This window comes from Pseudoalteromonas sp. TB41, assembly GCF_000497975.1.
Classification (GTDB): domain Bacteria; phylum Pseudomonadota; class Gammaproteobacteria; order Enterobacterales; family Alteromonadaceae; genus Pseudoalteromonas; species Pseudoalteromonas tetraodonis.
Genome location: NZ_AUTH01000098.1, coordinates 1 through 54,452, shown reverse-complemented (window position 1 = coordinate 54,452; position 54,452 = coordinate 1). Strand labels below are relative to the sequence as shown.

The window sequence follows — 54,452 nt, the reverse complement described above, 5'->3', positions numbered from 1 at the left end:
GGCTAATTGTTTTACTATTTAAGTAATCAGTAAATGCAAACAGTACACCCGACACAACAAAGGTAACGTGTATGAGCACTTTCCAGAGTAATTCATCACTTGAATGAGATGCAGAGCTTATAAACACCTTTAGTAGCTCAACGGCTGAAATGGCGACTATTGCACTAATCAGTTTCATTTTTAAACCAGAAAACCCTACTTTTCCCATCCATACGGGACGGTCCTCATGATTTTCTATATTAAGCTTAGAGACAAAGTTTTCGTAGCCACTGAATATAATAATTAATAAAAGTCCAGCTAACAAAGCGGTATCAACCAAAGTTAATATACCCACCAACAACTCTTGATTACTGGCAGTAAACGTTGCGATCCCCATCAAATACAGCTGTTTAAAAAATTTTATTAGTAATAAAACCACAGCAAATAGTAAACCGACAAAAAATGGGGCTAATAACCAACGTCCTTTGAATATAAACGACTCAAGAGCATGCTCTACTTTATGAACAGGTTGTATTTTTTTATTTATATTATTTGTATGTGGCTCTGACATAAGAACACCTAAAAATTAAAACGCGACATTAGCCTAAATTTAGCTGTAACACAATTAGTTAAGGTTAAACACTTTTACGCGATACGCTCATCTTGACGATAAAAATATTTCGTTTCCCTTTATTTTATATTCGATTAAAAATCAATATACCAACAGAGATGTTCTGGCTTGGTTACACTTGTTTTATGTAGGCATTGTATGAATGCATAACTCGATTGTTACTCCATTTTTAGGAATAAGAAAATGAATAAAGCATTACTCGCGTTAATCGTTGCACCATTTTTCGTTTTATCTGCTGCTAATGCAGTGGCAAACGATGCTACAGACGCTTCAGCTGAGACGATTCAAGAATTCACAGAAATGTGTGTTAGTTGGGCTAAAGAAGACGACGTAAGCAATGAAGAGCTTTATAACTATGTTTTAAAGTGTGTGAATGATGAACTAACATCTGAAGGCTATAACAAAGTCACTGCTGTTAAAATTTAATGAATAATTGAGTGAATTGAACCTAAATTGGTTACATTTTTTAATCCTGTAAAGTAAAAAAACAGATTAGAAATGCCATTGCGATAGGTTTGATTTGACAAAAAAACCGGAACTGTCACAGGCTGTGCATTCCGGTTTTTTATTACTTAAAGCGGTAAATAATTAATTATTCATCGTCTTTTTTTACTTTTGCTTTCGCTTTACTTTTAGCAGGCGCTTTTTTAGCGGCGGCTTTNNNTCTTTTTAGGCGCGGCTTTTTTCTTTGCCTCTTCTACCCATTTACCACCTTCGTAGTGTGCCGTCCAACCAGTTGCTTTGCCATCAACCTCAGTCATTACATACTGTGATTTATTCTTACGACTGTAACGCACAACAGCAAGATTACCATCAGGATCTTTAGCTGGTGCATCAGCTAAGTAGTAAAACTTAGGCGAAATACGATCTCTAAAACGCTGTAACTCTTCTACTTTGGGGGCGCGTGTTTCTCGTGATTTAGGGAACGTATTTGCTGCTAAGAAAATACCTGCAGCACCGTCACGTAATACAAAATAGGCTTCAGACTTTTCACATTCTAATTCAGGAATATGAACGGGATCTTCTTTTGGTGGCGCGGCTTCGCCATTTTTTAATAACTTACGTGTATTTTTACACTCGTCATTGTTACAGCCAAAATACTTACCAAATCGACCTGATTTTAATTCCATATCAGCGCCACATTTATCACATTCAATAATAGGGCCGTCGTAACCTTTAATTTTAAACGTACCCTCTTCAACCACATGCCCATGACACGCTGGGTTATTACCACACACGTGTAGTTTACGGGTTTCATCGATAAGGTATGAATCCATCGCTGTTTCACAAATTGGACAGCGCTTCATTTGCATTAATGTTTCTGTTTCAACGTCTTCAACATCAGCTGCAACCGCTTCATCACCCGACACTAAGTTCATAGTGGTAGTACAGCGCTCTTTAGGTGGCAGGTTATAACCAGTACATCCTAAGAATACGCCCGTTGAAGCAGTACGAATACCCATTTTTCTGCCACACGTTGGGCAGTCAATGTCGGTTTCTACCATTTGATTAAGACGCATACCGCCTTCATCGGGTTCACCTTTGGCAATGTTTAACTGGGTTGAAAAATCGGCATAAAACTTATCGAGAACTTGCGTCCAAACACGCTCACCTTCGGCGATATCATCTAAACGGCCTTCCATTTTAGCGGTAAAATCGAAGTTCATTAAATCGGTAAAGTTTTCAACAAGGCGATCGGTGACAATCTCCCCCATTTTTTCAGCGAAAAAGCGACGATTTTCTACTCGTACATAACCACGATCTTGTATCGTTGATATAATAGAGGCATACGTAGATGGACGACCAATCCCACGTTTCTCAAGCTCTTTAACTAAGCTTGCTTCACTAAAACGAGCCGGTGGCTTAGTAAAGTGCTGCTTAGGATCAAGCTCAACTAACGTGAGCACCTCGCCTTGCTTAACAGCAGGCAGCGATTGATCTTCTTCATTCTTTTTACGTACTGCCGGTTGCACTTTAGTCCAACCATCAAAACGTAAAACACGACCTTTTGCTTTCAATGTAAAATCGTTGGCAGCGACCGTTAAGGTGGTTAAATCGTACTCAGCTGGCACCATTTGACAGGCCACAAACTGACGCCAAATAAGCTCATAAAGCTTTTTCGCATCGGCGTCCACACCTTCAACATGCCCAGAAAGCACAGATACGCTAGAAGGACGAATCGCTTCGTGCGCTTCTTGTGCATTGCCTTTTGAACTGTAGTTAATTGGATCTGCTGGTAAATATTTTGCACCAAACTCGTTGGTTACATACTCACGACACATCTCAACCGCATCTTTTGATAGATTAGTTGAGTCGGTTCGCATATAGGTAATATAACCGCCTTCATATAGACGCTGCGCAAGCATCATGGTCTTTTTAACGCCATAACCTAATCGGGTACTTGCTGCTTGTTGCATGGTTGAAGTAATAAATGGCGCACTTGGGCGACTCTTACTTGGTTTTTCTTCAACGCTGACAACTTTATATTCGGCATTCTCAAGGCTTTTAACTGCTGCACTAGCCTGAGCTTCATTTACTGGCTTAAATGGCTTGTCTGCTTGTTTAGTGACTTCTAAACGTAGGTCAGACTCGCTATTTTTAACATCGGCATGAATGTCCCAAAATTCTTCAGGAATAAATGCTTTAATTTCACGTTCGCGTTCAACTAATAAACGCACTGCAACAGATTGCACTCGACCCGCTGATAAACCACGCGCTACTTTAGCCCATAATAGGGGCGATACCATAAAGCCAACAACACGGTCTAAGAAGCGACGGGTCTGCTGTGCATAAACCATGTCGGTGTTTAACTCACCTGGGGTTTCGAATGCTTGTTGTATTGCATTTTTAGTGATTTCGTTAAAAACAACACGCTTATATTTTTCTGGCTCGCCACCAATTATTTCTTGAAGGTGCCAAGCAATAGCTTCCCCTTCTCTATCCAAATCCGTTGCGAGATAGATTTGATCAGCATTTTGGGCAAGCTTTTGTAATTCTTGAACAACCTTTTCTTTACCCGGCAATATTTCGTAATGTGGCTCCCATCCTTTTTCAGGATCGATGCCCATTCGCGCGACTAAGTTAGTATAGTCACGTTGCTGTTTATACGCTGCTTTCTCATCAGGTGGCATTTTACGCACCTCAGCAGGCGTTTTGCTTGCTGGTGCTTTGTTTTTGCCAGAACCTGAAGTAGGTAAATCTCGTATGTGTCCAATACTGGACTTAACGATAAAATCATTACCTAAGTATTTATTAATTGTTTTAGCCTTAGCAGGTGACTCTACAATTACTAGCGATTTGCCCATAGTTGCCTATTTCTAACCTAGTTTTTTAAATGTGTTTAGCCGACTCATGCGGCGCGAATATTTATAGGTATATCTACAAACACTAGTTCTTACAAGCTTTTAATACAAACTTTTCAGTATTTACTGAATAAACAAACAATTTCTGTTGTAAATTTAATCAAACCAGTGCTTTTTGAATAATTGATGTGGAATATATAGAATAGAAACAAAAATGCCAACCTTATTGGTTGGCATTTTCTATGCTTTATTAATTTTAAACCTTAGGCTCGTCTAAAATCGACATCACGGTATATTGAGTTTTCACTCCACCAGGGGTCACAAATTCGATGTATAAAAAGCCAGAATCAACATCATTTGGCTCAGCCTCTTTTGTAATATTTACTGAAACAGAGATAGGCACTTGTTGCGCAGTATTCACAACGGTGTAATCTGTTAACCCTCTTAACACACCATTGTCGGCAGTGACAGTAACTGTAGTACCTGCAGGCAATGGATTATTATGAATATCACTGAAGAAGATAGTCACTGAAATCGCGCTGTAAGGTGTGGAATTGCTAATATCAATAAGGTTTATGTCACACATACCCGCCATATCGGAAGCTTCTAAGCGAATACCATCACTTAAACTACAGTCATCTAAAGCCGTTACAGCTCTAATGTAAGGTGTACTTCCAGACATCACTAACTCTGAACGATCGCGTACATTTACTGTTTCACGCGTACATGCATTTGCAGCAAGCGCCTCGTCACTACATAACAAGCCATTGTAAATGCCATCGCCGGAATCAAACTGACCATTATTTAGTGCACCAGAGCGCTCCACATACCACTCATCCTCACCGCCATTAGAATTTACAGGGTTCGCAGGTGCGGGTAAATTTCCGTCAAAAATACCGTTTTCATTAAAATCTATAAATGCTTCAGGTAAATCTTGTAATGTAGAATCAAACTCGTTTTGATTAAATTCACCGTTAGCAGATACATCATTAAATGATTCTTCACCCACTGAGTATGCTAGCAAGCTTACACGACCACCTAATGGATAATCTATTGGCGCATTACTTGGCGCATCCGCAAGTGATATCGGGTTACCACTACTATCAAGATAGGTAAGTAGATTGCCGTTTGTGTCTAGTTGTGACTCTCTGATACCTAATGTACAAGGTGCTGCTTGGCCAAAAAAACGGTCACACTTATCAGCCACAGAGTTTTTATAAATGCTGTAATGATAAGGAATTGGGTTTTGGCTGCGCCACTGCGCTTTACACACACCATCTATGGTGCGACAAAGTAATAAAGGCGTAAATTGTTGATCATCTATTGTGCCAACTGCACCACCTTCACTGGCAATATAAATTGCCGTGTTATCAGGAACAAAATTATTAAAGTGATCGGCTGCAAATACAGTTAAGTCTGTAGTCACCCCAGCTTCATTTAGTGATTCTGTATTAAATGTTTGTACTGCAAGCGTAAAACTATCCTGATCTGGCACACCAGTGGTAATGGTTATGTCATTTGACACAATAGAGATCACATTATTTTGTGATGTATCGCCACTCACAACTTGATGTGATGCAATAACAGATAAAACTCCTGCGGCTCTTCCTGAGCGGACATTTACAGTCACTAAACCTTCATTATTGGTAAACTGAAATGCACTGTCTAGCAACGCGCCGCCGGGGTTTTGCGAAAGAGCAAAATCAATTTGCTTTTGACCAACAGGGTTACCATTAATATCTAAAAGTTTAAAGGTAAGCTCTGAGTTTTCAGTGAGAGTCTGACCGCCAGCTCCTTTAATAGCTAACACTTGATTGGTCACACCCATAAACGCGATTGAACCCGTTTGAGCGGCAGCTACATTAATATTAATTGTTTTAGTGGCAACGTTACCACCAGTAACCACGGTTGCTGTAATCGTATCTATACCATTACAACCATCCGCTTTATAAGTTGCGCTTGCCGTACCACCAATGCTAGTTACCACACTATCGATAGTGGCTCTAGGAGTAGATTCTTCTGCACATGCCGAGGTAAATTGTACTTCAAGTGGAGTGGTGAATAAGTTATTGCTACCATCTACAATCTGTGCGGTAATAATAGTAGTAGAACCTGCAGACAACACATCACCAGTTGCAATACCCGCGCTTAAATTTACATTTACTTGAACAGCGTTAATTTCAAATAAAGCACTCGCAACGCCACCCTGAGCGGTTAACTCAACTTGGCCAACACCTGAGCTACTGCCAGGCAATAAATTCAAAATAGCAACACCAAACGCATCCGTTTTAGCCGTTAAGCTTTCAGGTAATAAAATACCTAGCGTTGTTGTCGCTTGAACCAGTACATTACTTGCTGGCGTATTACTGCCAGGTTTGGTGATTTTTGCGTATACAATAGCTTGTTGTCCGAGTAAATTACTATTTTGAGAACAGTCAGATGGATCAAGCTCTAAAGAATCTCTGTCTATATTTAACCAGCTATCAGGGCAGTTTTGTAAAATTTTAATGTCAATATTTGCGGTTGAGTCATTCGATTGAGGCTCATCACCTGCCGTGTAAAAGCCAAGTTTATTTGTTGCGTCTTCGTAGCTGGCAACAATGGTTCCTGCTCCTTCAATACTACCCGCGCTAAGCTCGATAGTTGCAACACCGCTGGAATTTGTTAAAGCGCTACCTGTAGCCGGTATAAAAGAACCCAGTGTTGTGGTAAAGCTTACCTCTTGACGCACAACAGGTTGACCATCACTTCCGGTTACCGTTGCAACCACCTCTAGCGGGTTATCGGCAGTAACAATTCTATCTTCAAAATCAAGTTCAACTTGAATTGCTTGTTCGACAACGTCTCCACCGGTGCCTCCAGTATCACCGCCAACGGTTCCACTTTCTTTTTCCAGTGAGCCACCACCGCCACAGGCGATGAGTAATGTGCTGAGCCATATAATGCTGAGCAAACGAGTTAAAGGCATAGGTTTCTCCGTTGCGCTATTACTAAGTTAAACTTATTTACTTAATGTTAACCTATAACTTAGTCTAAAATCTCAGTTTTTTACTCCTTTTTTTGATAAAAATTTTTAAAAAGTTGACGTTTTTTCTGTAAAAAAAATTACATGCTGTTAGTCTATGCCAAATTTATAAAAAATAGATTGGAAATATGTCTAAAATCCGTTCAATGAGTTTAACTACTCGCATCATGATTGGTATGGTGCTTGGTGTTGCAGTAGGCTTTATATTTCAGGCTATATTAGCTGGTGAAGACGATTACCTAATTCCTCTTGGGTTATTCTCTTTGCCAATTAAAGCCTTTTTTGTTGATGGCCTTTTTCATGTAGGTGGGCAAATATTTATAGCCAGTTTGAAAATGCTGGTTGTGCCTTTAGTATTTGTATCGCTGGTATGTGGTACCTGCAGTTTAAGCGATCCGAAGAAATTAGGCCGTTTAGGCGGTAAATCAATTGGTTTATACTTAGTTACAACGGCAATAGCGATTACAGTCGCGATTACCTTAGCGCTACTATTCAACCCGGGTGAAGGCATTGGGTTACCCTCTCAAGCAAGTTATGATGCCAAAGAAGCGCCTACTTTAGCTCGCGTAATTATTGATATGTTCCCTACCAACCCTTTTGAAGCAATGGCAAAAGGAAACATGTTACAAGTAATTGTGTTTGCTCTATTATTCGGTATTGCAATGGCACTTAGCGGAAAGGCAGGTAAACGTGTCGCAACGGTATTTGAAGACTTAAACACCGTTATCTTAAAACTGGTTACTTTGCTAATGAACATTGCCCCTTACGGCGTATTTTTCTTAATGGCTAAATTGTTCACTACCATTGAACTTAACTTAATTGTGAGTTTAGCTAAGTACTTTGGCGTGGTTGTATTAGCCTTATTACTACACGCATTTGTAAACTACACCCTACTGCTAAAAATACTCACGGGTCTAAACCCGCTTACTTTCTTGGCTAAAATGAAGCACACTTGTTTATTTGCTTTTAGTACCTCAAGTTCAAGCGCGACTATGCCTATTACACTTGAAACGGCAACTAAAAAGCTTGGCGCTAATAATTCGGTCGCTTCGTTTACTATTCCGCTTGGTGCAACCATTAACATGGATGGCACCGCAATTATGCAAGGTGTGGCTACTGTATTTATCGCTCAGGTATTTAGTGTTGACTTAACTATTTCTGATTACTTAATGGTGATACTAACTGCAACGCTTGCCTCTGTTGGTACGGCGGGTGTACCTGGTGTTGGTTTAATTATGCTAGCCATGGTACTTAACCAAGTTGGCTTACCTGTTGAGGGCATCGCCATTATTATTGGTGTAGACAGATTGCTTGATATGACCCGTACAGCAGTAAACGTAACGGGTGACTGTATGGTTACGTGTGTCGTCGCTAAAAGCGAAGGTGAACTAGATGAAAGTATCTTTAACGACCCAAATGCAGCAAAAGATTTAGAGGACTACCACAAATCTATTGATTAGTATTTCTGACAATAGTCATAAAAAAAGCCTTGCTACTTCGTTAAGTAACAAGGCTTTTTTGTTGGGTTTAAGTGATTAAATTATTAAGGGTTTAACGCCTTAAACTTTGACATTAAACTTACACCCGCTTTATTCACACCATGGCTCAAACCCATTGCCAGCTTGTCACTTAATCCTTTTTTAATCTTGTATTGCACCTTGTATATTTGATGTTGATGTTGTTGCTCTAACAACGCATCATCGCTGGTTTTAATAGTATCGACTAACCCTTTTTCAATTGCTTGGGTTGCAAACCAATGTTCACCCGTTGCCACTAAATCCATATTTAAACTTGGGCGCTGAGTGCTCACAAAAGTTTTAAACAATACATGAGTTTGCTCTATCTCTTCGCGGAACTTTTCACGGGCTTTATCGGTATTTTCACCAAATAAAGTTAACGTGCGTTTAAATTCACCCGCCGTAATTTGCTCAAACTCGACATCATTTTTCTTTAAAATTTTATTAAAATTTGGAATTTGTGCAATAACACCAATAGAGCCAACAATTGCAAACGGTGCTGCAATAATATGATCAGCCACACAAGCCATCATGTAACCACCACTGGCGGCGACTTTATCTATTGATACAGTCAACTCAATACCGGCTGACTTTAAACGTTGTAATTGTGATGCGGCTAAACCATAGCCATGTACCACGCCACCACCACTTTCAAGGCGAACTAACACTTTATCTTTTTTTGCATCCGCGATTGAAATTATCGCGGTCACTTCTTCGCGCAAGCTTTCTACTTCATGTGCGTCCATACTGCCTTTAAAGTCAATAACATAGAGTCGTGATTTAGGCTCTTCTTTTTCAGCTTTTTTTTGCTCTATTTTTTGTTGCTTTTGATAGGCTTTTAGCTCTTTTTTACCTAGCGTATTATTTAAAAAGCTTTCTTTTATATTGGTCAGCTTCTCTGATAGGTCATCAATTTCAATCTCACCTTTTTTCGCTTTTGGCTTAACAGCCGAGCTTACAATTAAGGTCAAAATGACAGCGATAGCAATAATAAAGGTAATGGTTTTAGCAAAAAACAAACCGTACTCGTATAAAAATTCCAACTGTGTTCTCCGTTTATAAATTTCAGTCAATTTAGCATGCTTTAAAATAAAAAAAAGCCACTATACAGTGGCTTTTAGTACTTAATTGAGTGGTTGATTATTAATTCGTCACAACCTCAGTGTTTTGCACCATTAAAAGGCGCCCTCTTGAAGCTAGGTAAGTAGCAACCTGCAATTGCATTTCAGCATTCGCAGCTGCACTACCCGCAACTGTAGACGACTCACCTTCATCTTGTGCTGGCGTTAATATTGACCCATGATGGCCGGTATTAAATTTAACTAAATAGCTAGCCCCCATCTCTGTTGGCGCTTGAGTGGTACTCACCGTGTCTAACCCCATAAAGTTAGCCAAAGGGACAGTACCTGCAATTGGGTTATTGGCAGTCATCGGCGGAATAACCTGATCAGGCTTGTTACTATCAGTGCCATCACCAACAACAACATTCATGTATACTGGTGTTTCAAGTGCTTTTACTGTTGCGGCATAGTTAGTTGGGTCGCCGCTATCTAATGCGGTTTGTGCTGCAAATACAAACTGCGTCATCACGCCTTGTATATTTGCAAGTTTGTCAGTTTCACCGGTATCAACTAGCGATTTTTTAAACTCAGTAAAGCCACAGCTTAAGAAGTCCTGCATATCTGGTAAAAAAGTACCACAGTTTGATAACGCACCAGCATTTAAGAATGCTTTAAACTCGTCAGCTTCGGCAGTTCCAGCTTCTGAAAGCACTGAACCTTGAATAAACGGACCAAATGCCGCTGACTCTAATAAGAAGCTGGCAATACCGCCACCGCCACTTGCCAATGCAACAGCATTAACTTTGAACAGTGGGTCTACTTGCTCAGCTAATGGGCTGTTCGCTTGTGCAATAAACGCAGGCGCTACAATTGAGCCCAGCGAATGGCCAATATAAGATACCTCTTTTGCATTTAACGTATTATCACCGCTGAAGTTTAAACCTAAACGTAAACCAAGTAAGTCAGCACTTGACTGGCGTAAGCTGTCTCTGGCTACCAATAACGAGCTCAAGTTCATATAGCTTAGAACTGAACCTTTTCCCGAAGTCGCATTAAAATCATCAATACCATCAGTATCAACATCTATACCACGCTCACCATGACGTGGGTGATCGATTGCAACTGTAGCAAAACCTTGTAATGAAAGCTGTGCAGTTAACGTAAGCATGCTTTCTTTTTGTGTGGTAATACCGTGTTGCAAAATAACCACTGGCCAACCATTTTCAGGCATCTCAATGGCAGGTAAATTTAGCTGTGTTGTCCTAATGTTATTAACAACGGGTAATATAGGCTTAGTGATTTGTACCGGCACATTGGCCATGCTTTGCACTTTAGGAATAACGTTATACTTGGTTAAATGACGTGTATCGTCTAAGCCTAAATCTCGCAGCTGCCCATTACTTAGCGCTGCACACATTGCATCATTAGTGCTAATAGGATCTGTAGGGAATGCATCTCCTGCTTGGGCTTTATAACCCATTACTGCAACAGAACTATCACACATACCTTGCCAGTAAGTATCATTTAAATCACTGATTTCTTTACCCTTCGGCGTACCTAAATACATAGGTAATTGAATACTGCCTTTTTGATATTGTGCCGCCTGAAATACGTTGGGGACTGCTCTACCTAAGTCCTCAAAGATGTCCTGTACGTTTTGCATGGTCTGAGTTGGAATTTGCAAAGCAGGGGTTGGAATTGTTGGCTCTGTTATACTTTTTGCTAAAATCTTTTTAATCGTACCAAGCACTGCTCCTGCTGATTGCATTGTCATGGCAGCCGAGTAAATAATATCGTCTTTAGTAATATCGCCAGAGCTTACCACTACGTTTTCGTAGCTGTTAACAGCCCCTTGCAGCGCAAGTTGTGATGGCGTTACTAACGGCGCTTCTTGTTTAACAGTCGCATATGTTGATGATGGCTCAATTGAGCGCCCTTCTGAATCTTTCAGTCCAGTCGTTAACACATTAATGTATGAACTACCAGCCTTAAATGGCTTAAGTGGAACAACAGCAACCGCGTCGCCAGATGCTCGGGTTATAAAATCAACACCAAAGGTCAATTCGCCTACTAATTTGCATGCAGCACCGGCTGGTGCTTGCGAGCATTCAGCATCGGTTAGGCTTGCACCCATGATCACTTCAAAAATACGTACTGAGCCTGGTGAAGCTGCAGACGTTTCATCTAGACTAATGCCCGGTGGAAACGTTAAATCTATTTTAAAAGGAACTTGCGTAGACCAGCCATCAAGTGCCCCTAGTGCAAGTTGCGGATCTGCATATTCAGCTCGAGAGATAGAAACATTCTCGTCATTTAATTCCCCAGGAATATTGAGTGTGCCATCAAGCGTACCGCTCATTAATAAATCATTAGGAACCGAAATTACACCATTTGCAGGGTCAAACTTTACCGTAGCTTTTGGAATAACTGTAACCGAATCGTTTTTAACATCTTCTAACGTTTCTCCGCCGCCACAGCCTGCTAATGCAGCTGCAACTGAGAGCGAGAGTAGCATTTTTTTCATAGTGTTCTCCGCACAAATCTTATTTTTATAGTGTGTTTATAGTCAGTGTAATTAAGTTAAAATAATGTAGCTAGTATATTAATGAGACATTAGACCAGTTAAACTTAACGTAAACTTTCTAGTTTCGCCACCTAAATTTGTAATAAATTCGATTACTTGTCGATTTGCTATGTTAAAATCAAAAAAAATTTAAACATTGGTACTTTTATGCATACCTATCAAGCAACTGAAAACGCACTTAAAGACAAAGTAATTTTGATCACAGGCGCAGGTGATGGTATCGGCCGTGTCGCAGCTATTACCTATGCTAAACATGGTGCAACCGTTATTTTATTAGGAAAAACAACTAATAAACTAGAATGTGTGTATGACGAAATCGTCAATGCAGGCTACCCACAGCCAGCGATTGTGCCTATGGACTTAAAAGGTGCAACTAAGCAGAACTATCGTGATTTAGCCGCAACGATCGAAAGTCAATTTGGCCGCCTTGATGGACTATTAAATAACGCGGGTATTTTAGGTACTTTAGGGCCGTTAGAGCATTTTTGTTCATCAACATTCGAAAACGTCATGAAAGTAAACGTCACTGCACAAGCGATGATCACTAAAGCGCTATTCCCTGTTATGCGTAAATCAAAAAGTGCCTCAGTGGTATTTACCTCATCGGGTGTCGGTCGTAAAGGAAGAGAGTTTTGGGGACCTTATGCAATTTCTAAATTTGCAGTAGAAGGTATGATGCAAACATGGGCGTGTGAAGTTGAAAAAACGCCAATCCGTGTTAACTGTATTAACCCAGGCGCAACCCGTACATCAATGCGTGCAAGTGCATTCCCAGGTGAAAACCGTGATTTACTAGCAACACCTGAAGATTTAATGCCAACTTACCTGTATTTAATGAGCGACGACTCAAAAAATATCAATGGCCAATCGTTAGACGCACAAGCTAAAAAGTAATATTTAGTTTTAAACGTAAAAAAGCCGCTATAAAAAGCGGCTTTATTATTTTATTAGTAGCTAGTAGCGTATTTACTTACGTTTAGTCGGTTTTACACGTTGATTGTGCTTTTTAACCGCCTTGCGAATTTGGTTTATTTTAGCGCGCTTGTCTTTACGCTTTTCAGGAATAACCGACAGCTTAGTTTGTGTTTCTTTGCCAAGCTTTACTGTTTTACGTAAATAGTTAACCGTATCTAAATCATACTCAATCCAGCCACCTTGCGGTACACGCTTATCAAGCTCTAATTTACCGTAACGAATACGAATAAGACGTGATACTTCCACATCTTGTGATTGCCATAAACGACGCACTTCACGGTTACGACCTTCGTTAAGCGTTACATTATACCAACGATTAATACCTTCACCGCCCATAGGCTTGATACCAGTGAACTTTGCGGGGCCATCTTCAAGTTCTACGCCACGTAGTAAGTTTTTCATTGTTTCGTCAGTGACTTCACCAAATACACGTGCTGAATATTCGCGTTCAACTTCATAGCTTGGGTGCATTAAGCGGTTTGCCAATTCACCGTCATTGGTAAACAGCATTAGGCCTGAGGTATTAACGTCTAATCGGCCTACTGCTATCCAGCGATCGCCATCAATACGAGGTAAGCGGTCAAAAACGGTTCTACGGCCTTCAGGGTCTTTACGCGTACTTAACTCACCCTCTGGTTTGTTATACATAATTACACGACAAATTCTGTCTGCTTTTTCTTCTATTTTAACGGTATGGCCGTCAACACGAATTAAATCGGTTTCTTCAACCCTGTCGCCTAACTTAGCTACTTTACCGTTTACACTCACACGATTTGCATCAATGTATTTTTCCATTTCACGGCGTGAGCCTACGCCTGCACGGGCTAGGACTTTTTGTAACTTTTCACCTTGTATACTCATTCGGATGGTTCTCTCACAGAAGGATCACTTAATAACTGGGTAATTTTACTTTGCTGTTGCTCTGGCAATGCGGGTAAATCATGAAGTCCCGTTATCGAAAAATAATCTAAAAATTGTTTAGTCGTTGCATAAAGTGCCGGTTTACCGGGTACTTCTTTATGCCCAACTACTTTAATCCACTCTCTTTCAAGCAGAGTTTTAATAATATTTGAGCCAGTTGCTACACCCCGCACTTGCTCAATTTCACCACGGGTAATGGGTTGCTTGTATGCAATTAACGACAGGGTTTCGAGTAAAGCTCTCGAGTATTTAGGGGCACGTTCTTGCCATAAATTACTCAACCATGGGCTTAAACTACTGCACGCTTGAAAACGATAGCCACTGCCTACCTCAACCAAACGTATTCCACGCGTCTGATAGTGAACTTGAATGGCCTCTACAGCATCATTAATGCGCGCCATAGAAATTGCTAAGTCGTTTAAAACCGTGTCCTTAAGATGACGTTTTGATACGGGTTTGCCTGCCACAAAAATCGCCGCTTCAATGATTTCAATTAATTGTTCATCACTAATTCGCCGACCAACCATAATCACTCTAAAGTTAATAAACACACACAGCCATCTATTATGACAGAACAACGGCAAACTAGGAAAACATATTAATAAAATAACATTTTATAGGTATAAAAAAGCCAGTGAAAAACACTGGCTTGGTATCAAGTGTATTTAATAATGAAATTTAGCTATTTTTAAACTGCTCAAGCGCATCGTCCTCTGCAACAGAATCACCATGCTTTTGGATATAGCTATTAAACTCTTTTTTACTTACTCGTTTATCTTTATTGCTGTCCATGTAGCCAAAATGATTTGAAATATCATCATCGTCAGCTTCAGAAACTGAAATAAAACCGTTGCTATCATTATCTAAGCTTTTAAAGTCATTTTCTATTTTATCAAACTTCGCAATATCAGCCTTAAATGCAGACTCACTCACTTCACTATCTGTAGCAACTTTCCCAGCATTTAGCTGCATATAAGCATCATATTCATTACGGCTTATTTGATTATCCATATTTGTATCTATATTTGAAAAGTGCTGCCAAATACTATCATCGTCGGCTTCTGTTTTAGAAATAAAGCCATCGCTGTCGTTATCTAAGCTTGCAAAATCACTGTCGATTTTTTCTAAACCTTGATTTGAAGAACAAGCGGCTAAACTCAATGCGGCTAAAACAGTAGAAGCTATCGTTAATTTTTTCATCAGACGTATCCTTGTATTAATAAATTTCAAATCTAGTAATACAAATACGATGCCAAGAAAATAAACTATTAAAATCAAACAATTAACCAAGAGCAACTTCTATTACGATATTTAATAATGCAATTTTTGCAAGCTACTCTGGTAATTTTTGCAAAAAAAAAGCTCGGTAAGAACCGAGCTATTTATATCTAATACGGTAATTTAGATTGCAGCGTTTTGGTAACGCTTAACAAAATCAGTAACGCTTTGGCCATTACACTTTAATGAATTTAAGTTACCAATTTGCTTACGTACTGGTTGTAAGCCTTGCTTTAATGCAGTCATACATAACTGTGTTTCTTGGTGTGAATCTTTTGCAAATACTTCTACTTTAGACACAACTGATTGCGTTGCTGCTTCTTTTTTTGCAATGTCACGGATGTCTTGACCGTTACATAGGATACTTTTTGAATAACGCGATAAATATACACCGTGCTTTGCTGCCATTTTACGAGCAGCCGAAAACCCCTCATTAGCGCTTACAACACATAAATTAGACTCTAATTTGTTGTCTTGGCTGTAATACGTATTGCTTTGCGCAGTAGCAGTTACAGAAACAAAAAGAGAGGCGGCTAAAAGTAATTGAGTTTTCATCAGGTGGTCCTATTTGAACGAGTTAAACAAACGATTTTTGCGCATTATATAGACAACTTTTAACATATCAATTGAATATTTTATTTATTTTATTATTTAATATTGCATTTACAATGTTTAAACATTAAGCAAAAATTGATCAACATTTGTGCAGCTATTTTCTCGTTTCAATCATGTTATGTCGCTCCAAATACTGATACAATTTGGCTAACAATGAAAATAAATTTGAAGGTAAACTTTATGAAAGTCATTTCTTTTAATATCAATGGCCTGCGTGCTCGCCTACATCAGTTACAAGCTATTATTGATAAACACCAGCCAGATATTATTGGTCTTCAAGAGATCAAAGTGCACGATGAAGCGTTTCCGCTAGACGATGTACAAAAAATGGGTTATCACGTTTATTTTCATGGACAAAAAGCGCATTACGGTGTGGCAATGTTATGCAAAAAAGAGCCTAAGTCGGTATTAAAAGGCTTTACCACCGACACAGATGAGTCGCAAAAGCGAATGATCAGCGTTACCGTAGAGCAAGAAAATGGCCGTGAACTGCATGTCATGAATGGCTACTTCCCGCAAGGCGATAACATCAACCACGAAACTAAATTCCCTTATAAACGTCAATTTTATCAAGACTTAATGACTCACCTAAATAGTCATTACACGCCTGATCAAGATGTAATTGTAATGGGCGATATTAATATCTCTCCAACCGATTTAGATATTGGTATTGGTGAGGTAAACGCAAAACGCTGGTTAAAAACCGGAAAATGTTCATTTCAACCCGTTGAGCGTGAATGGCTAGCAACGTTATTAAACTGGGGCTTTAAAGACACCTTTAGAGAGCAAAACCCAGAAACTAACGATCAATACTCGTGGTTTGATTACCGCTCTAAGGGTTTTGTTGATAATCGTGGACTAAGGATTGATGTGGTTCTGGCAACGCATGACTTAGCAGCTCGCTGTATCGACACCGGTATAGATTACGAATTACGTGCTATCGATAAGCCTTCAGATCATGCCCCTATTTGGTCTGAGTTTAATTAACGATTATGCTAAGCGTGCAATTACAGGCATTACTGTGGATTGGTGTTATTGTTATTGGCTTTTTAAGTGTTAATAAATCAACATACGCCAATTTATTTAATACGCCAGCTAGGCAAACCGGCGTTTTTGCCTGCGCGCTGGTGCTCGCTTTACTATGGCGTATAAAAGCCGGTATTTTACCTGGTCTTGATCTTCATATATTGGGCATTACTGCTGTTACACTGATTTTAGGCTGGCGTCTGGCTATTTTAAGTTGTGTATTAGCAACAGCTCTGCTAACTGCTTTTGGACAAGTAGCATTCGAGCTGATTGCGGTAAAATTACTAATAAGTGCGTTTTTTCCAGTATTATTAAGCTACTTTGTATTTATGCTTTGTTACCACTACTTAGCGCGGCACTTTTTTATCTATATATTTGTTTGTAGCTTTTTAACGGCTGGTGTCGTTGCTTGCGTTAACATTATACTCGGGGGTGTTTTTTATTACGCAATTGGCGAATATAATTGGCATCAGCTAACAGAAAACTACATTTATCTCAGTCCTATTTTAGCGTTTCCTGAAGCAATGCTAAACGGTATGGCAATAACTGTTATGATCACCTATCGCCCGCACTGGGTAAAAACTTTTTTTGATAAGGACTATTTAGGCTCATGAGTCTTCATTACCATTGCCCTATTTGCAAACTTCCATTGGCACTTAATGAAAAAACATTACGCTGTGATAATAACCACAGCTTTGATTTTGCCAAAGAAGGCTATGTAAACTTACTCCCCGTGCAAAATAAAAACTCTAAACAGCCCGGTGACTCTTTAGAAATGGTACAAGCAAGGCGTTCTTTTTTAGAGCAAGGCCATTATGCATTTTTACAGACAGCCTTAGCTAATTTAGTCAAACCGCTCAATGCAAATATAGTGATTGATTTAGGGTGTGGCGAGGGGTTTTACACCCATGCTATAGCAAATAACACGCAAGCTACTGTGTATGGTGTTGATATATCTAAGTCGGCGGTAAAATACGCAGCAAAACGATACAAACAATGTCAATTTAGCGTGGCATCAATAAGCCACGCGCCCTTTAATGATCACCTTGCTGATGTGTTAATTAGCGTGTTTGCACCTTTGTTTGACGATGAACTTTCTCGCCTTGTGAAAGAGGATGGCTGTTTAGTGGTGGCAAGCCCTGGGCCTATGCACCTCAAAGAGTTGAAGAAATATATCTATAATACGGTAAATGAACATACTGAAGTTGCTACGCCAACAGGCTTTAAACAATCATCGCAACAGCTCATTACAGAGCAAATGTCACTCACATTTAGCGACGTAAGAAATTTAATAATGATGACACCCTTTGCATGGAAGTTCAGACCCGAGCATTGGCAGGCACTTGAACAAAAACAGCATCATAAGGTTACCTTGTCATTTTATATTAGCCAGTTTGTTAAAACTGCTCTTTAGTAAAGGTTTTATCCATTTTATCAAACATGTCTTTTAACAATTCAGCAAGCTCCAAATAGCGGGGCTTGTTTTTCCCCATTTGTGCGTCGTAACCGTTGGCGATCATTTTTGTAAACAACTCGTTGTACCATTGCAGCATAGCGGGTTCTAATTCTGTTTGCGCACGTTTACCTAGCCATAAAAGCCCTTGTAACGGCAAGGAGATAAAAAATAGACTACTGGCAATAGCTTGAGGTAAAAAATCAGGGCCTAAATAATTAAGCTGAAAAAACAAAGTTAGCATGGCTAAAATAGGCATTACTGTAATCGCAAGCTCGGTTGCTCTGATCACTTTAAACTCGGCAAATAATGGCGCGACCTCTTTACGCATAGGCCATGTTTTAGCATAAGCGCGCCCTAATTGAACTTGTGATATCACACTTTTTTGCATTATAAATCCTCACAATCACGGCATTTAACACTTGTAAAAGCATCTTGTTTATAAAAGTGTAACACAACTCTCACTTTATCGGTAAAAATGCTTAATTTCATTAGTAAAACTCACAAAAAGCATAAATTATAGAAAGAATTCCACAAAGCCCTTTTAATAAAGTCAACTACACTTTAGTCTACACCCATTTAAGCTTACAATGCTTATATATCAACCAAGTGTACTGATTAATATTTAAATGGAAAATGAATCTATGCCAACTCTCCCAAAAAAACCAAACCATGTTTTGGTACTTAATTGTGGAAGCTCAAGTTTAAAGTTTGCAATTATTGATGCAAACACAGGAAAAGACATTATTTCAGGTTTAGCTGAGCGCCTAGGTGCAGATGCTCCCTCAATAAAATATAAATTTAAGGGAGAAAAGACCACCATTAAACTTGCTGCTAATCAGGCACACGCGCATGCCATTGATACGCTGGTTGATTTAATAAAAGATCACAATCTTGATGAGCAACTAGTTGCTGTTGGTCATCGTGTTGTGCATGGTGGTGAGCATTTTACCCAATCAGTATTAATTGACGAACGCGTTATTGCAGGTATCACGCAATCAGCTACGCTAGCACCTTTGCATGGCCACGCTAACTTACTGGGTATTTCATCAGCGCAAGCATCATTTAAAAATTTACCGCAAGTAGCCGTGTTCGACACGGCATTTCATCAAACGATGGATGAAGTCGCTTATCTTTATGCCCTTCCTTATCAGCTTTATAAAGACTTTGGTGTTAGGCGCTATGGTTTTCATGGCACCAGCCATTTTTATGTGGCAGGACAAACTGCGAAGTTGTTGGCACTTCCTATTGAAAACAGTAACTTTATTAGCGCCCACTTAGGAAACGGCTGTTCAGTGTGTGCGATTAAAAATGGCAAAAGTGTTGATACCAGTATGGGGTTAACCCCGCTTGAAGGGCTTATTATGGGTACGCGCTGTGGCGACATTGATCCGGGCCTATTTAACTTTTTGACCACGCAACTCGATTACACTGCTCAGCAAATTGATGACTTACTCAATCAAAAAAGTGGTTTATTAGGCATAAGCGAGTTGTCTAACGATTGTCGCACCATAGAAGAAGCAGCTATTGCAGGCAACCAGCAAGCTATGCTGGCTCTTAATATGTTTTGTTACCGCCTCGCAAAACAAATAGCCGCTTACATGGTCCCGCTGCAACAGCTAGACGCAGTTATTTTTACCGGCGGTATTGGCGAAAATTCCGATATTATCCGTGATAAAGTACTTAAACAATTGGCCTTTTTAGGTATTAATTTAGACCCACAAGCAAACCTTGACGCACGTTTTGGCCAAGCTGGGTTAATTAGTACAGCTGATTCACGTAGCAAAGCGGTTGTTATGCCCACTAACGAAGAATGGGTGATCGCACTTGATGCCGCAAACATCACCAAGGAGTTATAATATGGCTCGTCGTATTATGTTGATCCCCGTTTCTACTGGGGTTGGTTTAACCTCAGTATCGGTGGGTTTGGTAAGGGCGCTGGAACAAAAAACTGTTAAAGTTAATTTTTTTAAACCTATAGCCCAACCACGCGCGGGTGAAACAGGCCCAGAAAAGTCAACACAAATTGTTACCCAAGGCTCACCTATTGATCCACCCACGTCATTTGCGCTGGATTACGCCGAGCAAATGATTGGCGATGGCAAAGGCGATGACCTGCTAGAAGAAATTGTAGAGCGTTTTCAAAGTAAAATTAACGATGATGAAGTGGCTATTATTGAAGGCATGGTGCCTACTCGTCGCCAACCGTATGCGGGGAGAGTAAATCGCGAAATCGCACAAACTTTAGGGGCGGATATCGTTTTTGTACTTACCCCTGGCAATTACAACATTACTCAAATTGAAGACCGACTTGAAATAGCCGCTGGCAACTATGGTGGCATTGACCACCCTCGCGTGCTTGGCTGTATTTTTAATAAAGTAAACGCCCCCCTTGATGAGGAAGGTCGAGCTCGCGCCGATTTAGTCGATACCTATAAGCCAGAAGCGCTTGATAACGAATTAAACCGCTTAGCTTCTTTACCTATTTTTAGAAAAAACCCGTTTATGTTACTCGGCACTATTCCGTGGGATTTTGAACTGGTTGCCCCACGTGTTAAAGATTTAAGTGCCTATTTAAAAGCCACTATTATCAACGAAGGCGATATGGTGCACCGCCGACTCAGACGAATTACATTTTGTGCCCGCACGGTATCCAATATTTTAAATTATTTTACGCCAGGTGCGTTATTGGTAACCCCAGGCGATCGCTCAGATATACTCGTTGCAGCTTGCTTATCGGCCATGAATGGCACAAAACTAGGTGCAATTTTACTTACCGGTGGTTTTGAACCTGAGCCGCGCATTATGGCGCTATGCGAACAAGCTATGCAAACTGGTCTGCCAATTTTGGCAACCGAGGGCGATACCTGGCGCACTTCTTTATTGCTGCATAACTTTAACCTAGAAGTGCCTAGCGACGATGAACAACGCATAGAAAAAGTAAAAGATCATAACGCTGCACATATCGATTCTGATTGGCTGGACACATTAGCAAAAAGTGTGGGGAAAACCCGCAAGTTATCCCCCCCTGCCTTTAGGTATTTATTAACCGATAAAGCCCGTAAAGCGGATAAAACGATTGTGTTGCCTGAGGGTAACGAGCCTCGTACCATTAAAGCCGCTGCTATTTGTGGCCAACGCGGCATAGCTAAAACAATTTTACTTGGCGATCGCGATGAAATATTACGCATTGCGGAGCAACAAGGGATTGAACTGAACGAGCATGTGACTGTAATAGAGCCAACTAGTATTATTAACGACTACGTGGCACCTATGGTTGAGATTCGTAAAAACAAAGGCTTAACTGACGTTATTGCAAAGGAACAACTGCAAGATAACGTGGTACTGGGCACCATGATGCTAGAACAAGGGAAAGTCGATGGGCTGGTTTCAGGGGCAGTCAATACCACGGCCAATACTATTCGCCCGCCTTTACAGTTGATTAAAACCGCACCGGGTTCATCATTAGTCTCATCAGTGTTTTTTATGTTATTGCCTGATCAAGTGCTTGTTTATGGTGACTGTGCTATTAACCCTGATCCTAATGCTGAACAACTAGCCGATATTGCAATTCAATCTGCCGATTCTGCTGCCGCATTTGGCATAGAACCTCGTGTAGCAATGATAAGTTACAGCACGGGTAATTCGGGCAGTGGCGCTGATGTAGAAAAAGTCCGCGAAGCAACAAAAATTGCCCAACAAAAGCGCCCAGATCTCATTATCGATGGGCCATTGCAATACGATGCGGCCATTATGGAAAGTGTAGCTATTAAAAAAGCGCCAGATAGCCCGGTTGCCGGTAAAGCAACCGTGTTTATTTTCCCTGATTTAAATACGGGTAATACCACCTACAAAGCAGTGCAACGAAGTGCCGATTTGATCAGTATTGGTCCTATGTTACAAGGGATGCGCAAACCTGTTAACGACTTAAGCCGTGGCGCATTAGTTGACGATATTGTGTATACCATTGCTTTAACAGCCATTCAGGCGGCGCAAGTAGAAGCGCTTAATTAAGGCCTGTAATTAACATGCCCTTTTTATAGCCTAGCCATTTTTTATTTAATAATTAACTGGTTAGGCTATTTATACCTCACAACCCCCAAGCTTATCCACAGAAATTGTGGACAATTATTTTTTAGCTAATAAAAATATAGCACTGCCTAAACTTGAGCCTTTAATTTAGCTTCAATACTCTATACTATAAAGCTATTATTTTGCTGCTGGCGATACGTTTAATGTCAAAACAAACATTACAATTACACAGCACCGTGTTATCTATTCATAGTTTAGCCCTTGATGCTGACATACCGCCTGCGCTGTTAAAGCAACCGTTATTTTTTATCTCAAAAACGCATGATGAACTGTCAGTTGTTTGCCCTGTCGACTTTATTATTGATAGCCAAGACACTGAATCTAATTGGCAAGCACTGGAAGTAATAGGTCCTTTAGGGTTTTCGTTAACTGGCATTATGGCAAACCTGTCAGGCGTATTAGCCAGAGCCGGCGTGTCCATTTTTTCGATATCCACATATGATACCGACTATATTTTAGTAAAAAAACAAACGGTCACCAAAGCAATTACAGCCCTTAAAGCCGATGGCTACAACGTGGTAACTGAATAAATAATGAAATCTGAAGACGTTAGCTATTTAACTAAAAATAAAATTGGCCGAAACGCGATACAAATCACGAGTCCGTTCAGTGGTAAAGTGATGCCAATGGAAGAGCATCCACAACCCTTTTTTCGTTTTGGCACACTCGGCCCAGGTATTGTTGTTAGTTTATCGAGTCATAAAGTATTAGCGCCCTTCAATGGCACCTTACTGCAGGTAAAAAGTGCCGGTTGTGAATTTATTTTAAAAGCCAACAACGGCTTAAAAGTATTAATAAACCTAGCGGTGCCCGATTCACAAACACTTACGCATACTCATATTGCTCAGCTTAACGGCAGCAAAATAACCAAAGGACAGCGCCTCGCTTACTTTGATTTGCGTGAACTCGATACGCCTATTTTAGCTAGCCTTATCATACTCAATGGCCACGACTTAGGCACTTTTCATTATTCTCACCCGCAGGTCAATGCTGGTGTAGATATCTTATTAACTATTATCAAAAAGAAGTAGGTTTATGATCACTCTCTATGGCATTAGCAACTGCGACACAATCAAAAAAGCAAAAAAATACCTAAGCGATAATGACATCGCGTTCACTTTCCATGACTATCGTAAAGATGGCGTTAATCATAATATGGTTAGCGATTTTGCAGAGCATATTGACTGGGAACAGCTTGTTAATAAACGTAGCACAACATACAGAGCGCTGTCGGATGAGCAAAAGCAAAGCTTAACTAAGCAAACTGCTATCGATATATTGGTTGAACAACCTGCAATGATTAAACGCCCTGTTCTTATTAATAACGGGCAATACCATTTAGGCTTTAAAGCAGCCCAGTACGATGAGATCTTTAAATAATGACCCATCCAGTAATTACCCTAGCCCAAGCCTTAATTCAGCGAGAGTCGGTTACACCTGAAGATGCCGGGTGCCAACATATGATGAATGAACGCCTAAGCGCCATTGGCTTTGATATTGAATCGCTCTTTTTTACTGACACGCTCAATACTTGGGCACGAAAAGGCACGCAATCACCGCATTTTTGTTTTGCCGGTCATACTGATGTGGTGCCCACTGGACCTGAAAAAAACTGGCAGCATCCGCCTTTTGCAGGCCTAATTGAAGACGGCTTATTACATGGCCGTGGCGCTGCCGACATGAAAGGCTCATTAGCAGCGATGATTGTGGCAACCGAACGCTTTGTGACTAAGCATCCAGATCACAAAGGTTCCATTTCGTTTTTAATTACCTCAGATGAAGAAGGCCCGTTTATTAACGGCACCACGCGCGTGATAGATACTTTAGAGGAGCGCGGTGAAAAAATAGACATGTGCCTTGTAGGTGAACCCTCTTCTCGCGATGTACTCGGTGATGTGGTTAAAAATGGCCGCCGTGGTTCACTCACGGGGTTTTTAACTATAAAAGGCGTGCAAGGTCATGTGGCCTATCCACATTTAGCACAAAACCCAATTCATTTAGCCACGCCAGCTTTAACCGAGTTAAGCCAAACTGTGTGGGATATGGGTAATGACTTTTTTCCAGCCACCAGCTTTCAAATCTCTAATATTAATGGCGGTACGGGCGCAGGCAATGTGATCCCTGGGGAGCTAGAGGTACAATTTAATTTTAGATTTAGTACCGAAGTTACTCATCAACAACTACAACAAAAAGTAAATGCCATTTTACAAAAACACAATTTAAATTATGAACTCAATTGGATTGTGAATGGCTTGCCGTTTTTAACCGATCACGGCCCATTGGTTGATGCCACCGTAGCCGCCATTAAATCGGTAACGGGGTTAACCACTAACTTAGAAACAACAGGTGGCACCTCAGATGGTCGTTTTATCGCACAAACGGGTGCTAAAGTTATTGAATTAGGGCCACGTAATGCCACTATTCATAAAGTGGACGAGTGTGTTAGCACCGACGACCTAATCGCGCTGGCCGATATTTACGAACAAATATTAGAGCACCTGTTAACTTAATGACTGCAAATAAAGAACTCATACAATGCATCACTGGCCAAAGTGATGCACATTTAGTTGCCATACAAAATCACTTTTTGCATGCCGATATTGTAAATGACTTTATTGCACTGCAAACTGCGGCTGCATCAGCAGGCTTTGATTTATGTATTGCATCAAGTTTTCGGGATTTTAACCGTCAATCCGCTATTTGGAACGCTAAATTTTCCGCTAAGCGGCCGGTATTAAACAAAGCGCAGCAACACGTTGATATTAATTCGCTCAGTGATATTGATAAATGCATTGCCATTATGCTTTATTCTGCGCTACCGGGGGCGAGTCGCCATCATTTAGGGACTGATTTAGATATTTACGATAAAAGCGCAGTGAGTGACGATTATGTTTTGCAATTGAGCCCTAATGAATATCAGCAAGGTGGGCCTTTTGCTAAACTAAGCCAATGGCTAGACACTCATCTAGCAGAATTTGGATTTTATCGACCTTACCAGTACGACTTGGGCGGGGTAGCTCCTGAGCTTTGGCATATTAGCCACATAGCGCAATCAGCGCAGCTTATTCGTCACCTTACGCCAGAAGTGTTGCACGACTGCATTAAAAACAGTGATTTATTAGGTAAAGACGCTATTTTAACCCACTTACCTGCATTGTATGAACGCTTTGTGATCAATGTAAGTCCACCAGCTAAGCAGTTTTAGTCTTTTTATTTAAAGTAAAAACTAATACCGCTAGTAAAATGATACTGCTGGGGAGCATAAATTGTACAGTTAATGTCTCTGATAAAAACACTGCCCCTGCAATAGCCGCCAAAACGGGTACGCATAACTGCACTATGGCTGCATGCGTGCTCTTTAATAGTGGCATAGCCACATACCAAATACTGTACCCTACGCCAGATGCGATGGCACCTGAGGCTATTGCAAGTAACGCCCCTTCGATACGTATATTTTTAAGCTGGCTCATTCCCACCACAATTAAAATAGGTAGCACTAATAAACTACGAATAAAATTAAAGGCAGTGGCTCTTAGCGGCGACACACACGCCTTGCCACGAATACTGTAAATTCCCCACGCAATGCCACTTATACTCATTAATAATGCAGCCATCAACGGTGGTGCTGTCTGTGAGGGCACCATTAAGTAAACAAATGCAGCAAACGCCACTATAAATGCAAGCCATTGCACAGCACTTAAACGCTCTTGTTTATATATGCCCCAGCCAATCATTGTAAATTGCACCGCCGAGAATAAAATAAGCGCCCCCATACCGGTATCAAGCTCGATATAAGCAACAGAAAAACACAGCGCATATATCAATAAGCTAGCACTGCTTCGCCAACTGCCAGTATCGTTAATAATAGGATTACTTAACTGCGCTTTTTTATTTAACTGCCTAGTATAGAGCAGCATAATAATGGTCAAACACACTGCCCCGCTCAGTAACCTAATAACGGTAAAATTCCACGCATCAATGTAGCCTTGCGCCAACGCTAACCGACATAATAACGAATTTGCAGCAAAGGCAACTAACGCGATAATAGTAAACAGTGTTGCTTTCAAATTAATTCCTAACGTATTGATAAATATGTACCGTACTTATATACCGATTAAATTAACGTCCAATGTTGTAAACGTTACCATGGTTATTTTTTAAATGATAAAGTTTTTATTAAGGGTTTTTGTTCTATGTTTATACACTACGCTTTTTTACAATCTTTCACACTTGTATTTATTGGCAGTATGTTAACCTTACAGAATAAATAAGAAGGAGTGCGCGTGCGTCACATTTTAATTTTTAGTCTTTGCTTTATTGTAAGTGGTTGCAGCACCATTGGCTTTGACGATCTCTTTAATGATTACGCCACTAATACCACCCCTATTAGACAAGCCATTACGAATAATAATATTGAGAGTGCACGCTCCTTAATAAGCAAAAACAGCAAAACACACAGTAATTATTTACTGAGCCAATTAGAACAAGGCCGTATCGCGGATTTAGCCAACAACCCCGATAACGCACAAGTTCATTTTGAAACTGTCTATCAACAAATGCAATCTAAGCGCCAAGCTGCAAAAATACAAGTAAGTGCTGGGCTTGAGCAAAGTAATGCGCTGTTAACCAACGACTCAGCTATTGGTTATACACCGCCCGCCTACGAAATGAGTATGTTGCATAGCTACAAAGCACTCAATTATGTTTATAAACATGATATTGAAAGCGCCTTAGTTGAAATACGCCGTGCTAATAAAGTACAAGTTGATGAACTATTAAATAATCAAAGCGAATTTGATAATGCGGTTGCCCAAGCACAGCAACACTATCCCGATATGGATAACTTAATTCGCTCGGTTAAAAATGGCTTTCAAAATGCGTACACGTTTTATTTATCAGGGTTACTATATGAAACGGCAAAGCAAGGTGATGATGCCTACATAGACTATAAAAAAGCGCTCGAAATACAACCTAACAATCCGTATTTACAACACGATGTACTGCGTCTTGCTAAGCAGCAAGGTTTTGCCGATGACTATAACCAATTTAAACGCCAGTTTGGTGAAGTTAACAGCTTAGAAAAAAACCAAGGCGAAGTGGTTATATTATTCGAACAAGGCCTGATACCAAAACAACACGAATTTAAATTGCGACTACCCATTTATACTTCACAGGGAGACGCCCGCTTTTATAGTCTCGCCATGCCCATTTATATAAATAATGCCTATGAAAGCACCGTTAAAAACGTCAAAATTAATGACCACGTATTATCACTAAGCCCGCTAGTGCACTTAGAAGCACTGGCCGCTAAAACGTTAGAGCAGCAAGTTGCTGGGCGCGTATCGAGGCAAATATTGCGCTTAGTGGCGAAAGAAAAGCTGCGCGCTGAGCTTGCCCGCAGTGGCGGTGATGTGGGGAATATTTTAGCAAACTTATATAATCTTGCANNTACCCGCAGCTGGCTTACCTTACCCAATCAAATTAGCCTTGCCCGCAGTGCAGTGGCTGCAGGCGAACATACCTTAAATGTTGGCTCAAAACCGCCAATAAATTTTACCGTTAGTAAGCAAAGGTTAACGTTAATCTACCTAACCTCTGTTAATAACTATTTTAACTCCCATGTAGTGCAACTTTAGGAGCCATCATGAAATACATACTCCCCATTATTGCGTTGTTTATGCTTAGCGCATGTAGCAGCCGACCTGTAACCTCAGGCATTGGAGTTGAACAAACTACCAACGCCTACAAAGAGCAGCTCAATGTTAACAATCTACAGTTAGCAAAAAAGCTATTAATTAGTGATGTAAAAACTCGTCAAACAAATAACCTAACCGACGTGGTAGTCACCTTGGCAAGTACCTATAAAAAGTCACAATATTTACAGTATCAATTTAACTGGTTTGATAAAGATGGCTTTGTAATTAAAGGCAACCACTCGCCGTGGCAAGCCCTCACATTATTTGGCTTTGCTAAAACTCAGCTTGCAGGGCTCGCGCCTAGCCCTAATGCCGTTACTTTCTCTTTAGCTGTAAGAGAAGTGTCTACTGAAGCACAAGAATTTAAAGATTAAAGGAAACCATGATGATCAATAAACAATTCAAATCACTCTCTGGCTATGCAATTTTAGGCTTAGCCGCACTCACACTAACAGGCTGTGCTAATAAAGCAGTCGTTAGTTATGGTGATGCCCAAGCCGTAGAAACCACAGATATAAACTTTGGCTCTACCGACCTACAAAAAGTAGCCTCGCAAATGACCGACTCACTTCTCAGTTCGCCAGTGGTTGGTACTATGACTGCCAATACACGCCCTGTGGTATTTGTTGAGCGTATTAAAAACAAAACCAGTGAACACATAGACACTGAGTCAATTACCGACTCAATTTCGACTCAATTACTTCGCAGTGGAAAATTTAGATTTGTTGATATGACTCGTGTAGAAGCGGTTCGTGAACAACTTACATTTCAAAATGAAGATGCACTGATCAATCCAAGCACTGCGGTGGCCTTTGGTAAACAAATTGGTGCGCAATATATGCTGTACGGTAACCTATCGAGCATTGTTAAATCCAATGCTGACAAAGCCGATGTGTACTACAAATTTACAATGCGCTTAATGGATATGCAAAGTGGCCTTGTTGAATGGGCTGACGAAACTGAAATTCGTAAAACCCGTGAAAAATCTACCTTTGGTTGGTAACTAACAGGAGCGAACCATGAAAACGCTTAGCTTATTTTTATGCACTTTATTAATATTTAGTGCCCCCACTTTTGCCAAGTATGAACGCAATAAAGCCGTTCCTGTGCAGCAAGTACTATTTGGTAAAGTGAAGTCAGTGCGCAACATTACAGAGCAACAATTGGTTCACGATAAAAGCAACGGCTGGAAAACCTTTGGCGGTGCCCTATTAGGTGGAGTTATTGGTAACCAGTTTGGTGGTGGCAGCGGTCGCACGGTAGCGACTATTTTAGGATCAGTGATTGGTGGTAATGTTGCGCATAATCAGCAACAGACACAACGCTATGAAAACCTCCAATTAGTTGAACTACTTATACAAGTAGAAAGTGGTGAACAATTTATGGTGGTACAAGACAACGATCCCGCTATGCGTTTTCACCAAGGTGATAATGTGCGTCTTATTTATTTAACTAATAACACAGTCCGCGTAGATAGCGCTTATTAGAGTCTATTTATGTTTCGAGCTTAATTATTAAAGTTCCAACAAAAAACCTAACTTAGGTCACTAAGTTAGGTTTTTTATACGTATTCACTTTTATTTATTAAGCGGGTTCTTTTGCCCACAGCTGCTCGTTTTCATGCATTTCATATAAACCATGTGCACGGTTAATCAGTAAATTTGCAAAATCAGCTTGGGTTTTATCTCGCGCGCCCGCGGTAATAATTTGATCGGCCTTTAACTGCCACTGCAGTGAAAAATAACGCATAGCATCGCGTGCATCTTTTGCTGCAGATGCTTCAGCGTGATCAGTTGGTAAACGACCGGTGATCACCCAGTAGCTTTTACCGTTTTGCGCTTTAAATTTCCAAAGCGCGCATAAAGGCGCTAAAAAACGGCTTTCTTTTTCAAGCAATGTTTTGGGCATAATGCCTTTTTCAGCTAAATGTTTTTGCGCATTTTGAAAACATTCGCGCTGCCATTGAATTTCTTGTTGCTGAAGTTCAGCTTGCTGCTCTGGTGTTAATGGTTTTTGTTCTTGTTGCTGCATTTTAATAACCTTTTTACTTCTTTGTTTACACTTTAAGGGCATAACAAATAAGGCGCAAGCATAAATAGCGTGCTTAACACCTTATTCGCAGCTGTTTGCTGGGTTTTTAAGCAAACCGATTATTTTATGTTGTGATCAAACGACCCCACATCACCGGGGAACACCACTGGCGATTCAACACCCTGTTTATTCACGCTAGCAACGCCAAAATAGTAGTTATCAATAACCACATTTTTAAGCGTAAACTCGCTTACATTATCAACCCATTGGCTGTATTGCCATTGTGGCTCACTCGTATAGCGCCAGTAAATTTTGTAACCGGCAATATTTTTATCATCCGATGGTTGCCAAGAAAGTGTGGTACTGGCGCGTACGGCACCACTAATTTTCACTTCTTTCGGTGGCGCTGGTGCCCATGCCATTGACGCTAGGCTCACCGCATTCAATGACGTGAGTTTTGCGGCGTAATCAAAATCAACCCCATCGATGGTATCACCGTACACTATGCCATTTTCGTTGCGTAGGTCTTGATGTTGACGGTCGTAATGCTCGTTAGTTTCCATTATACGTACAGCCGCAAAGCCCGCATCATTAAATGGGCGATGATGCCCTCCTCGAGCAAATCGGTCGAGTCTGTATACCAGCATAGTGTCTAAATTTTCAATGTATTTATCGGCAATGGTGTCTATGTAACGCGCTAAATTACGACTCGCTGAGTCAACTTCGCCACCTGTAAAACGACGAGTACGCGCTTGCTCTTTGGTTTCAACCACTCGCGTCCCTTCAGAAAAAATACGTGCAGTGGTGTTATCGGTTACGCCATTAATACCGGTAATATTACCAATCATGTCGTTATTTAAAACACCATGAACCTGCCAATTATTTTTTTGCGCATAAGCGGTTAAAATTTTACCGCCAAATAAACCTTGCTCTTCACCTGAGAGCGCCGCGTAAACAACCGAGCCATTAAATGTATATTTCGATAAAACACGCGCTGCCTCAATAACACCGGCAACCCCTGAAGCGTTATCATTTGCCCCTGGCGCATCGCTGGTAAAATCCATTACATCACTAACACGCGAGTCTATATCACCCGACATCATCACCATACGATTAGGCTCAGTACTGCCGCGCTGAATCGCAATTATGTTAACCACTTCTACAGGGTTAGGAATGCGCTTTTCTCCCGAAATGGTTTGTTTTACCTCTATTATTTTTAAGCAGCCACCACATTGTGCCGAAATCGCTTCAAATTCTTTTTTAATCCAACGCCTTGCCGCGCCAATACCACGTGTATCAGACTTAGTCTCTGATAGCGTATGTCGCGTACCAAAACCCACCAGCGTTTGAATATCACTCTCAATACGCTGCGCCGAAATTTCTTGTGCAATTTTATGCAATGATGCTTGTTGTGTAGACTCGCCAGCAAAGCTTGTAAGCGTTACAGAACTTAATGATGCCAACACACCATACTTTATAAGTCGATTAACTAACTTTAAACCTAAATAAGACATAGCATTGTTATCCTCATAATGAATGCTACCAACATGACAGCAGAAACCAATAACCGCAAACCTTTTGAGATAGACACTAAAAATCACACGCTTAATTACATATTATTAACACCTTGAATTTTACTTAGAATTTAACCCACACCAAACAAGTCCTCTGTTCAAGCACACTATTTTAATAAAAATAATCACTTATACTGTTTTGACCGTATATAGTGCTAAACATAATTAATCAGCTATCATTTTATAAAGGCTAATTTAATCAATAAGGTGCTGAAATAACATGAAGAAACACGAAGAATTACCAGAGGATCATGTTGATCCCCTGATGCAGTATTTACATCATGCTATTCGCTTTGCAATTAAAATACTGGCAGTGCTCATGGTGCTGGTTATTTTTTGGAGTATTGCTGATGTAGTGTATGTTTTATACATGCGGTTAAGTTCTCCGCCTTATTTTTTATTAAATATTGAAGACATTCTGCAAACCTTTGGTGCCTTTATGGTGGTGCTAATTGCGGTAGAAATATTTACTAACATTCGGTTATATTTGGGCTCTAGCTCGCTGCCCGTTGAACTTGTTATTGCTACCGCACTGATGGCTGTGGCGCGTAAAATTATTGTCCTCGATTTAAAATTAGTGACCTCAGAGCAAATTGTTGGCCTTGCGTTAGTTACCTTAGCACTGGGTATATCGTATTGGCTGGTAAAAAATAAAACCGGCCACACTAAGCTATAAACGGTTAACTCAACTTGAGTTAACCGACGCACACCTTATTCCCACTGCGCCTTTGTGTTTTACAATGGTATAGTGGGACATCTTTATAAATATTTAATTAAGCAGTTAATATGTATCGACTATTTGAACGGATGACTAAACCGTTCCCAGAGCGTTCTCCATCTCAGCCTCCTAAAACCCTTTTTGCATTTTGTCGTCACTACACCAAAGGCATGGAATTGTCGTTAGTGCTTATGTCGCTCAGTTCCGCATTACTCGCTATTTTAGAGGTGTCTTTATTTAGTTATATGGGCCAACTGGTTGACTGGCTTGGCGAATACACACCTGAAGAGCTGTTTTCGCAGCAACAATCTGCGTTAATAAAAATGGGGTTAATGCTTTTAGTCGTCATGCCTATAGTGGTGTTTTTTAGATCAGCTATTTTACATCAATCGCTATTGGGCAATTACCCTATGTCTATTCGTTGGTTGGCACACCGTTATTTACTGCGCCAAAGTGTCAGCTTTTATCAAAACGAATTTGCTGGGCGTATCGCTACAAAAGTATTACAAACCTCATTAGCAGTACGTGAGTCAGTCACTAAGTTACTTGATGTACTTATGTACATTGCTGTTTATTTTGGCTCAATGGTGTTTTTAGTGGCCGCCTCAGACTGGCGTTTAATGTTGCCATTATTAGTGTGGTTAGCATTATATATTTGCGTGCAAATTTACTTTGTACCCCGATTAAAAAGTATTGCCAGTTCACAAGCTGATGCACGCTCAGAAATGACCGGCCGTATCGTCGACAGCTACACAAATATTTCAACCATTAAGCTGTTTTCTTACACCCAACGCGAAGAACAATACGCCAAACAAAGTATGGATGTATTTTTACAGCCTGTTTATAAACAAATGCGCTTGGTCACCAGCTTAAACGTGGTTATTCAAAGCTTAAACTATTTGTTAGTGTTTTCGGTAGCAGCAGTGTCTTTGTATTTATGGTCGTTAAGCGCCATTAGTGCAGGAGCGATTGCCGTGGCATTGAGTTTATCGTTAAGGCTTAATGGTATGGCCCAATGGATCATGTGGGAAATTAGCAGCTTGTTTGAAAACATTGGTACCGTAGCCGATGGCATGCGCACCCTTTCTAATCCTATTGCGGTTGCTGACAAACCAGAAGCCGAAACGTTAAAGGTCACCCAAGGGGCAATCGACTTTAATAATGTATATTTTAACTACGGTAAAGCCGCGAATGAAAATAACCGTGGCCCCGTAATAAACGGATTAAACTTAAACATTAAACCCGGCGAAAAAATCGGCTTAGTGGGTCGTTCTGGCGCGGGTAAATCCACATTAGTTAACTTGTTGCTGCGCTTTTACGACACCGACAAAGGCAGCATTAGTATTGATGGCCAAAATATCACGGATGTAAGCCAAGAAAGCCTTCGCCGCTATATTGCTATGGTTACCCAAGATACATCCCTACTGCATCGTTCAGTAAAAGATAACATTTTATACGGCAGACCCGATGCCACAGAAGCCGAAATGCTCGATGCGACTAAGCAAGCCAAAGCCCTTGATTTTATAACCGATTTAGAAGACAGCAAAGGCAACAAAGGCTTTGATGCGCAAGTAGGCGAACGAGGGGTCACCCTGTCAGGCGGTCAGCGCCAACGTATTGCTATTGCACGCGTACTACTTAAAAACGCACCAATCCTCATACTTGATGAAGCCACCAGCGCTTTAGACTCTGAAGTCGAAGCGGCTATTCAAGCAAGCTTAGATGATTTAATGACAGGTAAAACAGTAATCGCCATTGCCCATCGATTATCGACCATTGCACAAATGGACAGACTCATCGTGCTTGATGAAGGCGGCGTTGTAGAGCAAGGCAGTCACGATGAATTAATTGCCCAAGGCGGCATTTACGCTGCTCTTTGGGCGCATCAAACCGGTGGTTTTATTGGCGTTGAGTAATTAGGTTAACAGGGCAAGCTGAATATTAAGCTTGCCCTGCTTAATGCTACATTCTGTCCTTAGCTATTGATCTTAAATATAATTTATAAGCATTTAGTCGGCATTTTGATACATATGCTTGTTCTTTAAATCATAAAATGCCACATTCCCCGTGTTTTATCATCACGCTTTGAATTTTATTATGTCTTTATTAAGTAAACACAAATACACCCTGTTTGGGGTGCTCGCAATTTTGCTCTGGAGCAGTTTAACTGCCTTTATTCGCGACTTATCAGAACTATTTAGCCCAATTGGTGGCGCTGCTTTAATGTACAGCGTCAGTGCGATTTTTTTAATACTAGTCATGGGTGTACCAAGGCTAAGCAATTACCCAAAACGCTATTTAGTCTTTGGTGGTAGCTTATTTGTTATTTACGAAATGTGTTTAGCGTTATCCCTCGGCTTTGCAAATAGTCGCCAGCAAGCGTTGGAAATGGCGATTATTAACTACCTTTGGCCAGCGTTAACCATTTTATTTTCGATTATTGTTAACCGCACTAAAGTAAGCGTATTAGTCTACCCCAGCATACTGATTGCGTTTTTAGGCGTTGCATGGTGCATTGCAGGTAATAGTGGTTTATCTGTGGAAGTATTAACCGCTAATATTAGTGACAATCCAGTACCCTACTCCATGGCATTTGCAGCGGCGTTTATTTGGGCTGTGTATTGCAGTGTAACGGTAAAACTTAGCGAGGGTAAAAATGCCATTAGTATATTTTTTGCAGCCACGGCAATCTTTTTATGGATAAGTTACGGATTGAGTAATGAACCCAGCTTTGAGTTTAACGTATATTCTAGTTTTACTTTATTGCTGGCAGGGGTGGTTATTGGTGGAGGTTACGCACTATGGAACCAAGCAATCATTGGCGGTAACCTAGTGTTGTTAGGCACCTTGTCTTACTTTATTCCTGTATTGTCTACGCTATTTGCCTCTATTTACTTATCACTATCGCTCACCAACGCATTTTGGCAAGGCGTAGTATTAGTTACATTAGGCTCATTAATGTGTTTCATTGTGACCCGAAAAACAAAGCCAGCCCAATAAAATAAGTAAGCGAAAAGCTAGGGACTGTCTGCTTTTCGCTTTAATCATTTAATTAGCTTGCTAATCGCAGTCCTAACAGCACTAACATCACAATGTTTGCAATCACACCAATCAAAAAGAAGTAACTACGCGGGCTGGGGTTTTTCTCTGTGGCAATGGCGTAATACAGTGCCATATGAATTAAACGTGCAATAACGTAAACCCAAATACAGATTGCAAAAACCGAACTGTGATAATTCATCACAAAGGCAAATAAAACCGTTCCTATAAATAACGCACTGTTTTCTAATGTGTTATGAAAGGTGCGATGCGCTCTAAATATAAAACTCTCATGAGATAGGTCTTTATCTATTTTTCCTGGTACAGCCCCAGGCTGTTTGGCTTTACTAAACGTCGCCACTGTCCACTGAACTAACATCATAATTAAATATAAATAAAATGCTATAAACGCTGAATGTGCTATATCGGTCATTGTTTAATCCTTTGTGTTGTTATTAGAGTAATAGTTACAGCAACTATCAAGCCAAAGATAAGCCACTGATGTATATAGTAATTACTTTTTAGTAAAATAATTTTTTGTAATAGATTCATTCTTTATATAAAACTTACTCTATCACAGCGTCTTGGTATTTTTTTAGAGTCTGAGCGCAACTTAAAACCAGTACTAATTACGTATTTTATAATTTTTATTTGAGTATTTATTCTAAGTGTTGTTTTATAGTGTTACTGATAACGGAACGGTAAAATGAATATGATGAATAAAATAACCAAATGCTTGGTAACCTTAGCGCTATTGAACTGTGTATCACCGCCCGCTTTTTCAGCTCAATATGAAATCGAAAAAGGTGAAAACTTGGCTAAGTTGGCGCAATACAAAGACGTAGCCACCATTAAACGCAATTTCGCAAAACAAATAGCGCTTAATTACAGTGTATTAAACGCTGATCTTAAACAAACGCTAAGCCAATATAAACTGGTTTTGAATGCGGATCAGCTACCGTCTTTAGGTATGCACACACAACAAAATACTCGTTTAGCAAACAACGCGTTACAACAACTGAAAGGTTTACCACAAAACACAGGTAGTTTGTTACAAGTGCGTTTGGCAAGCGATAAAATGCTTAGCGCTTGGCAGCAAGGCGAACGCCCTTTATTTGCATTTGCACCCGCTGGTGACGATACGCAATGGAGCGAGATTGAAGCGTTCGATCAGTATGGTGACATTCATTATCTTAGTGTTGACCAAATGCCGACCCAACCTGTCTTTATTGTCGAATTAGATCAACAAAAAGTACAAGATGCGGGTATTGCAGTAATGAGAGGAATTTTATCTACTAACAAATTCAGTAAAAGCACGGTTAGTCCACGAAACCAGTTAAGCAATGAACAACCTCTGCAAACCAGTGTATTGAAAAAAATACGCTTAGAAGATGACAAAGAACCTTGGATCTCAGGTGGTGCTGAAATTTATGCCATTGTAACGGGTGTCGACCCCACCCGAGATGAACCAATATTAGATATCGTTGATTTACCGTATTTAGATCATGATCAAACCGATTACAGCCCTAATCAGGTGCTAATTCATTGGCAGCGTTATCGTTGGCAGGCGGTTGATTTACTCTTAATGGAACAAGATGACAACACCAACTATAAAACTCTAGCAATAAAATTATTAGAAATATCAGAGCAAGTAATGGCGAGCATTCCTGATTTACAAGCGCAAGGTTATGCCATTATTCCTAAGCTGACCAATGAACTGCTAAAAGCAATGCCGGATGAATGGTTTACTAATAATGACGATTATGTTGATGTTTTTTACACGCTGTTTGAAAACAAAGACTATCAAGAATATAAAGGAGCAAGCAGTAATGCGACCATTACGCTATCTCCTTTAGAAATTAACCCAAGACTAAACTAAGTCATCCCCATTCGCTTAATTATTATTGCGGATGGTATCACTCCCCCATACTTCAATAGTCACCCATTAGCGCTTTAACGTTAACGGGTGGCTTTATCACAGCCACTTTTTTGAAATTACACGTTATATTTTAATACCCTAACCTTGCGCCACTGATTTACGAAAGCGCATTAATGCAACAATAAAAAACACACTGCCAATAACAGTTAATGCTAAAAAGTAAGGCCAAACTACATCCCACCCTGCTCCTCGGTATAAAATTGCTTGAGCAAATTTTACAAAATGCGTTGTTGGCGCCAATAACATAATATTTTGCACTACCTCAGGCATACTTTCACGCGGCGTAACACCGCCAGAGAGCATTTGTAATGGTAATAAAATTAAGATCATCAATAACCCGAGTTGCGGCATGGTGCGCGCCTGTGTGCCTAACAATATACCCAGCGATGTGGTCGCAAATAAATGAATAGCAACGCCAAATAAAAATAAGCCTGGCGAGCCATGAATAGGCACTTGTAACAAACCTTCGATCACAATAAATAATGAAAACGCAGTCAGTAATAAAATCACTAAACCATTAGCCCAAATTTTCGCCATCACTATTTCAAAGGGGCTTAACGGCATCACTAATAAATGCTCTAATGTGCCGTGTTCGCGTTCACGGATCACCGCGGCTCCAGTTAAAATAATCGAAATCATTGTGATCACGTTCATTAATTCCATCACGCTACCAAACCATACACTTGTCATGTTTGGATTAAACATAATGTGCGCCGATTGCTTTATTGGCAGTGAATAAACGGTTCGATAACCTTGCACAAACTCATTTACTTCGCCGTTAATAATAATTTGAATATAGTTATCACCAATAAATGCTTGCGACATACGCGTAGCATCTATATTTACTTGAATCGTAGGTTGCTTAGCTGCAAGTACATCACGCTCAAAATAAGGCGGTATATTAAGCACAAAAGTATAACGGCCATTATCCATAGCTGAGTCAATATCGCTTAATGAAATACTGTCTGGTGTTTTAAAGTAAGGCTCATAAAAGGCATTAATAATACGCTTAGATAATTGCGATTGGTCGTGATCAACAACTGCAATCGGCGCATTATTTAACTCTATCGACGTGGCTGAAGCCACCACATAAATCAGCCCAGTAAAAGCAAAAAAAACAAATAGCAGTAAAACCTTATCACGCCATAAACTACGCAACTCTTTAATACCTAAATTAATAATTTTTCCGCGACGTTGCATGGCTATTTGTCCTGCTTTGGAAGTAAAAATACACTGGCCAGAGTCAGCACGGGTATAAAAGCGAATAAAGGCAGTAGCTGGGCTGATAAATCAGAAAAATTAAGCGCTTTATTAAAGACCCCCCGACACGCCTCTAAAAAGTAGGTGGTTGGAAACAGTTTGCCAATAATCGCTCCAAACCCTTCCAAGGAAGAAACAGGGTCAATTAGCCCACAAAAGTTAACGGCAATCATCAACACCACCACCGTAGTGGCTGCCAGTGCTGAAATTTGTGTTTTTGTAAAAGCCGAAATTAACAGCCCCACTCCGGTAGTCGCTGTAACGTATAATAATGCAGCCAAACTAAGCGCCCAAAAGCTGCCTTTTAGCGCCACACCAAACACAGTAATAGCAAGTGCAACTAAGCCAAAAAAGCTAATCATACTCACTAAAATGTAAGGCAGCTGTTTGCCAATAATAAATTCCAGCCGGTTAACCGGTGTGACATATAAGTTTATGATTGAACCCAACTCTTTTTCGCGCACTACGCCAAGCGCCATCAATATCGCAGGAATAAATACCAATAGCAGTGGAATAACCGCCGGCACCATGGCCTCAATGCTTTTAAAATCTTGGTTATAACGATAGCGAGATTCAATATTAGCTGGCACTAAATTGGGTATCTGCGCATAAGTGCGCAAAGATAAGTTGGTTAAATAGCTGTAATACACGCCGCTCATATAACCATTAATCGTTTCTGCCCTAAACGGCATAGAACCATCAATCCACACTACAATTTCAGGTTTACGGCCGCGTTTAAATTGCTGAGCAAAGTTAGGTGGAATTTCAACGGCCACGCTTAACTCGCCACTGCGCATTCGTTTATCAAGTTCTTGCGGGCTTTTAATATCTGCTTTTTGAATAAAGTAACGTGAACCTGCAATATTTTGGATGTAGTTGCGGCTCTCTGGCGATTGGTCTTGATCTAGTACCGCAAAGCTTAAATCTTCAACATCAAATGTAATGCCGTAACCTAAAATAAACAGCAAAATTATCGAGCCCAGCAAAGCAAACGTTAGGCGAATAGGATCGCGCCATAACTCTAGCGTTTCGCGATGCGCATAACCAAATAACCGCAACAAACTAAATGCGGGGTTAGTGTTATTTTTACGAGTAGCGGGCGCTGTAGCCAATGCTTTGGGTTTATCCGTTATCGATGCTTGTATCGCCGAGCTTGCTCCGGCTGCATTTACCGCCTCTTCTAAATATTCAATAAAGGCAGCTTCTAGTGTGTCGGTATTACGCGTTTGGCACAGTGCAGCTGGCGTATCGCTGGCAAGTATTTTACCTGCATGCATTAACGAAATTCTATCGCAACGTGCCGCTTCATCCATAAAGTGAGTCGAAATAAAAATAGTCACGCCTTGTTCGCGCGAAAGCTCAATGAGTAACTGCCAAAAGTCATCCCTTGCAACGGGGTCTACACCCGATGTGGGCTCATCAAGTATGAGCATTTCAGGGCTATGTACTACCGCAACAGCAAGCGATAAACGCTGGCGAATACCTAGGGGCAAATCGGTAGGAAAATCGTCACTGTATTTTTTAAGGTTAAACCGAGTAATTAAATCTTTAACGCGCGGCTCTATTTTCTCTGCGGGTAAGTGGAATAAACGTGCATGCAATACCAAGTTTTGCTTCACTGTAAGCTCGTTATAAAGCGAAAATGCTTGCGACATAAAACCAACGCGTTTGCGGCTTTCGATGTTATTGGCATCGACCTTTTCACCAAACAATTTTGCTTCGCCGCTGGTTGCCGGTTGTAACCCGGTAAGCATTTTCATTGTGGTGGTTTTTCCACAGCCATTTGAGCCTAAAAAGCCAAAAATTTCACCTTGTTCAATACTTAAACTCACCTTGTTAACAGCGGTAAAATCGCCAAATGTTTTACATAATCCATTTGCTTCTATAGCGAACTGAGTTGTGTTTAAGTCTTGTTTACGAGGTGGCACAACTAACCGCTGATGATCATGGCGTTTTTCTTCAGGAAGTAATGCTATAAAGGCTTCATCAAGCGATTCTTTGTTAGTTTGTGCTTTTAGATTTTGTGGGCTGCCCGTACCGATTACTTTTCCATCGTCCATAGCAACTAGCCAATCAAAATCATCGGCTTCTTCCATGTAGGCGGTCGCAACCAGTACGCTCATCTGAGTATTTTCAGCGCGAATACTGTTTATTAATTGCCAAAATTGACGACGCGATAGCGGATCAACTCCGGTTGTTGGCTCATCTAAAATTAATAATTGAGGGTCATGGATCAGTGCGCAGCACAAACCGAGTTTTTGTTTCATCCCGCCAGAGAGCTTTTCTGCGGGGCGATCGGCAAATGCCTCTAAGCCTGTACTTTTTAAAAGGTTATTAATTCGTTGTTTTCGCTCGGCTTTATTTTGAGAAAATAGACGACCAAAAAAATCTATATTTTCAAACACAGAAAGTGTTGGATACACATTTTTGCCAAGCCCTTGAGGCATGTAAGCAATGCGTGGCGACACCGTATTACGAAAACCACTGCTGCGCATATTGCCGTTTAATACCTCAACCTCTCCCACTTGAATCGCCCTTGCCCCCGCTATAAGTGCCAGCAAGCTTGATTTTCCTACGCCATCAGGGCCTATAAACCCGACCATTTTCCCGCCAGGTAATGAAATACTAATGTTGTCCAGCACGCGATTATTAGCATAGCGATGGCTCACCTTAGTAAGCGTAACCACACTTTCACTTGGTGGCTTTTGAATGTTTTTATCGTCGTTATCCATTATTCAGGCACTCGTACCTGTAATGACGTAGGCCAATTTTTTTCAGGCGCTAACAACACATAAGCAAGCCCTGGCACCCCTGTTTTTACTTGTTTGATATGATCTTTTAATAACTGCGAGTCGAGCTTTACCTTAACTCTAAACATCAGTTTATCGCGCTCGTTTCGGGTTTCTACCGATTTAGGGGTAAATTGCGCCTGTGCAGATACAAACGTCACTTTAGCCGGTAATGTATACTCGGCAACAGCATCAATAACAATGCGTGCTTGTGAGCCTATTGTTACCTTGCCCGCTTGCGCTGTTGGTAAATATATACTCATATAAACATCGGTTAAATCCAATAACGATAAAACTTTACCACCACTGCCAAGCACTTCGCCAGGCTCAGCTAATCGATACAATATGCGTCCATTGATTGGTGCTGTGAGCGTGCTGTCGGCTATGTTGCTTTGTAATCGCTCAATACGTGCCTGCGCTGCTTCTATTTCAGCATCCGACTGCACAACTTTTACGTTTGCCGCGGTTAAAGCAGCTTGCGCAATAGCAGAGGTGGTTCGTTGTTGATCTACCACTTCTGTTGAAATATGGCCTTTTTCTAATAATTTTGCAGAGCGGCGCAATTCAGTTTGTGCAAAATTAAGCTCACTTTTATGCTGCTCTACAATCGCTAATGCGTATTTACGAGACTCATTAGCAACACGAAGCCCCGCCTGAGCTTCACGTAACTGTGCATTTAAATCATCAGTATCAATAACCGCTAACGTTTGACCCGCTTTGACCATATCGCCTTCTTGCACCATAACGTCAACTAAGCGGCCCGGTAATTTTGTAGCAATATCGTACTCAGTCGCTTCAATTCGCCCATTTCCATAGGCAACGCTGTCAGGGAGTTGATCAGCAAATGATGTAGGCTGCAAGGTTTGCCAAGCATACCAGCCAGCCCCCCCCACAATGACCAATACAGCGAGCTTACTCAAAGATTTGAACGTTGATTTAATTGTCATGTGCTAAAACTCCATGTATGTATAAAGTAATGTAAGTGAGGGTAGTTAAGGTAAAAATTTTTAGGATACAGCACGCTATTTGTTATATGAAAGCAACCCTGCTTTGTAAGTACAACAAGGGTAGTTGTAATAAGCGATTTAAACGAACTTAAAAATCTAGCGTCACTAATCTACCACCCTCACCGTTAATAAAGATGATGTGGATCAATATAAATTAGGGTTAATGCACTAATTATTAGTGATTTTTTAAAACAGCAGGATAAAAGAAAGGGAAAACATCAAGGCACCTACTGAGCGCCTTAATATTAATTATGTCAGCGGCAGATTAGCTTACAATTTATAGTAACAAAATTCGCTACGACCTTAATGCTAAGCTAATCAATACCACGCCATGATCGGTGCTTAAATCATCACGCTCAAATTCAGGGTTAATTAAATGACGATCGTAAGTATGGTAATGGCTCACCTCAAAAAAGCTGTCGTCGTAACTTGAGTCAAACTCGCAAGACAACAAAATGTAGTCAAGCACTGAGCTGCTCGCGCCAAAATAATGGGTAGGCTTTCGCTTTAAATCCACTTTATTTTCATTATTTTGATTAGCCAAATTTAATTGCGACCTTGCAAATAACTGCCATGCGTCGTTAAGGCAATATTTTGCAAGGTAAGTGTTACTGTCAAACGTGGGGGCAAAGCGCAGTGTATTTGTTAGTAAATGGCTTAAAACGCCATCGGCTAAGTCGTTGTTAAAATCGCCCATTAAAACCATTGGGTTTTGTGTAGATTCGCGGCGTGCAATGATGTCTATCATCAGCAATGTAGCCTCACTGCCGCGCTGAATAGTTGAGCCCCAACTCCCTGCTATATCGGCTTTTAAAAGCTCGATAATATTTTTTTCGGGTGTGAGGTCTTTGTTTTGCTCATCAAGCTCTATCATTGAGCGCTTAGACTTAAAATGCACCACATAACAATCCGTGTTGCCGATATGCGGTAAGGTTATTGTAGCTCTAAGCACCTTTCGGCTAAATGTAAAATCCTCAGTTAAACCAAGGGTTTCAGCAAGCTCATGGTCATGCTCAACACTTGCCACTTCAGCAATGGGGTATTTTGCGGCTATTGCCACAACAGGGCGTTTGTAAATAAAGTCGTCGATTACCTGGGGCTCATCTACCACGCCAAAGTACGTATAGCCTTGATCTTTAACTAATTCTTTAAGCGACTCAATACTAAATACTTCCTGAAAACCAATCACATCAGGCTGATGTTCGGTTAAGTAATTAATAAGCCAACGCTGCTTTCTAGCCCACTGCTCTGCGGTGTATATGCGTTCAAATTCATAATAGGCATTAGGCGGCTCAAGGTAATTAAACAAGTTAAAAGTGGCAATTTTAAGAATCGTATCAGTAATAACCGAATCGTCTGCTTTGGTGTTTAAAGGTGTTTTAGTGTGTGATTCAAGGTTGCTGATAAGGCTGCCCTACTTAAAATATGAAAAACGATTATAGCGGGTTATGGCTATAGTAATCTAAGCGGTGAAAATTTTTCAATATCAAATTCATAGTGTTAATTTACACTAACTTATCATTTTTTAAGGCACACGGTCATTATGGATTACTCAAACTTCGGCACTAAATTTACTCAACCTAATGGTATTACTCAGTTAATGGAAGATTTAGGCGATGCTAAAAACAGTAATAATCCAAATATTGTTATGCTCGGTGGTGGTAATCCGGCCCTAGTGCCTGAGGTTAATGATATTTTTATCAATGAGTTACAAAAGCTTGTTGCTAATAATACACTTTCCAACGTATTTGGACTTTACGATGGCCCAACGGGTAATGATGCATTTCGTGCAGCTCTGGCCAAGCAACTAAAAAGTGAATACTCATGGGATTTAACCGCAAATAATATAGCGCTTGGTAATGACAGCCAAGCCAATTTTTTTGTGTTATTTAATCTGTTAGCTGGCAGTATGCCTGATGGAAGCCATAAAAAGGTTTTATTTCCGCTGGCACCTGAATATGTAGGCTATGCAGATCAAGGCTTAACTGACGATATGTTTGTAGCAATAAAGCCCGATATCGAAATTTTAAATACTGAAAGTGGCTCAAACCAATTTAAATATATCATTAATTTTAAAGCTGTTGAGCAAGTATTAGCAAGCGACAGCAGCATTAGCGCACTGTGTGTATCGCGCCCGACTAACCCAACAGGCAATGTCATTACTGATGAAGAAGTACAGCATCTCGATTTATTGGCTAAGCAATATAATATCCCACTGATCATTGATAACGCCTACGGCGACCCATTCCCTGGGTGTATTTATACCGACGCAAACTTAACCTGGAACTCAAACATTATTTTATGCATGTCACTTTCAAAGCTTGGCCTACCGGGTTTGCGAACCGGTATTGTAGTGGCTAACAATGACATAATTAAAGCCATTGGCCGTGTGAATGGCAGTATGGTTTTGTCGCCGAATAGTTTTGGCCCAAGTTTAGTAACGCGCCTTATTAATGAAGATGAACTCCTTCCGCTGTGTAAAAATTCAGTGCTGCCTTTTTATCGAGAAAAAGCACAAACAGCAATGAACTTGTTTGATGAAATATTTGCCCACCTCCCCGTTTACTTACACAAAGTAGAAGGCGCATTTTTTATGTGGCTGTGGTTTAAAGAGGCAAAAATAACCAGCGAACAACTTTACCAAAAGCTCAAAGAGCAGGATGTTTATATTATTCCCGGGCATAATTTTTTTATTGGTATTGATGATGCTTGGGCACACAAACACCAGTGTATTCGCATTAATTATGCAACCGATGCCAGCACTTTGCGAAAAGGCTTAGAGGCCATTAAAGCCGTGATGGCATGAATTGATATTTAGGGCATTCAAACCCTTTGCGTGAATACAGTGCGTGCAAAGCGTTTATAGTGCCTATAGTTATTGGCATAAACCTGTGAACAATTTAAAGTTATTCAGTCATCCTCTAAGCCGTTAAATAAGCCCTAAACTGAGGTAAGCGGTTATTACTGTTATTTATTGATTGTATTAATTTTGTGCAAACGCGCCACACCCACTTTAAATTTATATATAAGTTGGTATGCTACGCGACCTTTTTTAACATATGATTATCATCAAAAAAGGGTTTGCCAAGGGGCGGCTATCGCTGCAAGGCACTTAATATAAGTGGCAGCAATAATACAGGCATCGCGTTATAAAACGTTAGATGTAACTTTAAATAGCAATATACAAAAGTACTATTAAGGTCAATTATGCGATTAGGACCAGGACTACTCGTCACCGCTGCCTTCATTGGACCAGGGACTATTACGACTGCCAGCGTGGCAGGTGCAAACTTTGGTTTTGCACTAATATGGACATTACTGTTTTCAGTTATTGCCACCATATTATTACAATCTATGGCGGCGCGCCTTGGCGTAGCCACCGGGCAAGATTTAGCGCAAGCGCTAAGAGCTCACATTGAAACGCCCCTATTTAAATCTCTCGCTATATTTTTAGTGATCAGCGCCATTGGAGTAGGCAGTGCCGCCTACGAGGCTGGTAACCTTAGCGGTGCCAGTATGGGATTAATTGAAATATTCCCTCATGTTAATGCCCAGCTTTGGACGCCACTCATTGCATTTTTAAGTGCGGTGTTACTTTACAGCGGTAAACACAAAGTCGTTGAAAACGCGCTTATTTTATTAGTGATTCTAATGAGCCTAGTGTTTATCTCTACGTTAGTTATGGCTGCTCCCTCGCTGAGTGATGTGTTAGCAGGGTTTATTCCTAGTATGCCTGAGGGTTCAATTACCACCGTATTGGCATTAGTGGGCACCACCATAGTGCCGTATAACTTATTTTTACACTCAGGTGTTTTAGCTGCAAGGCACGACAGCAAAAGTGATAAGCAAAAAGTCATTAAGCAAACTAATGTAGATACGGGTGTGTCTATCACCTTAGGTGGCGTGATCACGCTGGCAATTTTATCAACCGCGTCAGTGGCATTTTATGGCACAGATGCAGGGCAAATTAGCGCTGCCAACATGGCGGTACAACTTGAGCCATTACTTGGCGATGCTGCCCATTACTTTTTTGCTATTGGCTTATTTGCAGCAGGTTTAACCAGCGCAATAACAGCTCCCCTTGCCGGTGCATATGCAGTATGTGGCATGTTAGGTTGGTCAAATAAAATGGATAACACCCGCTTTAAAAGTGTCGCCATTGTTATTTTATTATTTGGTGCAGCCGTGGCGTCTCTGGGTTTAGACCCTGTTGCCGTGATAATTTTTGCTCAAGCCGCAAATGGCTTATTACTGCCTATTGTAACCACCTACCTAGTGTGGCTGGTTAACCAAAAATCAGTAATGGGCAAATACACCAACTCAATGTTAGTAAACTTACTTACTTTACCGGTGTTAGTGCTTATTTTTGGCTTAAGTGGTTACAAGCTGTTTAGTTTAATTTTTTAATATCACTAGGTAATTTATACACACAAAAGCCGCTATATTAATAGCGGCTTTTTACATTGCAGACCAATACTGACTTAAAAGCCGTGATGCGCTGCCTTGTGCTTATTTTCCTTAATGAGTTTTGCAAATACATAACCCCCTACTGCACCTGCACATAATTGCGCATAAAAACCCCAACCTCTTGCACCTGCAATAATAGTAATATTCATAATTGACTCAATCGCAATTAACGCGGTAGCAAATGCTACAATACCAGCAATAACAAATAGTTGTGTACCTTGCTTGTTCATTTTTTTAGCAATAAACCAAGTAACCAAAAACGCGATGGCGAGTGCAACAGCAATAATAGCGCCATAGGTCGGTAGCAAGCCAAGCCAATCTTCAAGGATTAAGTTAACACGGTCATTAAAGCCCACTACAACACCTACATTAACTAATTGATTGACAACGTATTGACTATGAAACAAGCTAGCAAGAGTGAATGTAAGTAACCAAGAAACTAAAAATGACGGGAGTATACGTGTTAAAAACTGCATGGTTATCTCAACTTAAAATAAAAATTTTTCCTTACACTAGCAAAGGCTTGCAGGGTAAACAATCTCTATATTGTATTACGCTACTGTCACTTTTAGCGTTTTCTTGTCACGCCAGTGCAGAGTTACCAACACAGCAATACACAGCTAGTACTTTAGCAACAGGGCTCAATTCACCGTGGAGTATGGTTAAACTCCCAAACAATACCTGGTTAATCACCGAGCGTGATGGCCATGTTGTTATCATTAAAGACAACCAACAAACCCGAGTTAAAATAAACTTCGAGGGCTTATACGTTGCAGGGCAAGGTGGTTTACTTGATGTAGTGCTTTCGCCAAATTACAGTGAATCAAAAGAAATTATATTCACTTACGCCCAAGGTGAGCTTGATGCAAACAGGCTAGTAATAGCCAAAGCCACGTTTGATGGTGCGCAATTTTCAACGCCAAAAATTATTTATAAAGTCGCCACCGATAAGGGCACACCGCAGCATTATTCTGGCCGCGCGCTTGTATTGCCTGATAGTACCTTATTATTTTCAAGTGGTGATGGTTTTGACTACCGCGAGCAAGCACAGGTTATTACCAGTCAACTTGGCAAAACATTACGCATAAACTTAAACGGCACAATACCAAGCGATAACCCGTTTCTTAGTCACAAAAACGCTAACGCGCATGCCATTTATTCACTCGGGCACCGTAACTTGCAAGGCTTGGTTTATGATCACGATACACAGCAAATTATTAGCCACGAACACGGCCCCGCAGGCGGTGACGAGCTCAACTATTTAACAGCTGGCACCAATTACGGCTGGCCAGTAATAACCAACGGCGACGATTATTCACAAGCACGTATTTCCCCCTTTAGAGACTACCCTGGAATGGCTAAACCAGCCGTAGATTGGACGCCCTCAATCGCCCCATCAGGCATGGCATATTATGGCTCTAACCATACAGCCTTCCCTTCACTGCAACGTCACGTGCTTATTACTACATTGGTCGATAAAAAGCTCTACAGTATTAATTTAGCGAATGGTGAATACACCCAGACTCATATTTTTCCAGAAGCCACAGGCAGGCTCAGAGATGTGTTTGTCACTGCTGAAGGTAATGTAGCGATATTAACGGATGGAAAAGAGGCAAAGTTAATGTTGTTTAAAGCAAATTAATTTACAAAGAGGATAAGAGACGCTGCGCTTTTAGAGGTAAGTAGCGGCTTGAATTAAGCCGCTTTAATAGCTTTAAGAACTCTGTTGGGTGGCGCCTTTGGCTTAACCAACCTACCTTTTAACGTAGATCGGATAAGTGGCGAAGCCACGTCATCCGACAAAAATGATAAATTTACTTGAGACAACCCGACTTATCACGCTGTGTATAATATGCAAAGAGCGGCTTAAATAAGTCGCTTTAATTACTCATAATCAGCTAACGGCTCTCTAATTGTCAGTGTATTAGTGCCAAAATCTAACACAGCTTGGTATTTTCTAAAAAATGGAGAACCTAATAATCCATGGATAATATTATCACCACCTGCTACCTGAACATGGTCTAGGTTTAGTGATACAAACTCTGTACTTTCAAACAACTGCCCTGCCAATTCAAATTTTAATACTTCAATAAGGCCCATTTCGTGGTCGGCTGTACCTAAACCTGCGGCATTTTCTTCACTTAGTTTCTCTTGTATTCCAAGCTTTTTAATACATGCCCTATCCAAAACAGATACACCCGCCGCTGTATCTAAAATTAAATTTACTTTATGTCCATTTATTTTAGCTTGTATAATTTGATGACCAGTTTCTGTTACTTCAAATTTCAAACTTGTGGTTTTGACTAATTCCATGAATGTTCCTTATTCTATATTTAGGTTAATTAATAGACACCACATTACAAACACTTATGAAAACAACCCACCTTATAAATAAGTAAACAAATGGCTTTTCACCAACACCTATATCGTAATTAAAATATGCTAAAAATAACTCCCCCCAAACGCACAAAACTTATGTTGGCAAAGCTACATTAATTCACAAATAGGATAACAGGCGCTGCACTTTTAGAGGAAAGTAGCGGCTTAAATTTAGCCGCTGTTAAGAGTTTAAGTTCTGCTATCTGAAAGCAAGATTTACCTCTTTGGTTTCTAAACGTGTAACAAATTAATTAATAAAGGCCACTAACTCGTAGCCTTTACATGTAGAGTTTTCAACATAAAAGATAGGGCTGTTATACTAGAAATAGCCTTGAAGAGAAATAACTAACGGAGACTTATACTTATACTTTACAACCTGATTGCAAATAAAGAAGTTAAGGTTATTTTCTTTATAGTGACCTTTTATTTCTTTTAGAACCTTATTGACGATCTTTTTAAACTTACCCCTGTATATCTGTTTTACTGTAGCTGTAGCTAATTCAGTAGTAAGCGTTGTCATTGCTTTGTTACAAAAAGTATTAGCCTTAAGAGCTTGCATATAAACTTTTAAAGTTTCAATCGAAGGCTTGTTTTCTTTAAAAGCACTACTTTCAGGATACATTTTTTGTAATATAAATTGTAGGTTTTCTTGGTCTTCTTTATCTAGTTGCTCGATAGAATTTGACATTTAACTTCCTTATTTTTTTTCGTGGATTGATTTTAAAAATTTAAAAAAATCTCTCTCAGGTATTGTTGATGTAATCCCAATAAAAATTCCATTTTCTTTTGAATATAAATAGGCAATTTGTGTATCAATTAAATCTGGCTTTAATTCGACGAATAAGTTAAAGGAGTTAGTTTTGTTTTGAATTTCTTTTACTTTAGAAAAGCTATTCTTAATTTCCTTATAAACTTTACTTTCTATGTCCGAATTTGAATTTGTTAGGCTGTCTAAATGTATTTCAACTAATGGAATTGTGCTTCCATCTTCTAAAGTGATTAATGGATCATCGTTATCAAATTTTCTTATACTTAAAGTTTGCATTTGGCTGTTGACTAGGGCAAAGCCTTCACCCTCCTCTAAAACTCTCATCGTCTCCCAATTATCGTTAATTGGAAAATAGTATTTATTAAAAATAACATTTTCAAATGCAGAACTTGAAAAGCTTAACATTAATGATAGAACTATAAATAATCTATACACCAGAAATTCCCTTTAATTTATTAGTTATATCATACTAATAAAATATATTTTAAAGTCAAATTTTCACTCCATAGGAGTGATATGCTAACAGTGTAATTATTAATTACAGCTCAGGCACTCATCAATACAAAATACTTTCGCTCGTGCTAGCAGTCTATCTTTAATCCAGCCTCTGCGGTGCTCGTAAGATTGACCAGTAAAATGGTCTTCACCGCACAAAAAAGCACGCCGAACACAACGTGATATACAGTGGTAGTACTTTGTACCAACCAAACTTACATGACGCTTTCTTACGATTGCCATAAGACACCCAGCTTTTTTTTCACACTGATGAAAGCCTAGTACTTAGTTCGCCAAACTTCAAAAATTCGAGTGGGTGTCTAGTTTATTCTTCGGTTTTGCCATTACAGGCCTGCCCTGTTTGTATGCAATTAACTGCCACAATTCGTTGAGCTCTTTTTCGGTAAGTGGTACGGCACATATATTATCAAAATTACGCTTAAAGCTTTTATAGTTTGCAAGTCGCGACACTAAAGCGCCTATCGGGCTAAGTAACAGCTTTTGTAGCAGTACAGGTTTATGCGTTTCTGGAAATAACCCGCCGTTAAGAAAGCAAATGCTTTGTATTTTTATGCCATGTACTTCATTTAAGTTGCTTCTAGCAAGTAGCTCTTGCGCTACTGTATCACCGTAATCGTGGCTTAAAATATGCTTTGCTTTTACATTGAACAGATTCAAAAAATGAGTCAGTAAATCCGCTTGCATAATAATGGTGTAGGTAACATTTTGCGGTTTGTCACTAAAGCCAAAACCCAGCGTATCGAGGATAAATACTTTAAACTATTGAGTGAGCTCAGCCCATTGATTATGCCAATCCCATTTTGTGGTTGGGTAACCATGGATCAGTAATAAACTCAGTGCTCCCTCTTCCCCTTGCACATGATATCTAATCTCATGACCTTGAAGTTCAAACGTCGATTGGCTCTTATGCCACGAAGCTAATAGTAAGTAATTATTGTAGTGTTACTAATGACATTCATGACGATTTCGGCGCATTTATAGGATTATAAACAAATGAATAAAGTATCTATCATAATAAACTTTTAATGTGGTGTTACTTAAGTGCTCCATGAAAATGTACATGAATTTATTATTTGCGGGTAGCCATTTCCATGACTAATATCATTTAAGATAGGACGACAATAACTAAATTAAGGAGTCAAAGTGAAAATATTGTCCGTTGACGATAACCCTCAAAATAGAAACATCATGGAAATTGCGCTTTCTAAGCAACACGATATTGCTTCATCTGATGGAACCGAGCCAATATTAGCACTAATGGAACAGCACCAGCCACAAGTCGTCTTAATGGATATTTTACTTAGTAATGGCCTTACTGGTTATGATTTAGTTGAACAAATAAAACAATCCGGTGAATACGATGATTGCGAAATTATATTTATATCCGCTTTAACATCAAGTGAAGACAAACTCACAGCATATGGGTATGGCGGCGATGATTATATTGCCAAGCCAGTAGACTTTAAGGAACTTAACGAAAAATTAAAGCGTGTTGAACTGCGTATTACAGAGCGAAATAATCTAAAAGAAATGTACGATGTTGCCTCTACAACTGCTTTTACATCAATGCAACAAGCAAGCGAACTTGGAGAATTAGTCACATTTTTTACTGACAATCTTGAGGTAACGGATTTAGACACATTATTTGCTAACGTACAGCGCTATTTTACTAATGCAGGCGCCAGCTGTTGCGTAGAGTTTAGGGTAGCAAACCAATATCACCAATTCCCAAAACAAACTATTTCTGACTTGGAAAAAGAAATTCTAGAACTAGGCAGAAGAGCCAAGCGAATAGTTCCATTTAGCTCTAATTTATTATTTAACGCGCCTGCTTGTTCAATGCTTATAAAGGGAATAAATACAAAGGATGAAGGCTTACTTGGTCGCCTTCGAGATAACTTTGCTATTTTGCTTACCATTATAGAAAGCCGGATAGAATTTATTGAACAACAATTAGAAAAAGCGACGATACGCCAACAAGCTTTAAACACTCTAAAAAGTCAACTTGCTGATGATTTTAGTACCATAAAAAAGCTATGCTCAGAGCAAGATAAACAAATAAAAATACTCGTAAATGACTTATCTCAAGCTATACAATCAAAAATGATCACTCTAGGCTTAGATGAAGAGCAAGAGTCGGAGCTAGTAGGCTTAGTTGATGAAACGAAAGAAATTGTAGAAGAAACCTTAATTCTGTCTTTTACACTAGAAGATAAACTTCAAGCCATTACAAAACGCTTAAAAGCTGTTGAATAATATAAGTACAATTTATAGACCAAGCCCGACAGAACCATTACGTTAAAACTTCAACCTTACTTCGCTCTTTTACAATTAAGCTCAAGAGTCAGTGATTATTGTAGTGTTACTAATGACATTCATGACAATTTCGCTGCTTTTAGAGGGTTACAAACACATAAATTAGTAACTAAATTAATTAAATCATCAACTTATGTCACCTAAATTAGAACTCTGTTGGGTGGCGCCTTCGGCTTAACCAACCTGAATCGCCCCGTGTTTGCCAGAGACTCAATAACTTGAGAAACTGGAACTATGAAAAAATCAAATCGCTATACATCAGAATTTCGTGAACGTGCAATTAGGCTTGTTACCACACAACAGCATGAATACCCTTCTCTTTGGGCTGCGCTAGTATCGATTTCAGATAAACTGGGATGTACCCCAGAAACACTTAGAGCATGGGTCAAGAAATCTCAAGCTCAACCGTCTAAACCCTCTTCTAATACGCAATCAACTGAAGAACGCCTTGCCGTCTTAGAGCGCGAGAATAAAGAGCTCAAGCGAACGAATGATATCCTGAGGCAAGCTGCCGCTTTTTTCGCCCAAGCGGAGCTCGACCGCAAACAGAAGTAATAGTGGATTTTATTGATGCTTGCAGAGAGCATTACGGTGTCGAGTCAATTTGCAAGGAATTGCCGATTGCACCATCAACGTATTATTCTCATAAACAGATACAAAGAGAGCCTGAGCGACTGTCTAACCGCAAAAAGCGTGATGCTGAGCTGATAATACTCATTCGCGAAGTGTGGGAGGATAATATGTCAGTTTATGGTGCAAGAAAAATATGGAAGCAGCTACAGCTTGACGACCATCAAGTCGCCCGCTGTACAGTCGAACGATTGATGCGAGTTATGGGAATTCAAGGTGTTCGTCGGGGTAAAGCACATAAGACAACGATACCTGACGAGCAACAAGATAAGCCACTTGATTTAGTTAATCGTCAATTTACTGCTGAGCAGCCAAATCAACTTTGGGTAGCTGACATCACCTATGTTGCCACATGGAGTGGGTTTGTTTATGTCGCTTTCGTGATAGATGTTTTTTCACGATACATTGTAGGTTGGCGTGTATCAACGACAATGCACACAGAGCTTATTCTTGATGCGTTAGAGCAAGCTATTTGGCATCGTGGCAACCCCGAAGGGTTAATTCACCACAGCGACAGAGGCAGCCAATATTTGTCTATACGATACACTGAGCGACTTGCTGAAGCTGGAATTCAAGCGTCTGTAGGCAGTGTGGGTGACTCTTATGACAATGCATTGGCTGAAACAATAAATGGATTATTTAAAACAGAGATTATTCGCAGAAATGGCCCGTGGAAGAATGTTGATGCTGTTGAATACGCAACGTTAGAGTGGGTCAATTGGTTTAATAATCAACGCTTATTATCTTCAATTGGGTATATTTCACCAGCTCAATATGAAACAGACTACTATGATAATTTAAACGAGTCAGGTAAAGTGGCCTGACTTAAACAAACTGGTCTCCGATGAACTCGGGGCGATTCA

The 54,452-nt window shown here is 40.2% G+C and carries 49 protein-coding genes, 1 pseudogene and 1 other annotated feature; of the genes and pseudogenes, 27 read left to right on the top strand and 23 right to left on the bottom strand.

From position 1 onward, the window contains the following. Window positions 1-550: TIGR00645 family protein (locus L641_RS0117070; RefSeq protein ID WP_024602587.1), on the bottom strand; the 550-nt coding region annotated here is incomplete at its 3' end. A gap of 243 nt (window positions 551-793) precedes the next feature. Between L641_RS0117070 and L641_RS0117065 the strand changes: the two genes are divergently transcribed. Beyond that, window positions 794-1,036, top strand: a complete 243-nt coding sequence (locus tag L641_RS0117065; protein ID WP_016899532.1) for a hypothetical protein — start codon at window positions 794-796, stop codon at window positions 1,034-1,036. Between the two features lie 166 nt (window positions 1,037-1,202). Here the strand turns inward: L641_RS0117065 and topA are convergent. Then, a pseudogene (gene topA, locus L641_RS0117060) lies at window positions 1,203-3,915 on the bottom strand (type I DNA topoisomerase). A gap of 253 nt (window positions 3,916-4,168) precedes the next feature. Further along, window positions 4,169-6,880 (bottom strand): hypothetical protein, encoded by a 2,712-nt coding sequence (locus tag L641_RS0117055; RefSeq protein ID WP_024602586.1) that lies wholly within the window; start codon window positions 6,878-6,880, stop codon window positions 4,169-4,171. 185 nt (window positions 6,881-7,065) lie between these two features. On the opposite strand from L641_RS0117055, the gene L641_RS0117050 reads away from it, so the two are divergent. Next, entirely contained in the window at window positions 7,066-8,397 is a 1,332-nt protein-coding gene (locus tag L641_RS0117050; protein WP_013464802.1) for a dicarboxylate/amino acid:cation symporter, read from the top strand. Between the two features lie 83 nt (window positions 8,398-8,480). Here the strand turns inward: L641_RS0117050 and sohB are convergent, their stop codons facing one another. Both sohB and L641_RS0117040 read right to left on the bottom strand, forming a co-directional pair. Beyond that, window positions 8,481-9,497 carry a protease SohB gene (gene sohB / locus L641_RS0117045; RefSeq protein WP_024602585.1) on the bottom strand — a complete coding sequence of 339 codons (1,017 nt, stop codon included), beginning with the start codon at window positions 9,495-9,497 and terminating at the stop codon, window positions 8,481-8,483. Window positions 9,498-9,597: 100 nt separating this feature from the next. After that, the gene (locus L641_RS0117040; RefSeq protein ID WP_024602584.1) at window positions 9,598-12,039 is read right to left on the bottom strand and encodes a VolA/Pla-1 family phospholipase; all 2,442 of its coding nucleotides are present in this window, start codon (window positions 12,037-12,039) and stop codon (window positions 9,598-9,600) included. 207 nt (window positions 12,040-12,246) lie between these two features. On the opposite strand from L641_RS0117040, the gene L641_RS0117035 reads away from it, so the two are divergent. Next, the gene (locus L641_RS0117035; protein WP_024602583.1) at window positions 12,247-12,993 is read left to right on the top strand and encodes a YciK family oxidoreductase; all 747 of its coding nucleotides are present in this window, start codon (window positions 12,247-12,249) and stop codon (window positions 12,991-12,993) included. A gap of 72 nt (window positions 12,994-13,065) precedes the next feature. Here L641_RS0117035 and rluB read toward each other — a convergent pair whose 3' ends face one another. The 4 genes from rluB to L641_RS0117015 all read right to left on the bottom strand — a co-directional run bounded on the left by rluB (window position 13,066) and on the right by L641_RS0117015 (window position 15,828). Next, entirely contained in the window at window positions 13,066-13,935 is an 870-nt protein-coding gene (rluB, locus tag L641_RS0117030; protein WP_008110001.1) for a 23S rRNA pseudouridine(2605) synthase RluB, read from the bottom strand. After that, entirely contained in the window at window positions 13,932-14,522 is a 591-nt protein-coding gene (gene scpB / locus L641_RS0117025) for an SMC-Scp complex subunit ScpB (RefSeq protein ID WP_013464798.1), read from the bottom strand. Before scpB ends, rluB begins: the two co-directional genes overlap by 4 nt. Window positions 14,523-14,673: 151 nt before the next feature. Further along, on the bottom strand, window positions 14,674-15,195 hold the full coding sequence (locus L641_RS0117020; RefSeq protein ID WP_013464797.1) for an EF-hand domain-containing protein: 522 nt from the start codon (window positions 15,193-15,195) through the stop codon (window positions 14,674-14,676). A gap of 201 nt (window positions 15,196-15,396) precedes the next feature. Then, complete coding sequence (locus L641_RS0117015) at window positions 15,397-15,828, bottom strand: hypothetical protein (RefSeq protein ID WP_013464796.1); 432 nt, start codon at window positions 15,826-15,828, stop codon at window positions 15,397-15,399. A gap of 240 nt (window positions 15,829-16,068) precedes the next feature. Here L641_RS0117015 and xthA point away from each other — a divergent pair, with 240 nt between their 5' ends. The 3 genes from xthA to rlmA are packed head-to-tail and all read left to right on the top strand — an operon-like array spanning window position 16,069 to window position 18,328. Next, window positions 16,069-16,875: an exodeoxyribonuclease III gene (xthA, locus tag L641_RS0117010; RefSeq protein WP_024602582.1), complete on the top strand. Its 807-nt coding sequence runs from the start codon at window positions 16,069-16,071 to the stop codon at window positions 16,873-16,875. A 5-nt stretch (window positions 16,876-16,880) separates the two neighbouring features. Further along, window positions 16,881-17,528, top strand: coding sequence for an energy-coupling factor ABC transporter permease (locus tag L641_RS0117005; protein WP_024602581.1), 648 nt, complete (start codon window positions 16,881-16,883; stop codon window positions 17,526-17,528). After that, window positions 17,525-18,328: a 23S rRNA (guanine(745)-N(1))-methyltransferase gene (gene rlmA, locus L641_RS0117000; RefSeq protein WP_024602580.1), complete on the top strand. Its 804-nt coding sequence runs from the start codon at window positions 17,525-17,527 to the stop codon at window positions 18,326-18,328. The genes L641_RS0117005 and rlmA overlap by 4 nt, the downstream gene beginning before the upstream one ends. On the opposite strand, the gene yfbV is transcribed toward rlmA, so the two are convergent. Next, complete coding sequence (gene yfbV, locus L641_RS0116995; RefSeq protein WP_024602579.1) at window positions 18,312-18,758, bottom strand: terminus macrodomain insulation protein YfbV; 447 nt, start codon at window positions 18,756-18,758, stop codon at window positions 18,312-18,314. The genes rlmA and yfbV overlap by 17 nt on opposite strands. A 253-nt stretch (window positions 18,759-19,011) precedes the next feature. Here yfbV and L641_RS0116990 point away from each other — a divergent pair, with 253 nt between their 5' ends. The 7 genes from L641_RS0116990 (at window position 19,012) to L641_RS0116960 (ending at window position 25,664) form a co-directional block, all read left to right on the top strand. Beyond that, window positions 19,012-20,226 (top strand): acetate kinase, encoded by a 1,215-nt coding sequence (locus tag L641_RS0116990; protein WP_024602578.1) that lies wholly within the window; start codon window positions 19,012-19,014, stop codon window positions 20,224-20,226. Between the two features lies 1 nt (window position 20,227). Continuing rightward, entirely contained in the window at window positions 20,228-22,381 is a 2,154-nt protein-coding gene (gene pta, locus L641_RS0116985; RefSeq protein WP_024602577.1) for a phosphate acetyltransferase, read from the top strand. A gap of 221 nt (window positions 22,382-22,602) precedes the next feature. Further along, window positions 22,603-22,989: an ACT domain-containing protein gene (locus L641_RS0116980; RefSeq protein WP_024602576.1), complete on the top strand. Its 387-nt coding sequence runs from the start codon at window positions 22,603-22,605 to the stop codon at window positions 22,987-22,989. Window positions 22,990-22,992: 3 nt separating this feature from the next. Further along, window positions 22,993-23,490 carry a PTS glucose transporter subunit IIA gene (locus L641_RS0116975; RefSeq protein ID WP_024602575.1) on the top strand — a complete coding sequence of 166 codons (498 nt, stop codon included), beginning with the start codon at window positions 22,993-22,995 and terminating at the stop codon, window positions 23,488-23,490. A 4-nt stretch (window positions 23,491-23,494) separates the two neighbouring features. Then, window positions 23,495-23,839: an ArsC family reductase gene (locus tag L641_RS0116970; protein ID WP_024602574.1), complete on the top strand. Its 345-nt coding sequence runs from the start codon at window positions 23,495-23,497 to the stop codon at window positions 23,837-23,839. Further along, a complete protein-coding gene (gene dapE / locus L641_RS0116965; RefSeq protein ID WP_013464786.1) occupies window positions 23,839-24,969 on the top strand; it encodes a succinyl-diaminopimelate desuccinylase in 1,131 nt (376 codons plus the stop codon). Before L641_RS0116970 ends, dapE begins: the two co-directional genes overlap by 1 nt. After that, the gene (locus L641_RS0116960) at window positions 24,969-25,664 is read left to right on the top strand and encodes a M15 family metallopeptidase (protein WP_024602573.1); all 696 of its coding nucleotides are present in this window, start codon (window positions 24,969-24,971) and stop codon (window positions 25,662-25,664) included. Before dapE ends, L641_RS0116960 begins: the two co-directional genes overlap by 1 nt. Here the strand turns inward: L641_RS0116960 and L641_RS0116955 are convergent. Further along, complete coding sequence (locus tag L641_RS0116955; RefSeq protein WP_013464784.1) at window positions 25,651-26,526, bottom strand: DMT family transporter; 876 nt, start codon at window positions 26,524-26,526, stop codon at window positions 25,651-25,653. The two genes, L641_RS0116960 and L641_RS0116955, sit on opposite strands and share 14 nt — an antisense overlap. Window positions 26,527-26,742: 216 nt before the next feature. Here L641_RS0116955 and L641_RS0116950 point away from each other — a divergent pair, with 216 nt between their 5' ends. From L641_RS0116950 to L641_RS0116935, 4 genes are read left to right on the top strand one after another with little or no spacing between them, the layout of a single operon-like run. After that, complete coding sequence (locus L641_RS0116950; protein WP_024602572.1) at window positions 26,743-28,095, top strand: adenine DNA methylase; 1,353 nt, start codon at window positions 26,743-26,745, stop codon at window positions 28,093-28,095. Window positions 28,096-28,103: 8 nt separating this feature from the next. After that, window positions 28,104-28,529 (top strand): YcfL family protein, encoded by a 426-nt coding sequence (locus L641_RS0116945; RefSeq protein WP_024602571.1) that lies wholly within the window; start codon window positions 28,104-28,106, stop codon window positions 28,527-28,529. 8 nt (window positions 28,530-28,537) lie between these two features. Continuing rightward, a complete protein-coding gene (gene lpoB / locus L641_RS0116940; RefSeq protein WP_013464781.1) occupies window positions 28,538-29,158 on the top strand; it encodes a penicillin-binding protein activator LpoB in 621 nt (206 codons plus the stop codon). Between the two features lie 16 nt (window positions 29,159-29,174). Continuing rightward, entirely contained in the window at window positions 29,175-29,642 is a 468-nt protein-coding gene (locus tag L641_RS0116935) for a glycine zipper 2TM domain-containing protein (protein ID WP_024602570.1), read from the top strand. 97 nt (window positions 29,643-29,739) lie between these two features. Here L641_RS0116935 and L641_RS0116930 read toward each other — a convergent pair whose 3' ends face one another. Both L641_RS0116930 and L641_RS0116925 read right to left on the bottom strand, forming a co-directional pair. Continuing rightward, window positions 29,740-30,186, bottom strand: a complete 447-nt coding sequence (locus L641_RS0116930; RefSeq protein WP_008110031.1) for a DUF4826 family protein — start codon at window positions 30,184-30,186, stop codon at window positions 29,740-29,742. 119 nt (window positions 30,187-30,305) lie between these two features. Further along, a complete protein-coding gene (locus L641_RS0116925; RefSeq protein WP_024602569.1) occupies window positions 30,306-31,700 on the bottom strand; it encodes a M28 family metallopeptidase in 1,395 nt (464 codons plus the stop codon). Window positions 31,701-31,980: 280 nt separating this feature from the next. Between L641_RS0116925 and L641_RS0116920 the strand changes: the two genes are divergently transcribed. From L641_RS0116920 to yddG, 3 genes are all read left to right on the top strand, one after another. Next, complete coding sequence (locus L641_RS0116920; protein WP_013464778.1) at window positions 31,981-32,436, top strand: phosphate-starvation-inducible PsiE family protein; 456 nt, start codon at window positions 31,981-31,983, stop codon at window positions 32,434-32,436. A gap of 110 nt (window positions 32,437-32,546) precedes the next feature. Continuing rightward, window positions 32,547-34,394 (top strand): ABC transporter ATP-binding protein, encoded by a 1,848-nt coding sequence (locus tag L641_RS0116915; RefSeq protein ID WP_024602568.1) that lies wholly within the window; start codon window positions 32,547-32,549, stop codon window positions 34,392-34,394. A gap of 181 nt (window positions 34,395-34,575) precedes the next feature. Continuing rightward, entirely contained in the window at window positions 34,576-35,478 is a 903-nt protein-coding gene (gene yddG, locus L641_RS0116910; protein ID WP_024602567.1) for an aromatic amino acid DMT transporter YddG, read from the top strand. A gap of 52 nt (window positions 35,479-35,530) precedes the next feature. On the opposite strand, the gene L641_RS0116905 is transcribed toward yddG, so the two are convergent. Beyond that, on the bottom strand, window positions 35,531-35,950 hold the full coding sequence (locus tag L641_RS0116905) for an MAPEG family protein (protein ID WP_024602566.1): 420 nt from the start codon (window positions 35,948-35,950) through the stop codon (window positions 35,531-35,533). Between the two features lie 279 nt (window positions 35,951-36,229). On the opposite strand from L641_RS0116905, the gene L641_RS0116900 reads away from it, so the two are divergent. Next, on the top strand, window positions 36,230-37,396 hold the full coding sequence (locus L641_RS0116900; RefSeq protein WP_029750438.1) for a DUF3103 family protein: 1,167 nt from the start codon (window positions 36,230-36,232) through the stop codon (window positions 37,394-37,396). Between the two features lie 138 nt (window positions 37,397-37,534). On the opposite strand, the gene L641_RS0116895 is transcribed toward L641_RS0116900, so the two are convergent. The 4 genes from L641_RS0116895 to L641_RS0116880 form a co-directional block, all read right to left on the bottom strand. After that, a complete protein-coding gene (locus L641_RS0116895; RefSeq protein ID WP_024602564.1) occupies window positions 37,535-38,656 on the bottom strand; it encodes an ABC transporter permease in 1,122 nt (373 codons plus the stop codon). A 2-nt stretch (window positions 38,657-38,658) separates the two neighbouring features. Continuing rightward, window positions 38,659-41,448 (bottom strand): ribosome-associated ATPase/putative transporter RbbA, encoded by a 2,790-nt coding sequence (gene rbbA / locus L641_RS0116890; RefSeq protein ID WP_024602563.1) that lies wholly within the window; start codon window positions 41,446-41,448, stop codon window positions 38,659-38,661. Continuing rightward, window positions 41,448-42,452, bottom strand: coding sequence for an HlyD family efflux transporter periplasmic adaptor subunit (locus L641_RS0116885; RefSeq protein ID WP_024602562.1), 1,005 nt, complete (start codon window positions 42,450-42,452; stop codon window positions 41,448-41,450). Before L641_RS0116885 ends, rbbA begins: the two co-directional genes overlap by 1 nt. A gap of 355 nt (window positions 42,453-42,807) precedes the next feature. Then, a complete protein-coding gene (locus tag L641_RS0116880; protein WP_024602561.1) occupies window positions 42,808-43,821 on the bottom strand; it encodes an endonuclease/exonuclease/phosphatase family protein in 1,014 nt (337 codons plus the stop codon). 234 nt (window positions 43,822-44,055) lie between these two features. On the opposite strand from L641_RS0116880, the gene L641_RS0116875 reads away from it, so the two are divergent. Further along, the gene (locus tag L641_RS0116875) at window positions 44,056-45,318 is read left to right on the top strand and encodes a valine--pyruvate transaminase (protein WP_024602560.1); all 1,263 of its coding nucleotides are present in this window, start codon (window positions 44,056-44,058) and stop codon (window positions 45,316-45,318) included. Between the two features lie 401 nt (window positions 45,319-45,719). Beyond that, window positions 45,720-46,919 (top strand): Nramp family divalent metal transporter, encoded by a 1,200-nt coding sequence (locus L641_RS0116870; protein WP_024602559.1) that lies wholly within the window; start codon window positions 45,720-45,722, stop codon window positions 46,917-46,919. A gap of 74 nt (window positions 46,920-46,993) precedes the next feature. Here L641_RS0116870 and L641_RS0116865 read toward each other — a convergent pair whose 3' ends face one another. Next, entirely contained in the window at window positions 46,994-47,455 is a 462-nt protein-coding gene (locus L641_RS0116865) for a hypothetical protein (protein WP_024602558.1), read from the bottom strand. Here L641_RS0116865 and L641_RS0116860 point away from each other — a divergent pair. Further along, on the top strand, window positions 47,440-48,621 hold the full coding sequence (locus L641_RS0116860) for a PQQ-dependent sugar dehydrogenase (protein ID WP_024602557.1): 1,182 nt from the start codon (window positions 47,440-47,442) through the stop codon (window positions 48,619-48,621). The genes L641_RS0116865 and L641_RS0116860 overlap by 16 nt on opposite strands. A gap of 242 nt (window positions 48,622-48,863) precedes the next feature. On the opposite strand, the gene L641_RS0116855 is transcribed toward L641_RS0116860, so the two are convergent. The 4 genes from L641_RS0116855 to L641_RS23625 all read right to left on the bottom strand — a co-directional run bounded on the left by L641_RS0116855 (window position 48,864) and on the right by L641_RS23625 (window position 51,378). Next, entirely contained in the window at window positions 48,864-49,292 is a 429-nt protein-coding gene (locus L641_RS0116855; RefSeq protein WP_024602556.1) for a retropepsin-like aspartic protease, read from the bottom strand. A gap of 385 nt (window positions 49,293-49,677) precedes the next feature. Further along, the gene (locus L641_RS0116850) at window positions 49,678-50,046 is read right to left on the bottom strand and encodes a hypothetical protein (RefSeq protein ID WP_024602555.1); all 369 of its coding nucleotides are present in this window, start codon (window positions 50,044-50,046) and stop codon (window positions 49,678-49,680) included. Between the two features lie 9 nt (window positions 50,047-50,055). Next, the gene (locus L641_RS0116845; protein WP_138765007.1) at window positions 50,056-50,562 is read right to left on the bottom strand and encodes a hypothetical protein; all 507 of its coding nucleotides are present in this window, start codon (window positions 50,560-50,562) and stop codon (window positions 50,056-50,058) included. A 360-nt stretch (window positions 50,563-50,922) separates the two neighbouring features. Further along, on the bottom strand, window positions 50,923-51,378 hold the full coding sequence (locus L641_RS23625) for a hypothetical protein (RefSeq protein ID WP_290191507.1): 456 nt from the start codon (window positions 51,376-51,378) through the stop codon (window positions 50,923-50,925). Here L641_RS23625 and L641_RS23745 point away from each other — a divergent pair. The 3 genes from L641_RS23745 (at window position 51,349) to L641_RS0116825 (ending at window position 54,413) form a co-directional block, all read left to right on the top strand. Beyond that, the gene (locus L641_RS23745) at window positions 51,349-51,471 is read left to right on the top strand and encodes a hypothetical protein (protein ID WP_275450854.1); all 123 of its coding nucleotides are present in this window, start codon (window positions 51,349-51,351) and stop codon (window positions 51,469-51,471) included. The genes L641_RS23625 and L641_RS23745 overlap by 30 nt on opposite strands. 315 nt (window positions 51,472-51,786) lie before the next feature. Then, complete coding sequence (locus L641_RS0116835) at window positions 51,787-52,899, top strand: response regulator (protein WP_253944073.1); 1,113 nt, start codon at window positions 51,787-51,789, stop codon at window positions 52,897-52,899. Between the two features lie 294 nt (window positions 52,900-53,193). Further along, window positions 53,194-54,413, top strand: a protein-coding gene (locus L641_RS0116825; RefSeq protein ID WP_223230517.1) for an IS3 family transposase whose coding sequence is annotated in 2 segments (ribosomal slippage) — window positions 53,194-53,482 and window positions 53,482-54,413 — 1,221 coding nt in all. Because the reading frame shifts where the segments join, the coding sequence is not laid out codon by codon here. After that, window positions 53,472-53,588, top strand: a sequence feature (AL1L pseudoknot). (Overlaps the previous gene by 117 nt.) Window positions 54,414-54,452: the final 39 nt, after the last annotated feature.

Coding starts and splice junctions, on each gene's coding strand:
- L641_RS0116875 (WP_024602560.1), top strand. CDS start 44,056: ATGGATTACTCAAACTTCGGCACTAAATTTACTCAACCTAATGGTATT.
- L641_RS0117015 (WP_013464796.1), bottom strand. CDS start 15,828: ATGAAAACTCAATTACTTTTAGCCGCCTCTCTTTTTGTTTCTGTAACT.
- L641_RS0117055 (WP_024602586.1), bottom strand. CDS start 6,880: ATGCCTTTAACTCGTTTGCTCAGCATTATATGGCTCAGCACATTACTC.
- rbbA (WP_024602563.1), bottom strand. CDS start 41,448: ATGGATAACGACGATAAAAACATTCAAAAGCCACCAAGTGAAAGTGTG.
- L641_RS0116945 (WP_024602571.1), top strand. CDS start 28,104: ATGAAATACATACTCCCCATTATTGCGTTGTTTATGCTTAGCGCATGT.
- L641_RS0116935 (WP_024602570.1), top strand. CDS start 29,175: ATGAAAACGCTTAGCTTATTTTTATGCACTTTATTAATATTTAGTGCC.
- L641_RS0116990 (WP_024602578.1), top strand. CDS start 19,012: ATGCCAACTCTCCCAAAAAAACCAAACCATGTTTTGGTACTTAATTGT.
- pta (WP_024602577.1), top strand. CDS start 20,228: ATGGCTCGTCGTATTATGTTGATCCCCGTTTCTACTGGGGTTGGTTTA.
- L641_RS0116865 (WP_024602558.1), bottom strand. CDS start 47,455: ATGCAGTTTTTAACACGTATACTCCCGTCATTTTTAGTTTCTTGGTTA.
- L641_RS0116930 (WP_008110031.1), bottom strand. CDS start 30,186: ATGCAGCAACAAGAACAAAAACCATTAACACCAGAGCAGCAAGCTGAA.
- L641_RS0116980 (WP_024602576.1), top strand. CDS start 22,603: ATGTCAAAACAAACATTACAATTACACAGCACCGTGTTATCTATTCAT.
- dapE (WP_013464786.1), top strand. CDS start 23,839: ATGACCCATCCAGTAATTACCCTAGCCCAAGCCTTAATTCAGCGAGAG.
- L641_RS0116895 (WP_024602564.1), bottom strand. CDS start 38,656: ATGCAACGTCGCGGAAAAATTATTAATTTAGGTATTAAAGAGTTGCGT.
- L641_RS0116870 (WP_024602559.1), top strand. CDS start 45,720: ATGCGATTAGGACCAGGACTACTCGTCACCGCTGCCTTCATTGGACCA.
- L641_RS0117005 (WP_024602581.1), top strand. CDS start 16,881: ATGCTAAGCGTGCAATTACAGGCATTACTGTGGATTGGTGTTATTGTT.
- L641_RS0116970 (WP_024602574.1), top strand. CDS start 23,495: ATGATCACTCTCTATGGCATTAGCAACTGCGACACAATCAAAAAAGCA.
- lpoB (WP_013464781.1), top strand. CDS start 28,538: ATGATGATCAATAAACAATTCAAATCACTCTCTGGCTATGCAATTTTA.
- L641_RS0116915 (WP_024602568.1), top strand. CDS start 32,547: ATGTATCGACTATTTGAACGGATGACTAAACCGTTCCCAGAGCGTTCT.
- xthA (WP_024602582.1), top strand. CDS start 16,069: ATGAAAGTCATTTCTTTTAATATCAATGGCCTGCGTGCTCGCCTACAT.
- L641_RS0116905 (WP_024602566.1), bottom strand. CDS start 35,950: ATGACCGATATAGCACATTCAGCGTTTATAGCATTTTATTTATATTTA.
- rluB (WP_008110001.1), bottom strand. CDS start 13,935: ATGAGTATACAAGGTGAAAAGTTACAAAAAGTCCTAGCCCGTGCAGGC.
- L641_RS0117035 (WP_024602583.1), top strand. CDS start 12,247: ATGCATACCTATCAAGCAACTGAAAACGCACTTAAAGACAAAGTAATT.
- L641_RS0116885 (WP_024602562.1), bottom strand. CDS start 42,452: ATGACAATTAAATCAACGTTCAAATCTTTGAGTAAGCTCGCTGTATTG.
- L641_RS0116975 (WP_024602575.1), top strand. CDS start 22,993: ATGAAATCTGAAGACGTTAGCTATTTAACTAAAAATAAAATTGGCCGA.
- L641_RS0117020 (WP_013464797.1), bottom strand. CDS start 15,195: ATGAAAAAATTAACGATAGCTTCTACTGTTTTAGCCGCATTGAGTTTA.
- L641_RS0117040 (WP_024602584.1), bottom strand. CDS start 12,039: ATGAAAAAAATGCTACTCTCGCTCTCAGTTGCAGCTGCATTAGCAGGC.
- L641_RS0116925 (WP_024602569.1), bottom strand. CDS start 31,700: ATGTCTTATTTAGGTTTAAAGTTAGTTAATCGACTTATAAAGTATGGT.
- L641_RS0116855 (WP_024602556.1), bottom strand. CDS start 49,292: ATGGAATTAGTCAAAACCACAAGTTTGAAATTTGAAGTAACAGAAACT.
- L641_RS0116850 (WP_024602555.1), bottom strand. CDS start 50,046: ATGTCAAATTCTATCGAGCAACTAGATAAAGAAGACCAAGAAAACCTA.
- rlmA (WP_024602580.1), top strand. CDS start 17,525: ATGAGTCTTCATTACCATTGCCCTATTTGCAAACTTCCATTGGCACTT.
- L641_RS0116900 (WP_029750438.1), top strand. CDS start 36,230: ATGATGAATAAAATAACCAAATGCTTGGTAACCTTAGCGCTATTGAAC.
- L641_RS0117065 (WP_016899532.1), top strand. CDS start 794: ATGAATAAAGCATTACTCGCGTTAATCGTTGCACCATTTTTCGTTTTA.
- yddG (WP_024602567.1), top strand. CDS start 34,576: ATGTCTTTATTAAGTAAACACAAATACACCCTGTTTGGGGTGCTCGCA.
- yfbV (WP_024602579.1), bottom strand. CDS start 18,758: ATGCAAAAAAGTGTGATATCACAAGTTCAATTAGGGCGCGCTTATGCT.
- L641_RS0116920 (WP_013464778.1), top strand. CDS start 31,981: ATGAAGAAACACGAAGAATTACCAGAGGATCATGTTGATCCCCTGATG.
- scpB (WP_013464798.1), bottom strand. CDS start 14,522: ATGGTTGGTCGGCGAATTAGTGATGAACAATTAATTGAAATCATTGAA.
- L641_RS0116960 (WP_024602573.1), top strand. CDS start 24,969: ATGACTGCAAATAAAGAACTCATACAATGCATCACTGGCCAAAGTGAT.
- L641_RS0117050 (WP_013464802.1), top strand. CDS start 7,066: ATGTCTAAAATCCGTTCAATGAGTTTAACTACTCGCATCATGATTGGT.